The organism is Streptomyces sp. CBMA123, assembly GCF_014596465.1.
In the GTDB taxonomy this organism is placed as follows: domain Bacteria; phylum Actinomycetota; class Actinomycetes; order Streptomycetales; family Streptomycetaceae; genus Kitasatospora.
In genome coordinates this window covers 1-43493 of the sequence record NZ_MECK01000557.1, presented here as the reverse complement: position 1 = coordinate 43493, position 43493 = coordinate 1, and the positions used below count along the sequence as shown (strand labels likewise).

Annotated in this window: 36 protein-coding genes, 1 tRNA gene and 2 pseudogenes; 22 read left to right on the top strand and 17 right to left on the bottom strand. The window is 69.1% G+C overall.

What is annotated here, in order from left to right; all coding sequences use genetic code 11:
• The 13 genes and pseudogenes from BG452_RS37180 to BG452_RS37120 all read left to right on the top strand — a co-directional run.
• A pseudogene (locus BG452_RS37180) lies at nt 1-250 on the top strand (hypothetical protein); the annotation flags it as partial.
• The gene (gene fabG, locus BG452_RS37175; RefSeq protein WP_188308762.1) at nt 247-975 is read left to right on the top strand and encodes a 3-oxoacyl-ACP reductase FabG; all 729 of its coding nucleotides are present in this window, start codon (nt 247-249) and stop codon (nt 973-975) included. The pseudogene BG452_RS37180 and the gene fabG, both read left to right, overlap by 4 nt.
• A gap of 23 nt (nt 976-998) precedes the next feature.
• Nucleotides 999-2720: a phytoene desaturase family protein gene (locus BG452_RS37170; protein ID WP_188308761.1), complete on the top strand. Its 1722-nt coding sequence runs from the start codon at nt 999-1001 to the stop codon at nt 2718-2720.
• A gap of 41 nt (nt 2721-2761) precedes the next feature.
• Complete coding sequence (gene sbnB / locus BG452_RS37165) at nt 2762-3838, top strand: 2,3-diaminopropionate biosynthesis protein SbnB (protein ID WP_188308760.1); 1077 nt, start codon at nt 2762-2764, stop codon at nt 3836-3838.
• Between the two features lie 129 nt (nt 3839-3967).
• On the top strand, nt 3968-4450 hold the full coding sequence (locus tag BG452_RS37160; protein WP_188308759.1) for a MaoC family dehydratase: 483 nt from the start codon (nt 3968-3970) through the stop codon (nt 4448-4450).
• Nucleotides 4451-4541: 91 nt separating this feature from the next.
• Nucleotides 4542-5861 carry a sensor histidine kinase gene (locus BG452_RS37155; protein ID WP_188308758.1) on the top strand — a complete coding sequence of 440 codons (1320 nt, stop codon included), beginning with the start codon at nt 4542-4544 and terminating at the stop codon, nt 5859-5861.
• Entirely contained in the window at nt 5825-6469 is a 645-nt protein-coding gene (locus tag BG452_RS37150; RefSeq protein ID WP_188308757.1) for a LuxR C-terminal-related transcriptional regulator, read from the top strand. Before BG452_RS37155 ends, BG452_RS37150 begins: the two co-directional genes overlap by 37 nt.
• A 443-nt stretch (nt 6470-6912) precedes the next feature.
• Complete coding sequence (locus tag BG452_RS37145; protein WP_188308756.1) at nt 6913-7320, top strand: hypothetical protein; 408 nt, start codon at nt 6913-6915, stop codon at nt 7318-7320.
• A complete protein-coding gene (locus BG452_RS37140) occupies nt 7313-9262 on the top strand; it encodes a hypothetical protein (protein ID WP_188308755.1) in 1950 nt (649 codons plus the stop codon). The genes BG452_RS37145 and BG452_RS37140 overlap by 8 nt, the downstream gene beginning before the upstream one ends.
• A 468-nt stretch (nt 9263-9730) precedes the next feature.
• Complete coding sequence (gene hsdR, locus BG452_RS37135) at nt 9731-12229, top strand: EcoAI/FtnUII family type I restriction enzme subunit R (RefSeq protein ID WP_411293078.1); 2499 nt, start codon at nt 9731-9733, stop codon at nt 12227-12229.
• Nucleotides 12230-12307: 78 nt separating this feature from the next.
• Nucleotides 12308-12517 carry a type IV toxin-antitoxin system AbiEi family antitoxin domain-containing protein gene (locus BG452_RS46425; protein ID WP_223243286.1) on the top strand — a complete coding sequence of 70 codons (210 nt, stop codon included), beginning with the start codon at nt 12308-12310 and terminating at the stop codon, nt 12515-12517.
• 505 nt (nt 12518-13022) lie between these two features.
• Nucleotides 13023-14531: a class I SAM-dependent DNA methyltransferase gene (locus BG452_RS37125; RefSeq protein WP_188308753.1), complete on the top strand. Its 1509-nt coding sequence runs from the start codon at nt 13023-13025 to the stop codon at nt 14529-14531.
• A 46-nt stretch (nt 14532-14577) separates the two neighbouring features.
• On the top strand, nt 14578-15654 hold the full coding sequence (locus BG452_RS37120) for a restriction endonuclease subunit S (protein WP_188308752.1): 1077 nt from the start codon (nt 14578-14580) through the stop codon (nt 15652-15654).
• Nucleotides 15655-15664: 10 nt separating this feature from the next.
• Here BG452_RS37120 and BG452_RS37115 read toward each other — a convergent pair whose 3' ends face one another.
• The 5 genes from BG452_RS37115 to BG452_RS37095 all read right to left on the bottom strand — a co-directional run bounded on the left by BG452_RS37115 (nt 15665) and on the right by BG452_RS37095 (nt 19860).
• On the bottom strand, nt 15665-16330 hold the full coding sequence (locus BG452_RS37115; protein ID WP_223243285.1) for a RadC family protein: 666 nt from the start codon (nt 16328-16330) through the stop codon (nt 15665-15667).
• Between the two features lie 19 nt (nt 16331-16349).
• Nucleotides 16350-18059 carry a DUF262 domain-containing protein gene (locus BG452_RS37110; RefSeq protein ID WP_188308750.1) on the bottom strand — a complete coding sequence of 570 codons (1710 nt, stop codon included), beginning with the start codon at nt 18057-18059 and terminating at the stop codon, nt 16350-16352.
• 64 nt (nt 18060-18123) lie between these two features.
• Entirely contained in the window at nt 18124-18225 is a 102-nt protein-coding gene (locus BG452_RS48260) for an IS3 family transposase (RefSeq protein ID WP_411293079.1), read from the bottom strand.
• Between the two features lie 100 nt (nt 18226-18325).
• Nucleotides 18326-18889 (bottom strand): peptide deformylase, encoded by a 564-nt coding sequence (locus tag BG452_RS37100; protein WP_188308749.1) that lies wholly within the window; start codon nt 18887-18889, stop codon nt 18326-18328.
• Nucleotides 18886-19860 carry a helix-turn-helix domain-containing protein gene (locus BG452_RS37095; protein ID WP_188308748.1) on the bottom strand — a complete coding sequence of 325 codons (975 nt, stop codon included), beginning with the start codon at nt 19858-19860 and terminating at the stop codon, nt 18886-18888. Before BG452_RS37095 ends, BG452_RS37100 begins: the two co-directional genes overlap by 4 nt.
• Before the next feature lie 159 nt (nt 19861-20019).
• Between BG452_RS37095 and BG452_RS37090 the strand changes: the two genes are divergently transcribed.
• The gene (locus BG452_RS37090; RefSeq protein ID WP_188308747.1) at nt 20020-20208 is read left to right on the top strand and encodes a hypothetical protein; all 189 of its coding nucleotides are present in this window, start codon (nt 20020-20022) and stop codon (nt 20206-20208) included.
• A gap of 54 nt (nt 20209-20262) precedes the next feature.
• Nucleotides 20263-21690 carry a UDP-N-acetylmuramate--L-alanine ligase gene (gene murC, locus BG452_RS37085; RefSeq protein ID WP_188308746.1) on the top strand — a complete coding sequence of 476 codons (1428 nt, stop codon included), beginning with the start codon at nt 20263-20265 and terminating at the stop codon, nt 21688-21690.
• On the opposite strand, the gene BG452_RS37080 is transcribed toward murC, so the two are convergent.
• Entirely contained in the window at nt 21691-23079 is a 1389-nt protein-coding gene (locus tag BG452_RS37080; protein WP_188308764.1) for a UDP-N-acetylmuramoyl-tripeptide--D-alanyl-D-alanine ligase, read from the bottom strand.
• Nucleotides 23080-23209: 130 nt separating this feature from the next.
• On the opposite strand from BG452_RS37080, the gene BG452_RS37075 reads away from it, so the two are divergent.
• From BG452_RS37075 to BG452_RS37060, 4 genes are all read left to right on the top strand, one after another.
• Nucleotides 23210-24154 carry a D-alanine--D-alanine ligase gene (locus BG452_RS37075; protein ID WP_188308745.1) on the top strand — a complete coding sequence of 315 codons (945 nt, stop codon included), beginning with the start codon at nt 23210-23212 and terminating at the stop codon, nt 24152-24154.
• The gene (locus BG452_RS37070) at nt 24151-25149 is read left to right on the top strand and encodes a threonine/serine dehydratase (RefSeq protein ID WP_188308744.1); all 999 of its coding nucleotides are present in this window, start codon (nt 24151-24153) and stop codon (nt 25147-25149) included. Before BG452_RS37075 ends, BG452_RS37070 begins: the two co-directional genes overlap by 4 nt.
• Nucleotides 25142-25762 carry a C39 family peptidase gene (locus BG452_RS37065; protein ID WP_188308743.1) on the top strand — a complete coding sequence of 207 codons (621 nt, stop codon included), beginning with the start codon at nt 25142-25144 and terminating at the stop codon, nt 25760-25762. Before BG452_RS37070 ends, BG452_RS37065 begins: the two co-directional genes overlap by 8 nt.
• A gap of 176 nt (nt 25763-25938) precedes the next feature.
• Nucleotides 25939-26352 carry an NUDIX hydrolase gene (locus BG452_RS37060; RefSeq protein ID WP_188308742.1) on the top strand — a complete coding sequence of 138 codons (414 nt, stop codon included), beginning with the start codon at nt 25939-25941 and terminating at the stop codon, nt 26350-26352.
• A gap of 148 nt (nt 26353-26500) precedes the next feature.
• Here the strand turns inward: BG452_RS37060 and BG452_RS37055 are convergent, their stop codons facing one another.
• The 6 genes from BG452_RS37055 to BG452_RS37030 form a co-directional block, all read right to left on the bottom strand.
• On the bottom strand, nt 26501-27862 hold the full coding sequence (locus BG452_RS37055) for a HEPN domain-containing protein (RefSeq protein ID WP_188308741.1): 1362 nt from the start codon (nt 27860-27862) through the stop codon (nt 26501-26503).
• Between the two features lie 981 nt (nt 27863-28843).
• Nucleotides 28844-30580, bottom strand: coding sequence for a relaxase/mobilization nuclease domain-containing protein (locus BG452_RS37050; protein WP_188308740.1), 1737 nt, complete (start codon nt 30578-30580; stop codon nt 28844-28846).
• An 8-nt stretch (nt 30581-30588) separates the two neighbouring features.
• A complete protein-coding gene (locus BG452_RS37045; protein WP_188308739.1) occupies nt 30589-31149 on the bottom strand; it encodes a MobC family plasmid mobilization relaxosome protein in 561 nt (186 codons plus the stop codon).
• A gap of 407 nt (nt 31150-31556) precedes the next feature.
• Complete coding sequence (locus BG452_RS46420; protein WP_223243282.1) at nt 31557-32375, bottom strand: DUF2637 domain-containing protein; 819 nt, start codon at nt 32373-32375, stop codon at nt 31557-31559.
• A gap of 481 nt (nt 32376-32856) precedes the next feature.
• Nucleotides 32857-34188 (bottom strand): DUF3631 domain-containing protein, encoded by a 1332-nt coding sequence (locus BG452_RS37035; RefSeq protein WP_188308738.1) that lies wholly within the window; start codon nt 34186-34188, stop codon nt 32857-32859.
• A gap of 303 nt (nt 34189-34491) precedes the next feature.
• A complete protein-coding gene (locus tag BG452_RS37030) occupies nt 34492-34740 on the bottom strand; it encodes a hypothetical protein (RefSeq protein ID WP_188308737.1) in 249 nt (82 codons plus the stop codon).
• 103 nt (nt 34741-34843) lie between these two features.
• Between BG452_RS37030 and BG452_RS37025 the strand changes: the two genes are divergently transcribed.
• Complete coding sequence (locus tag BG452_RS37025; RefSeq protein WP_188308736.1) at nt 34844-35512, top strand: helix-turn-helix domain-containing protein; 669 nt, start codon at nt 34844-34846, stop codon at nt 35510-35512.
• Nucleotides 35509-37104, top strand: coding sequence for a tyrosine-type recombinase/integrase (locus tag BG452_RS37020; RefSeq protein ID WP_188308735.1), 1596 nt, complete (start codon nt 35509-35511; stop codon nt 37102-37104). Before BG452_RS37025 ends, BG452_RS37020 begins: the two co-directional genes overlap by 4 nt.
• Nucleotides 37105-37234: 130 nt before the next feature.
• Here the strand turns inward: BG452_RS37020 and BG452_RS37015 are convergent.
• A tRNA-Thr gene (locus BG452_RS37015) sits at nt 37235-37308 on the bottom strand.
• 192 nt (nt 37309-37500) lie between these two features.
• Here BG452_RS37015 and leuE point away from each other — a divergent pair.
• On the top strand, nt 37501-38157 hold the full coding sequence (gene leuE / locus BG452_RS37010) for a leucine efflux protein LeuE (protein ID WP_188308734.1): 657 nt from the start codon (nt 37501-37503) through the stop codon (nt 38155-38157).
• Nucleotides 38158-38216: 59 nt separating this feature from the next.
• Here the strand turns inward: leuE and BG452_RS37005 are convergent, their stop codons facing one another.
• From BG452_RS37005 to BG452_RS36990, 4 genes and pseudogenes are all read right to left on the bottom strand, one after another.
• Entirely contained in the window at nt 38217-39863 is a 1647-nt protein-coding gene (locus BG452_RS37005; protein ID WP_188308733.1) for an alpha/beta hydrolase, read from the bottom strand.
• A 132-nt stretch (nt 39864-39995) separates the two neighbouring features.
• Nucleotides 39996-41171: a hypothetical protein gene (locus BG452_RS37000; RefSeq protein ID WP_188308732.1), complete on the bottom strand. Its 1176-nt coding sequence runs from the start codon at nt 41169-41171 to the stop codon at nt 39996-39998.
• Nucleotides 41172-41543: 372 nt separating this feature from the next.
• Complete coding sequence (locus BG452_RS36995) at nt 41544-42755, bottom strand: DNA polymerase III subunit delta' (RefSeq protein WP_188308763.1); 1212 nt, start codon at nt 42753-42755, stop codon at nt 41544-41546.
• A gap of 236 nt (nt 42756-42991) precedes the next feature.
• Nucleotides 42992-43493: pseudogene (locus tag BG452_RS36990) on the bottom strand (hypothetical protein); the annotation flags it as partial.

Genomic DNA, 43493 nt, shown 5'->3' with positions numbered 1-43493 from the left:
GTTGCCGGCCGAGGCGCTCACCGCCGTCCCGTCCATGGCCCTGCTCGGTGACACCAGCGCGGCCGCCGCCACCTTCCAGATCCAGGCGCTGCTCGGCGCCGCCGAGGCCGAGCCGGCCGCGGCGGGCCGGATCGCCCTGGTCACCGCCGTCGACCGGGACGGCGCGGTGGGCTGCGCGGTGCTGCGTCTGCTGAGCCCCGCCGCCACCACCACCGCCACCGCCACCACCACGAACGGAGTGCCGGCATGATCGCCCTGGTCAGCGGCGGTTCCCGGGGCATCGGCCGGGCCGTCGTGCTGCGCCTCGCCCGGGACGGCTACGACGTCGCCTTCTGCTACCGCTCCAACGCCGAGGCCGCCGAGCGCCTGGTCAAGGAGGCCGGGGAGTCCGGCACCCGGATCACCGCGACCCAGTGCGACGTCGCCGACTCCGCCCAGGTCCGCGACTGGTTCGCCCGCACCGAGCGCGAACTCGGCCCGGTGGACGCCGCGGTCACCTCGGCCGGGATCACCAGGGACCGCCCGGTGATCCTGATGCCCGAGACCGACTGGGACCAGGTGCTGCGCACCAACCTCGACGGGGTCTACCACGTGTGCCGCGCGGCGGCCTTCGCGATGAGCAAGCGCCGCAGCGGAGCGATCGTCAACCTGTCGTCGGTGTCGGGCATTTACGGTAACGTCGGCCAGGCCAACTACGCCGCCTCGAAGGCCGGGATCATCGGCTTCACCAAGTCCCTGGCCAAGGAGTGCGGCCCGCGCGGTGTACGCGCCAACGTGGTCGCCCCGGGCCTGATCGCCACCGACATGGTCGGCGACATGTCCGAGGCCGCGCTGGCGCGGATGCTGGGGAGCGTCGCGCTCGGCCGGGTCGGCAAGCCGGAGGAGGTGGCCGATCTGGTCTCCTTCCTGCTGTCCGACCGGGCGGCCTACATCAGCGGGTCGGTCTTCGAGATCCACGGCGGCGGCACGTTCTGATGGTCCGACGAGTGGGGGCGCACATGCCGCAAGCGCAGGGTCCGACGGCCGGAGGCGGCAGAGACCGCTACGACGCGATCGTGGTCGGCAGCGGCCTCGGCGGACTGTCCGCCGCGGCCTACCTGGCCGCCGACGGGCGCAGCGTGCTGGTGCTCGAACAACACGACGTGGCCGGCGGCAACGCCCACGTCTTCCGCCGCCGGCGCAAGTACGAGTTCGACGTCGGCACCCACTACGTCGGCGACTGCGGCCCGGACGGCATGCTCCCGGCCGTCCTGTCCGGACTCGGCGTCCGCGACCGGGTGGTCTTCCGCCCGATGGACAACGAGCAGGGCTTCGACCGGATCATCACCCCCACCGCCACCCTGGACGTGCCGGCCGGCTGGCCGGCCTACCGCGACCGGCTCCGCGCCGCGCTGCCCGAGGAGACCGAGGGGATCGACCGCTTCGTCCACCTCGCCGAGACGGTGGCCGTCGCCACCCGGGAGGCCCTGCTCGGCCGGTCCATGGTCGAGCTGTTCCGCGAGTCCCCGGAGACCATGCGCTGGGCCCGCCGGGCCCGCACCCTCGCCGACGCCCTGGACCACTGCCGCCTCTCCCCCAAGGGCCGCACCCTGCTCGCCGCCCAGGCCGGCAACTACGGCACCATGCCGGACGGCATCCCCTTCGCCGACCACGCCGCCATGCTCGACCACTACCTGCGCGGGGCGTACTACCCGGAGGGCGGCGGACAGGTCCTGGTGGCGGCCTTCGTCGAGGCCCTGGAAGCCCACGGCGGCGAACTGCGCACCCGGTGCGAGGTGCGCCGGATCCTGATCGACCAGGGCCGCGCCACCGGCGTCGAACTCGCCGACGGCACCCGGATATCCGCCCCCCTGGTGATCTCCAACGCCGACTACCGCCGCACCGTGCTCGACCTGTGCGGCGGCGAGCGGGCCTTCCCCGCCGACCTGGTCGCCCGCACCCGCGAGGCCACCATGCGCGGCGCCATGGTCGCGGTGTACGTCGCGCTCGACACCGAGCTGTCCGGCCTGCCCAACGCCAACATCTGGTGGCACGGCAGCGACGACATGGAGGCCGCGCACGCCGCGATGCTCGAGGAGTGCGAGCGCCACGGCACCGTGAGCGAGCTGCCGCAGCTGATGTTCTCCTTCGCCTCCCAGAAGGACCCGGGCGCGGCCGCGGTCTGCCCGCCCGGCCACACCAACTTCCAGGTGCTCACCCTCAGCCCGCCCGGCCACGGATTCTGGGGCGTCCGGGGCGGCCCGGCGGACGGCGCTCGCTACCGTCGCGACGCCGCCTACCAGGCCCGCAAGCAGCAGTTCACCGAGCTGATGGTGACCGCCGCCGAGAAGGTGATCGGCCCCTTCCGGGACCGTGTGACCCACCTGGAGACCGCGACCCCGCTCAGCCACGAGCGCTACGTCCTCAGCTCCGGCGGCACCCCGTACGGCATGGCCAGCTGGGGCAGCCTCAACCAGCGGCCCGACGTGCGCACCGACGTCGAGGGCCTCTTCGTGGTCGGCCAGAGCACCCGCTACGGCAGCGGCCTGGCCGCCGTCGCCGGCGGCGGCACGGTCGCCGCCGGGCAGATCCTCGGCCGCCCGCTGCTGAACGAGGTGGTCGCCGGAACGGTGCTCGGCGACCCCGCCCGGCTGCCCGACCGAGGCCCGGGCTGGGACCCGCTGCTGGTCTCCCGCGGCCTCGCCCGCCGCAATGCCAAGGGCCTCGCCCGGATCGGCTGAACCTCCCCGCCCGCCCTCGCCCGACCAGGAGCAGTGTTCCCATGACCAGTGCCACCACGGCAGACACCGCCACCCCAGGTGCACCGACCGCCGCCGCGCCGACCTTCTCCGTGGTCTCCGGCGCCCAGGTGCACGAGGCCCTCCACGGCCACGAGCAGGACGTCATCGCCACCGTCGAGGCCGCCTACCGGCTGCACGGCGAGGGGCGGACGGTCAACCCGGACTCGTACTTCCTGCGCTTCCCGGACCGTCCGGCCGACCGGATCATCGCGCTGCCCGCCTCGGTCGAGGGCGACGTCGGGGTGCACGGCGTCAAGTGGATCTCCAGCTTCCCGGGGAACGTCGCGGCCGGCCTGCCCCGCGCCTCGGCCGTGCTGATCCTCAACGACGAGCGGACCGGCTACCCCTTCGCCTGCCTGGAGAGCTCCATCATCAGCGCGGCCCGCACCGCCGCCTCCGCCGCCCTGGCCGCCGCCCGGCTGGCCGACGCCCGCGGCGAACGCCCGCGCCGGGTCGGCTTCTTCGGCGTCGGCCTGATCGCCCGCTACGTCCACACCTACCTCGCCGCCAACGGCTTCGACTTCACCGAGGCCGGCGTCCACGACCTCTCCGCCGAGCACGCCCACGGCTTCGCCGACTACCTGCGCCGGGCCGAGGGCGAGGAACTGGCGGTCACCGTCCACGAGAAGCCCGAGGACCTGGTCCGCTCCGCCGACCTGATCGTCTTCGCCACCGTGGCCGGCGAACCGCACGTGACCGACCCGGCCTGGTTCGCCCACCACCCGCTCGTGCTGCACGTCTCGCTGCGCGACCTCTCCCCGGAGATCGTCCTCGACGCCTGGAACGTGGTCGACGACATCGACCACTGCCTGAAGGCCGGCACCTCCCCGCACCTGGCCGAACAGCGCGTCGGCAACCGCGAGTTCGTGGCCGGCACGCTGTACGACGTGCTCACCGGGGCGATCACCCCGCCCGCCGACCGTCCGGTGGTCTTCTCCCCGTTCGGCCTCGGCGTGCTCGACCTGGCCGTCGCCAAGCACGTCTACGACCACGTCCGGGCCGCCGAGGGGCTGCACACCGTGCCCGACTTCTTCCACGAGCTCAAGCGCTACGGCTGACTCGCCACCGGACGCACGACGGACGCCCGCCCCGCACCCCGGGGCGGGCGTCCGTCGTGCGCCGACCGTCCCCGCCCCCGTCAGCAGCCCGTCAGTTGGGCGTCAGCAGCCGGAGCGGAGAATCGCCCCATGAGATCCTTTGCCACCCTGGCCGAGTTCACCGAGGCGACCGGCGAGCACCTCGGCTACAGCGACTGGCTCGAAGTCACCCAGGACAACGTGGACCGGTTCGCCGGCGCCACCGGCGACCTCCAGTGGATCCACGTGGACCCCGAACGCGCGGCCACCGGACCGTTCGGCGCCACCATCGTCCACGGCTACATGACGCTCGGCCTGCTGCCCGCGATGATGCGCGCGATCTTCGAGATCGAGGACGTCACGATGGGCGTCAACTTCGGCTTGGACAAGGTCCGTTTCCCGCACCCGGTCAAGGTCGGCGCCCGGGTCCGCGGCGGCGCCCGGGTCACCAGCGTCCGGGAGACCCCGGTCGGCCACCTGGCCGCGGTGCGGATGACCGTGGAGATCGAGGGCGAGTCCCGCGCGGCCTGCGTGGCCGACACCCTCTCGCTCTTCCTCGCCGACCCAACCCCCGTGGACCAAGAGGGGAGTTAGTACTACCGATTTCCGCCCCCCGTCGCCGCCAGAATGGTCCCCACGGCCACCACGGCCGGGCAACGCGAAGGCACCAGAGAGGAGCGTGTCCATGGACCGCACGATGCAGCTCGGGGCGGACCCGGCACCGGTCGAGATCAGGGGCTTCTCCGCCTCCGCCGGATTCACCGGACTGGGGCGCGCGGTGGCGCTCTGCTGGCTCTCGGTCGCCGCCTTCGGCCGCTCCCTGGGGCTCTCCACCGCGATCTCCCTGGTCGGCTCCGGCCTCGGCCTGGTGCCCCGGTCGATGGAGCGGGTCCGCGCCCTGGCGGCCCGTCAGCGCGCCCTGGCCGAGGACTGGTCGGGCGTCCGCATCCCGGGCCCGCCCGGACCGCTGCCGCCCACCCCCGAGGGCGCCTCCGGGGCCGTCGCCCGCTACCGCTGGATCCTGAGCGACCCGCAGACCAAGCGGGAGTTCACCTGGGTCCTCACCGACCCGATCGTCGGCGGCCTCCTCGCCTTCGGGCCGATCGCCCTGGTGCTCAGCGGCCTCTGGGGCATCTTCCTGGCCTTCTTCGGTGTCCCGCTGTCCCTCGAGTGGGACGGCCTCTGGTACCAGTTCATCCCGATCGACGGTCAGGCCACCGCGGTCCTGGCCGGCGTGCTCGGCCTGCTCCAACTCCCGCTCGCCCTCTGGGTCGCGCCCCGCGCCGTGCGCAAGCACGCCCTCTACACCCGCTCGATGCTCGCCCCGAGCGAGCAGGAGCTGATGGCCAGCCGGATCGAGCACCTCACCACCACCCGCAGCACCGCGGTGGACACCCAGATGGCCGAGATCCGCCGGATCGAGCGCGACCTCCACGACGGCGCCCAGGCCCGCCTGGTGGCGATGGGCATGACCCTGGACGCCGCCGAACACCTCCTGGAGACCAACCCGGACGCCGTCCGCGCCCTGCTGATCGAGGCCCGGGAGTCCTCCACCAAGGCTCTGGAGGAGATCCGCAACCTGGTCCGCGGCATCCACCCGCCGGTCCTCGCCGACCGCGGACTCGCCGACGCGGTACGGGCCTTGGCGATGGTCTGCCCGGTCCCCACCGAGGTCGCGGTGGACCTCCCCGGCCGCCCCGAGATGCCCGTCGAGTCCGCCGCCTACTTCGCCATCTCGGAGATCCTCACCAACGTCTCCAAGCACTCCCACGCCGACCGCGCCTGGATCGACATTCGCTACGATCACGGCATGCTGCGCATCACCGTCACGGACACCGGACGCGGCGGCGCGGACGCCACCCGCGGCACCGGCCTGCGCGGCATCGAACGACGGCTCGCCACCTTCGACGGCGTCCTCGCCGTCAGCAGCCCCGTCAACGGCCCCACCATGGTCACCATGGAGCTCCCTTGCGCATTGTCCTCGCCGAAGACCACTTCCTCCTGAGGGACGGTCTGATCCGCCTCCTCCAGGCCTACGGCCACGAGGTGGCCGCCGCCGTCGACAACGGCGCCGACCTCCTCCGCGCCCTCACCGACCACCAGCCGGACGTCGCCGTCGTCGACGTCCGGCTGCCCCCCAACTTCACCGACGAGGGCCTGCGCGCCGTCCTCACCGCCCGCCGCACCACCCCCGGCCTCCCCGTCCTCCTCCTCTCCCAGTACGTCGAACCCCTCTACGCCCGCGAACTCCTCGCCAGCGGCGGCCGCGGCGTCGGCTACATGCTCAAGGACCGCGTCACCAACGGCTCCCAGTTCCTCGACTCCATCCGCCGCGTCGCCGACGGCGGCACCGCCATGGACCCGGAGGTCATCTCCCAGCTCCTGGTCCGCAAGGAACGCGACGAATCCATCTCCGCCCTCTCCACCCGCGAACGCGAAGTCCTCGAATGGGTCGCCCAGGGCCGCTCCAACGCCGGCATCGCCCAAGGCCTCTTCATCACCGAGAAGGCCGTCGCCAAACACATCAGCAACATCTTCACCAAGCTCAACCTCATCCCCACCGACGCCGACAACCGCCGCGTCCTGGCCGTCCTCGCCTACCTCGACCAGTAGCCCCGCCACCCGGTCCTCCCGCACGGGCGAGGACGGCCTCGGCGGATCGAGTTCCGCCCTGACGCCAAGCGGTCAACTCCCGCGCCGGAAACACAGATTGCACACTGAGCGATCGAGCCACTACGCTCACACCGGGCGACCTGTTCGATGTCCCCGCGTCATGAGACATGACTCCTCCGCCGATTCCTTCGATCGAGCCCGAGCAGTCGTGTAGCTTGCCGTGCTCCCTGGGGTGCTGGTGCTGACACCTTGTTCCCCTCGGGCCGGATGGTGTGCGGCTCGGACGGCATCAGAGGTTCCGGAGGCGACACGCTCCGAGGACCGACACGGGTGGAGGTCGGCGGAAGACATGTCCGCGCTCTCGCTTCGCCTCGCGCGCACGCGCCTGGCGGCAGGACGAAGACATGTCCGATTCATCTGCCGACGTTCACGGAGTGCTGCCGGTGCCCAGCAATGACGCCATGACCATCCTGATTTCCTTGGACCAGGACGAGGTCGCCCTCGTCACGGTCGTTCTCCTGCAAGCAGTTGACGGATGCCGCGCGGTCACGTCGCCGGAAGCCGCGGCACGCCGGGGCTCCGGGGTGACCATCGGTCAGCTGGCGGCCCAGTGGACCGAGATCGCCGAGAGGGAGCTGCACTGCTCGGTCGTGAACATGAACGGCGAGCGTTTGTTCACGGTGCCGCTGACGCCGGAGGGCTGGTACCAGGTTCGCGCCGCGCTCAGCGAGTCGGCCGCACAGCTCTCCCGGCCCGCGAACGGCGGCGAGGCGACCGTCCGCGCGAATCGGGATCGAGCGCGCAGGGCGCTCCTCCTCGCGGACCGGATCGTGGAGGCCACGAGTGAGTGAGGAAGGGGCCGTCGAGGCGGAGGGCGGCTGGCAGCCTTCCCAGTGGACGCTTCCCCGCGCCGCCGCGGTGGACAACCTCGCCGACACGCTTGCCGGAAGGGGTTTCTCGGAGAGCGCGGTCCGAGGGCTGGCACGAGCGGCGGTCCGCCCGGACGAGATGCGCCGGAAGTTGGCCGATGTCGCCGAACTGCGCGTCCAGGGCGGCACCTTGTCGATCGTGGAGACCCGGCTGTGGTCCGCGTCCGTGGTGCCTCATCCGGCCAACCCGCGGGAGTACGGGCGTCGCACCTATGCCCTGGGCGGGAGAGGAGCCGGTCTGGCCATGCCCGAACCCGTCTCGGGCCCGGACCACTGCGCGGAGCTCGAGATCCGGGTCGACAGCCCGAACGTTCTCGCGCAGCGCTTGGAGGACACCAAGGGACGGCTCGTCAAAGAGAATCCTCTTCGCGAGGACATCGGGGTGGAGGGAGTCCTCCAGCCGCTGACCGTCGTCTCGATGACGGTGCACCACCACGACGGACGCCCGTCGGAAACGATGCTGATCGCCGCGGACGGTTCGAGCCGCATCAGTGCGGTGCACGACCTGCTCGGCTACGCGCCGGCGAAGGTCGCCTACGAGTGGGGGAAGGACGACCGGAAGTTCCGGAGGGAGGTCAACTCGCTCGTCCGCCTGACCCAGAAGGTGGGCTGGGAGAACCTCAGTGAGACCGATCAGGCGAAGGTGCGGGTGCTCACCGTCCCCGCACGCGTCGTCGTCGGATTCGTCTCCGACCACCGGGCCCAACTCCGCTTCCACACGGCCGTGCGCAACTTCATCGGCCTCACCCACATTCGCCCGCCCAAGCCGTACAGCCCGGCGGTTGAGAACGAGGCCAAGGCCGATGCCGTGCTCGACACCTTGGCCGAGCCCACTCGAACTCGACCGGCCCGCATCACTGCGGCTGAGAAGCGGTGGTTCGCCGGGACGATCACCGCCCAAGAGGCCGTGGACGAAGGGTGCAGCCGAGATCGCGACGTGCGCGCCGGGGAGATCGTCCGAGCCGTGCTGGGTGCCGGCACGGCACGCCGCGTCAACGACGGCATCCGGTCGCTGACGGCGAAGCAGAAGCCCACGCGCGAGGACCGGGTGGACATCGCCGTCGAGCTGATCCTTCGCCCGGTCAGGACCGAGGAGAACGACGACCCCCACTTCATCCGGCCGCGGCGCGCCGTCCTCCAACGCGCCTACCGGCTCCCGGAGATCGACAGCCTTCCGCATGACAGTCCGCTGGAGGGGGTGGCCGAGGCCGGCCGGTCCCTGGAGGAGCTGCGTGACGACGCCCTGGAAGAGATGAACGGCGGGCTGGGCGACAACGGACGGCTGGGTGTCGCCCAGACCGAGCTCGCGGTCAAAGCCGCCTACTACATGGCACTGGCCAAGCCGATGGCCCTTCAACGCGAGCTCTTCGGCGGGCCGGACGACAATGACGACCGCACCGCGGTAGCCGTCCTGCGCGCCATGCTCTCCCGCCGACGCGGCGTCCTCCAGGCCTACGAGATCGTGCGGGCCGGCCGGCTGGGGCTGAAACTGTACGAGGTCGACGAGGACGGCCTCGTACCACGGAGCTCCGAAGGTGCGCGCGAGCTGACCAACGACCGGGTCCGCCACACCTACAACGGCGAAACCCTGGAGAAAGCGGCCTCGGGCTTCAAAGCCGCGAGTCTGCGCTGGGCCGACGTGACCGTGAGCGTCGACCGACTGAAGGGGGCCGTGGACGTCCTGCGGACCGTCCCCGTCGATCTCGGCGGAGCCAGCCTCGTCGAGCGCGACGGATGGGACTCCCTGGAGGTTACGGCCCTTCGCTCGAAGCTGGACCGCATCTCCCGAACGCTCGCCGATTGGGCGGACCGGTACGACGACCGACGCGGGGCCGAAGCGACAGAGCCCGAGGAGGGGACGTAGCGCACGCCACGGAAGCCAGGTCGCAGCCACGGTTCGAGTGATCACAGGAGCGCCGGCAGAGTACGGCTGCCGATGCCCGCAAGCCGGACGGTGCTGACACAACAGCACCCGGATGCTCTCGGGCGGGCGTCGGCCTGCAAGCTACAGGCCGACGCCCGAACGCCGAGAAATGACAAAAGGCCCAGGTCACGGGCTACGCGACCTGGACCTTCACTGAGCCGCCTGCGGGATTCGAACCCGCGACCTACGCATTACGAGCCCTGCGGTGATCATGACGGCTACTGCCGGCATCGATCACTTGGTGATGAACCCGCAGGTCAGAAGGTTGCAGCGTGTTCCACGATCCCGTCCGAACCGGCATGTGCCACCCCGTCCGCTCACGCATCGCTCACGCAGGAGCGCGGATCCCTTCTCATCGTTTTCGCAGTTCATCCGCGTGTGTCAGCTCGGTGCAGTACACCTGTACCCATGGGGAGTGATGCGTACAAGATGAACGAGGACGAGACCTGTACGGCCTTCGTCCTTCCTGCTCTTGATGCCTCGGGGTGGGAACGGAAGCAGATCCGGTCGCAGTACCCGATCAACAACGGTGGGCTGGTGCCGACCAAGAAGCTCCACAAGCGCGGTGCGCCTCTCCGTGCCGACTACGTCCTGGAGTACATCCCAGACGTACCGCTTGCCGTCGTCGAGGCTAAGCGTTACCGCCGCGATCCCGACGACGGGGTGGAACAAGCAAGGCGGTACGCCAGCAAGCTCGGGCTCTCGTTCGCGTACGCCACCAACGGGTCCGAGATCGTCGAGGTCAGTTTCAGCGGCGACCGACCCACTATCAAGAAGCTGGAACGCTTCCCTACACCAAGCGAGCTTTGGGCTCGCTTCCTTGGAGATCAGGGAGTCGTGGGCACCGCCCATGCTGAGGAGCTGCTCTCCGCGCCCTACGACTACACTTTGCGCAACACGAACAACGCACCGAAGCAGCCCCGTTACTATCAGCGGGTCGCCATCACCAGGGCCCTTGCGGCGCTCGCCCGCAACGAACGCCGCATCCTTCTCGTCCTAGCAACGGGAACGGGCAAGACCATGCTTGCTCTCCAGTTGGTGGCCCGACTGTCCAACGCCCCCGGGGTCTTCGGCGGACGCAAACCGCGTGTCCTGTACCTGGCGGACCGCAACATGCTGGTCGACGACCCCAAGGACCGTTACTTCCTGCCTGTCTTCGGCGAGGACGACGTTCACAAGATCGGCGGCGGAGAGGCCAAACGCGGCCGGAAGGTCTACTTCGCCCTGTACCAGTCACTGGACCAAGGCGAGGCCGAGGCCGAGCTGTTCCGCCAGTACGAGCCCGACTACTTCGACGTCATCATCGTCGATGAGTGCCACCGCGGCAGCGCAAACAGCGACGGACGGTGGCGCAAGGTACTAGAGCACTACTCACCCGCCTTCCAGATCGGCCTCACTGCGACCCCTGTACAGGACGGAAAAAAGAAAACAGACACCTACGAGTACTTCGGAAACCCTGTCTACACATACTCCCTCAGGGACGGAATCCAGGACGGCTTCCTCTCTCCCTATCGGGTGAGCAGGGTCCGGCTAAACGTGGACATGGAAGGCTATAGGCCACGGCCGGGTGAGAAGGACATCTACGGGCGCGAGATTCCGGACAACATTTACGGCCCGAAGGAGTACGAGCGGGTCATGGTGATCCTGGAGCGTACAGAGGTAGCGGCTCAGTACGTGCTCGAACACCTTCGGAATACCGCCGAAGACGGATTGCAGGGCAAGACACTCATCTTCTGCGAGAACAACCATCACGCCGCACGCATGCGTGATGCTCTCTTCAACGCCGCTTCGAAGGAAGTCAGCAGGCTTCCCGATTACGTCGTCCGGATCACCAATGCCGACAAGGAAGCAGGGATGGCCTCGTTGGAGGAGTTCCGCAAGGAAGACTCGAATCAGCCGATCGTTGCCGTCACGTCGAAGCTGCTCTCCACTGGGGTGGACCTGCCGGCTGTGCGCAACATCGTGATCTTCCGGCGCATGGCATCCATGCCCGAGTTCAAGCAGGTCATCGGTCGCGGCACCCGTCTGTGCCCGGAGATCGGCAAGGAATCATTCGACGTCATCGACTTCGTGGAGGCAACACGACTCTTCGACGACCCCAGCTTCGATGGTCCTGCACTCAAGGTCGTAGAGGACATCACCGATGAGCAGGGGGCCATCGTGGAGTCGGAGGACATCACGCCCCCAGCCGAAGAGGTTGAGGAACCCGACACGGAAACAGTGGCCGAGCCTGAGTCCTCCTACAAACAGGAGGAAGGCGGCACCCTCGACGAAGCACGGGGCTCGGGGAACAACATCACCGATCCGGACCAGATCGAACGAATCCAGGCGCTAGGACGCCGCTACACAGTCAAGGGTGTCGACGTCTACAAGTGGGGTGAGCGGCGGTACCGGTTGGCCGATGATGGACGCTCGATGCAGCTGGTCAGCATTGAACAATGGGTGCACGACAGGGTCCTGGAACTCAGCTTGGAGCCTGGGGAACTGCGTACTCAGTGGGCCCAGGCGAAAAGCCGCGGTCTCCTCATCACGCTCCTCAAGGAGAACGACATCGATGTCGAGAGGCTGCCCGAAGATATGGCCAACCCCGACGTCGACCCCATCGACCTACTGCTCAACGCAGCATGGGGTCTGCCTCTCGTCAGCCGCGACGAACGGCTGGTCCGGTTCCGCAAGGAGCACCGGGTCTTCATGGAGTCCTTCTCGGAGCAGGCGCGAGAGGTTTTGGAGAGCATGCTCCATAAGTTCGTCGAGTCAGGTTCGCCTCAGTTGAAGGCGGACACCCTGAAGGTGCCGCCGTTCAGCAAGATGGGACGGGTAGTGGAACTCACGCGGCGGTTCGGCAAGGGGAACGCAGCACATGAGGCGTTCGACGATCTTGCGGCACGCCTACTGAGCGCCTCATAGCAAACTTTAGTTTGATGTTAATAGATCCACGGAACATAAAGTGGACTTGTACTTCGACGCCCCTGCTAAGGTAGGGACGTGCTCAGAGACCGTACGGATACCCGCGCCGAACTGTGGCGGATCGCCAGCACCCAGCGCGGGTACTTCACCGCAGCGCAGGCCAGGGACGCCGGGTACTCGTACCAAGCGCAGCGCTACCACGCACAGCATGGCAACTGGACCCCGGTCGATCGAGCCATCTACCGTTTCCGGGAGTTCGCGGATCTCCCGGAAGAGGGAGACGAGTAGTTGGTGCGCTGGTCACTGTGGAGCAAAGGCAGGGCGGTCATCTCTCACGCCACGGCCCTCGCTGCACATGGCCTGGGTCCGGCCAACCCATCCCAGATCCACGTAACCGTCCCTCGGAACTTCCGGCAGCAGAGTGACGCCTTGATCCTGCATCGGGCGGATCTCGCAGATGAACACTTGGATGAGCGCAGGGGATACCGAGTAACAACCCCGCTACGCGCTTTGGTGGAAACCGCCGCGGAAGGCGCGGACCAGCACAGGCTCGACGCTGCTATAGCTGAGGCGCTGAATCAGGGCCTTGTTACCCGACAGAAGCTCCTGGACACGGCCCACCAACTAGGCGCGCGAGCGGAGCTGGGTTTGGAGCGAGCGCTGGCTGCGGCCTCGTCAACTAGTGCTACTGAGCTGCTGCCCTGACCGATGACGCCCGTCACCGTGCCACTCCTCTTCCACGATCCCAGTAACAACAAGAGTACCCCTTAGAAAAAGGACCGGTTGAGCTGACATGGCAGCGCCCAAGAAAAAGACAGCCGAAGCCGCAGCCACCTCACGGACCCGCCTCGCATCCCTCATCAAGAGCGCACGCGACACCATGCGCAAGGACGCCGGCATGAACGGCGACCTGGATCGACTGCCGCAGCTGTCCTGGCTGCTATTCCTGAAGGCATTCGAGGAACGTGTCGAGCAGGAGGGTGAAGCGCTCGACCCGGATGGCTACCGTCGGGCCATCGAAGCTCCCTACCGCTGGGACGATTGGGCTACGGACCCGGATCTGAGCGGCGACGAGCTGAAGGCTTTCGTAAACGAGAAGCTCATTCCACACCTGGCCGGACTGGTCGGTGAACATGCCGAGGACCCGCGTAACGTCATCTCTACCATCTTCAGGGATGTCACCAACCGAATGCAGTCGGGGTCACTATTGCGGGACCTAGTGAATCTCGTTGACCAGATCCACTTTGTCTCGACTGACGACATCCACACAATGGCATTCGTCTACGAGTCGATCCTCAAGGAGATGCGGGACGCAGCAGGCGATTCTGGCGAATTCTACACCCCGCGGCCGGTCAACCGCTTCATGGTCCGACAGTCGTTCCTGAAGCTAGGCGATTCGATCCTCGACCCAGCTAGCGGAACGGCTGGCTTCCTAGTCCAGGCGTATGAGGAATTGAAGGGTCAGGTCCGCACAGAAACCCAGCATAGGCAGCTGCATGCGGACATCAGAGGCATCGAGAAGAAGCCCCTGCCTTATCTCCTGGGCAGCATGAACCTGCTGTTGCACGGCATCGACGCTCCGCAGGTTCGCAGAGCCAACGCGCTACTGGAAATGCGCAACTCGACGGCTGCAGATCGAGTGGACGTCGTCCTTACAAACCCGCCATTTGGCGCTGAAGAGGAGTCAACGGTCGTCAAGGCGTTCCCTGCTGGCTTCCAGACACAGGAGACAGCCTGGCTCTTCCTGTACTCGATCCTGGACCAGCTCAAGCGGGGAGGGCGCTGTGCGATCGTCCTACCTAATGGGAGCCTGTTCGCAACTGGCGAGACGTCCATTGGCGCGAAAATCAAGAAGAAGCTGATGCAGGACTGCGACCTGCACACAGTCGTCCGCCTTCCGCAGGGAGTCTTCGCCCCTTACACCCAAATTCCGTCGAACATTCTCTTCTTCGAGAAGACCGGACCAACGAGTGACGTCTGGTTCTACGAGGTGCCGCTACCTGAGGGACGTCGCGGATACACGAAGACGAAGCCAATGCAGCTGGAAGAGTTTGATGGGTGCGTCGAGTGGTGGGGTGGCGAGAAGCGGGAGGGCCGCGAGCAGTGCGAGTACGCGTGGAAAGTTCCGGCCGAGCAGATCGTCAACTCCGGCTTCAATCTGGATATCGCAAACCCGCACGTGGGCGATGAATTGACGCACCGGACACCAGAAGATCTGGTGGACGAGCTAGCGAGGACGGAGATGGAAATCCTGGGTCTACTTCAGGAGCTTCGCGGAGAGCTCGGAGGACACGGTGAGTAAGTACCCCCTTCGTCAACTTAGCGACGTCCTGTATGAGGACCCGTCGATGGTTGACCTGCAACCGGAAGAACCTTATCCCATCACCGGAATCTACAGTTTTGGTCGCGGATTGATCAAGCGGCCAATAATTAACGGAAGCGATACCGCATACCTCCGGATGGCGCGCCTCAAAGAGGGGCAGGTCGTCATGAGCAAGCTAAACGCCTGGGAAGGCGCCCTGGCAGTCGTGGGGGAAAGTTTCAGCGACACGTACGTCTCCCCAGAATACCCCGTTTTTACCATAAACACCGCGGGCGCGTACCCTGCGTACCTTCGACACTTGCTGGCATGGCCGGAGCTCTGGAGATGTTTGACCCCGCGCGGCTCAATGGTCCGACGCAAGAGAACAACCCCAGCCACCCTTCTGGGGACACGCGTACCACTGCCAGACCTGCACGAGCAGCGCCGCGTCGCCAACAAGCTCGACGCAGCCATCAAACTGCTGGAAAGAGTAATCCATCTAAAGGAGCAGGCAGCTGCCCTGACCCGGTTGCACGCCGACGCACTATTCCGCTCTGTTGCCCAGCAAGCCCCATTGTCGAGGGCACTCTACCTAGATAGCGATTTCGTCGACGTCGAGCCCGATTCCCCGTATCCAATCACCGGCATTTATAGCTTCGGGCGCGGCCTGATCAAGCGCACCCCCATCCTTGGCAGCGAAACCGCATATGCGCACTTTACGCAACTTCGGGCCGGCCAGGTGGTAATGAGTAAACTGAATGCCTGGGAAGGCGCCCTCGCAGTTGTAGACGATAGCTTCTCCAAGACTTACGTTTCGCCAGAATACCCGGTATTCAGCGTCAATGTAGAAGAGGCCGACCCTGACTACATCGACCACTTGTTGGCCTGGCCGAATCTATGGTCCATGCTGACTCCGCGCGGCTCCATGGTCCGACGCAAGCGGACTTCCCCAACGACGTTCCTCGGCACCAAGGTGCCTCTGCCCGACCTTGCAGAGCAGCGCCGAATCGCGCGCCAACTTACTTTGGCGCGCAAGGTGGCCGACGCTGGAGCGGCGCAAACAGATCAACTGCATTCTCTCCGTTCCGCACTGCTTAATGCCGCGTTCTCAGGGCAGCTGTGATCCGCCTTGCTCACCTCGGGGAAACTCGACGCCAGGTGCTTTCCGTGACCACTACGTGGTCCAGAAAGCGCAAGCCGACCGCCTCCGCACCCGCCGCAAGACGGGCTGTGACGAGGCGGTCGGCTGCGCTCGGGTCGGCCTGACCTGTGGGGTGATTGTGGACCACACCGAAGGACGTCCCGCCTACCGCGAGGACCAAGGCCAGAACGTCCCGGACTGGGATCAGGCTCCGGTCCGACGATCCCTCGGTGAGGACAGCTGTGCGCAGGACCGCTCCAGCACCGTCGCAGACAACCACAACCACTCGCTCATGACGCAACCCTCGCAGAAGCGGCGCTGCGACGGCTGCCAGATCGGCTGACCCATGAATCCGTTGACGGGTGTTCGACTCCGGCGATGAGACCCGTCGACCCAGCTGGAAAGCAGCCGCGACCCTAGCTGCTTTCGCATGACCAATACCTGTCAGGCCGCCGGCCACCAGCTCATGCGCAGGCACACGTGACAGTTCGTGAAGCCCGCCATATCGAGCGATCAAGCGTCCAGCCAGTTCCACTGCGTCCTGGCCAGACACGCCCGCTCCTAGCAACAGCGCAAGTAGTTCACGGTCGGACAGCGCTTCCGCTCCCTTGTTGAGCAGGCGCTCTCGGGGTCGGTCTCCTTCTGGCACATCCCGCATACGCACGTGATCACGACCCTCAGTCGACGGAGTCCCGGTCGACCGGTCCGCCATCCGGAGCCGAGTCCAGGGTGGGCTCGTCAGACGACATACCGTCAGACTGTCCAATAGCGCTGCCCTCAGCGGCCGAGCCGATCAATTCCATCAACCGCTTGTGCAGCGTCTCCGACCGGGCACGCAGAAAGCCGTCGAAGTCGTCCCGCAGCGCGGCCTGATACGCATCTTCCTCCACCAAGCACGAACGCAGGCGGGCGCGCAGCACGTCCTCGCCGTTCAGGTCCGCGAGATCTTTCAGATAGCGCGACGGGGCCCGGTCTGAGATCCAGTTGTTACTCAGTGCAGTGAGCATGACCAGATTGCCGCAGGCGTTCGCCTTCGCAGCGCTCACCCCCTGCCTGCGCAACCAGGCCCGCGGGAAAAAGTGATGGAACTGCTTGTCATTGTGCGATGACAGCGCCTTACCGACGTCGATGCGGCGCCCAGTGTTGAGGTCGATTGGGTTCTCGTACGAGAGCAAGAGCACCAGCAACTTACTTGGAGCGTTCTGCCTTGAGAACGGGGAGCGCTGCCACAGGACGCTTCGCGGCAGCGCTGCACCTGTCTCGATCTCCTGCGTCCGCCCCTCAGCAAATGCCGTCACCGCCTGAAGGTCGGGCGTCATCTGGGACTCCCGCCAACCCTTGAAATACTCGCCGCTCGCGGTCAACCAGAACCATCGTGTTACGGCGTCGTACTGCGTCGGCGTCGGCTTGGGTAGCTGACGAAACACCTCGACTAGCACCGCAAACTGGTTGTAATAGGGCAATGCCTCCGCGTTCGGAGTACGGATCTGGGTGTACAAGAAGTCAACCGCCCGCTCAGCGGCCTTGCCAGCCTCGGAGACGGCCTCACGAAGACGCAGCCGGTCCACCTGGCGCAACCGGTGGATGTCCTTGGTCGAGAATCCAAAACCGGCGGCTGCGGCAATAGTTCGCAACATGGTCTTGGTGTCGACGCGACCGTACTCCTTTCGGTCTAGGACCTTCAGGAGCTGCTCGATCTCTTCCTTCAGGTCGAAGTCTTGTGCCCAGGTCCCAGCACGCACGAGGTCAACAATGTCCATGGACGTGCCCGTGCTGTTGATCCGCTCGAAGATGCGAGCCGAGTCTTCCTCCGATACATCAAGCAGGGTAACCACCGGCACCTGGTAGTGATTGAACTGGTTGCTCAGTGCCTCAGCGCGGCTCTGCAAACGCTGATCCGGCGCGTGTTCCCTGACCCAGGCCAGCATCGCGCCGACTGAGTTGACATGCCGTACCGGCATGATGTGCGGTCCGACTGGAGTGCCCTCCGAGAGATGAAGGAACTCCTCCTGCTCCAGGTCGTACGCGATGTCCCACAGCGGCCCAGTTCCGTGCAGGGCGCCAACCAAACTGGCGAGACGCTGCTGTCCGTCGAGGACGTAGTGAACCGGCGATCCCTCGTGCTGGGGCACAGTGTCCAAGCCGGCGATCTCGTGCCCGCTTGCAAGCTTGTCCGTGGTCCGCCACAAGAGCAAGCTGCCAACTGGATAGTTTCGGCGCACCGAGTCGAGCAAGTAGAGGATCTGCTCCGATGTCCAGACGAACCCGCGCTGGAACTTTGGCAGCACAACATCCCCCGTCAAGACCCGCTGTGCCAGCGAGGCGATCGGAGCGATAGTCGGTTCCGGCGCTCGGACACGCGCCCCCACAGCATGCGAACTCTCCACGCCAGACCCCCTCGTTCCCCGACGACGGCTTTCCGAATCGATCATAGGTACCACCACTGACAAGTCACCGGTGCCCGATCTGCTTGCGGCCGACTTGCACGCCTTCGCGCCGCAGGAGGGCGTGGACGCATGAGGAGCCGTAGGTGCCGTCCGAGTCCGTGTGGATCCCGCGGATGTGCGGTCAGCCCGGTGTCGCGTTTGGCGCGGCACGGCTCCAGTCGGACTCAACAGGCAGGGGCAGAGTCAGTCTGAGCCTGCCGGTACGGTCAGTAGGCCCAGGTCGAGCCTGTGCCCCGGTACTCCTCGACGGGGATCGGGTGGACGTCGGGGCGCATGCGGTCGGTGTAGAGGAGGCCGTCGAGGTGGTCGATTTCGTGGGCGATGAGGCGGGCGAGGCCGAACTCGTAGGTGACGGTGGTGATGACGCCGTCGAGGGTGGTCGCGGTGACGTCCATGCGGAGGGGGCGGGGGACCATGCCGCGGACGTCGAAGAAGCTGAGGCAGCCCTCGTACTGTTCGTCGGTCTCGTCGGAGACGGCGGTGATCTTCGGGTTGAGCAGGGTGATCGGGTCGGCGCCGGCGGTTGGGGGCAGGACGAGGGCGGCGGCGCGGGGGATGCCGATCTGTGGGGCGGCGAGGCCCATGCCCTTGGCGAAGGAGTGGACGCGGCCGATCCGGTCGACGGCGGTGAACAGTTCGTCGATCACGGCTTGGGCGGCGGCGCGTTCGGCTGGCAGGTCGAAGGGCTGGGCGGGGCGGTTGAGAATGGGGGTGCCCTGCTGGACGACGCCGAGGGACTGCATCTGCTGGCTGGGCCGCACCTCGATCACCTGGTCTCCTTGGTCTGTTGCTGCTGGTTGTTGGCGGCGGCGCGGAAGCGCCATTCGAGGCGGAAGCGGGCGTGCAGCGGCGGGTCGTCGGTGGCCCAGGCAAAGTGCCGGCGCTCGCCGTCGTCGTTGCGGCTGACGGCGGTGCGCAGGGGGACGGACTCGGCGGTCATGGAGGTCTCGGTGCCCCACACCACCGGGTCGAGGGCTGCGGGGAAGTCGAGGCGTACGGCGAGGTGTTCGGTGGGCAGGCGGACGGCGCGCTGGAACCAGTGGCCCCACTTGTCGGCGCCGACGCTGTAGGCGTACTCGATCCAGGTGGCGTCGCCCGGATAGAGCGGGAAGCGGCCGTGCTCGTTGTCGAACAGGAGCCAGACCTCCTTGAAGGCGTCGCGGTCGTGCTTGGCCTGCCACCGCATGCCCTCGCCCTGGCACGAGGCGGTGAGCGCCAGTTCGTCCCAGGTCAGTGGGTGCTCACGGTAGTGGGCGTTGGAGCGCTCGGGTTCGCCGGGGTAGCGGTCGACGGCGATGCGGATGAGGTAGCGGGTGATGGGCTCGGTGCCGGAGTTCCGTAGGCGGCGGCGCATGGTCAACCGGTAGGTGGCGCCGTCGAATTTGAGTGCGGCTTCGTCGTGTTCGACCACGATCGCGGCCCCCGAGGCGTACGGCTGCTCGGGACGGCGGGGTGCTGGCGGCGACGCCGGGGTGCGGCTGCGGGAGCGGGCGGCGTCGTAGTCGAGCCAGCGCCGCCAGATGGCTTTCCCGGCGTTGAGGGTCTCGTCGGCGAGGCGGGCGAACTCCTCGGTGGGCTTGTGGCGGCCGGACTCGATGTGGCTGACGTACGAGGGGTCGAAGCCCATCTTCCCGGCCAGCCCGCGCTTGGAGAGGCCGCGTACCTCCCGCCAGTGGGCGACTTCGGCGGCGAACGCCTCCATGGCCTGGTCGACCGCGTCGTGGTCGGCCCTCGTCTCCATCCGCTCCGCCCCCAGTGAGTGATGAATGAACCGTGAGTGACCTTAGCTCACCATCCCGTCACGGTCCTGCCTCCGGCTGTCATTACCCCATCGGACTCGAACTTCAAGCGTCCGGTCAGCGCCAGATCCCATCTTCCCTTCTGTTGTGAGGAGTTAGCCGTGTACGAGTCCCCGTCTCGCCACCGAGGCCAGCACCACGATCCGGTCGGCGCGTTCCTCGGTGCCCTGGCGGTCGGCAACGCCGTGGCGATCGCCCTGCCCGGCGTCATCGTGCACGACCACTTCGATACGGCCCGACTCGGTGCTCACCCGGCGGCCAGCTCGGCGCCGGATGGCACCTACGCGTAGCGCCCTTCCACCCATCGCCCATCACGGGCTGGACTCCGAACTGGAGCGCACAGCATGGAAACCAGGAACGTGATCGTCCCCGTCCACGACGGCCCCATCGACCTCGCCCGCCCGCACTTCGTGGGCATCGGCGGCGCCGGCATGTCGGCCGTCGCCCGCCTGCTGCTGGAGCGCGGCAGCCGGGTCTCCGGCTCCGACACCAGCGACACCGCCGCCCTGCGCGAGCTGGAGGACGCCGGTGCTGCCGTCGCCATCGGCCACACCGCCAGCAACCTGCCCACCGACGCCACCGTCCTCGTGTGGTCCAGCGCGGTCACCCCGAGCAACCCCGAGATCGCCGCTGCCCGCCGGGCCGGCATCCCGGTCGTGCACCGCTCGGACGTGCTCGCGCACTTGATCACCACCGCCGAGCAGTCGGTCGCCGTGGCGGGCACCCACGGCAAGACCATGACCACCGGCATCCTCAGCGCCGCCCTCACCCAGCTCGACCCCTCGTACGCCATCGGCGCCACCCCCGTCGGCCGCCCCAACGCCCACCAGGGCCTCGGCGGCCTCCTGGTCGCGGAGACCGACGAGAGCGACCGCACCGCAGGCCGCTACCACCCACAGGTCGCCGTCGTCCTGAACGTGGACGACGACCACCCCGAGCAGTACGTCGACCTGAACGACGTCCTGGACGTCTTCGAGCGCCTGGCCCGCAACAGCTCCGTGCTGGTCGTCTCCTCCGACGACCCGGGCGCCCGACTGCTGATTGAGCGCCTGCAGGCGGCGCCCGGCCCGCAGGTCGTCACGGTCGGCGAGGCCAAGGACGCCGACGTCCGGGTGCGGCGCGTGTTGTGGGACGGGACGGCCAGCCACGTCACCGTGCAGGATGCGGACGGCTCGTGGCACGAGTTCACCCTGGCCGTCCCGGGCCGGCACAACGCGCTGAACGCTGCCGCCGCGTTCGCCGCGGGCCGGGTGCTCGGCGCCGAGCCCACCGACCTCGTGGTTGGCATCAGCGCGTTCCAGGGCATCAAGCGCAGGCTCGCCACCACTGGCAGCCACGCCGGGGTGACGGTGCTGGACTCCTACGCCCACCACCCCAGCGAGATCACCGCCGACCTGGCCACCGCCCGGATGCTCGCCGAGGGCCGGGTGATCGCGGTGTTCGAGCCCACCGGCTGGACCCGCACCGCCGCCCTCGGCGAGGAGATGGGCCGCCGGCTCGCGGCGGCCGACGAGGTCGTCCTCCTGGACGTGCACGCCTCGGTCGAGTCCCCGCTCGCCGGGATCAGCACCGCGCCGATGGCCGCGCAGGTCGTCGCCTGCGGCGGCCGGGCCCACCGCACGAGCGACGGGCGCGACGTGGCGGACGTGGTCGCCCAGCTGGTCGAGCCCGGCGACCTGGTGGTGACGATGGGCACCGGGACCGCCGGCCGCGTCGGACGGGCGGTCCTGCTGCGGCTGGCCGAGACCCTGGTGACGGTCCCGGCCGTGTAGTCAGCGTGCAGCGTCGGGTTTGGAAAGGCGCATCGCCGTGTCCTCCAGCCCAACGCTGTGGGAGCCCTTCACCAGCACCACGTCTCCGGGCCTGAGGTAGCTCAGCAGCAGTTCGAGGGCGGCGTCGCGGTCCGGCACCAGCGTGCCGTTGACGCCGCCCTCCACCGCCCAGGTGTGCACCAGCCGGGCCTCCCAGTCACCGACCGCGATCAGGTGAGTGATCCCGCTGCGGGCGACGAGCCGGCCCAGCTCCGCGTGGTGGGCCTCGGACTCCTCCCCCAGCTCCCGCATCTCGCCCAGCACCGCCACCGTCCTCCGCCCGCCGCTGGCCATGGCGGTGAGCGCGGACAGGGCGACGGCCATCGAATCGGGGTTTGCGTTGAACGCGTCGTTGATCACCGTCACGCCGTCCGGCCGCTCGGTGACGTCCATCCGGCCCGGCGTCAGCTGCCTGGCACCGGTCAGCGCCTCCGCTGCCTGCCGCACGCTCGCGCCCAGGCCGATCGCCACCGCGGCAGCGGCCGTCGCGTTGGACACGTGGTGGGCACCGTGCAGCCCGAGCTTCACAGGGGCGCTCTCACCCCGGTACATGAGGGTGAACGACGGCCGGCCCGCGGCGTCCAGTTCAACGTCGACGGCCCGCACGTCCCCGGCCTGGACCCCGAAGGTCAGGACCGGCGCGACCGTGCGCGGCGCCATCGACATGACGTACGGGTCGTCGGCGTTCAGCACCGCCAAGCCGTCGACGGGCAGGGCCTCGACGAGTTCGCCCTTCGCGACGGCGATCGACTCCTTCCCGCCGCCGAACTCACCCACGTGCGCGGTCCCGACGTTCAGCACCAGACCGACCTTCGGCGGGACGATCCCCGTCAGGTACTTGATGTGCCCGGCGCCGCGCGAGCCCATCTCCAGCACCAGCAGGCGGGTGTTCTCGTCCGCCCGGAAGACGGTCAGCGGCAAGCCGATCTCGCCGTTGTACGACAGCGGCGTGGCCACCGTGGTGTCCATGGTCTCCAGCACCTGGGCCAGCAGGTCCTTGGTGCTGGTCTTCCCGGCCGAGCCGGTCAGCCCGATCACGGTCGGCGCCTTTAGGCGGTCGAGCACCGCGCGGGCCAGCGCGCCCATCGCGTCCTGGACATCCGGCACCACGATCGCTGGTACCCCGACCGGCCGGGCCGCCAGCACGCCCGTCGCCCCGGCGCGGACGGCAGCCTCGGCGAACCGGTGCCCATCCGTGTGCTCGCCTGGCAGCGCGATGAACAGCGACCCGGGCTCCACCAGCCGCGAGTCAATGACCCCGGGCTGGTCCACCACCGCGGCCGGATTGGGGGCGTCGTGCAGAGCGCCCCCGACGGCCTCGGCGATCTCTTGCAGGGTCATGGGGACCACGGTGGCTCCGATCCATCGACGCACCCGCCCGTCCTCTCGGGGCGGCCTGCCTTCGACGCTAGCGGCTCCCCGACACCGCGCCCGCCATCCCGCGCATTCCGAACCAGACTGTGACAAAAGGAAGATGAGAATGTCTACCGCACCCCGTATCGCCCTCGTCACCGGTGGCCGCTCCGGCGAACGCGACCGCTCGCTGATCTCCGGCGAGGCCGTGCGCGAGTCCCTGGTCCGCCAAGGCCTGCCGCACTTCGTCCTCGACCCCACCGACAAGGACTTCGCCGACCGCGTCCGCGAGGCCGACGTCGCGTTCCTCGCCATCGCCGGCCAGTGGGCCGAGGACGGCAAGCTGCAGGGCCTCCTCGACAGCCTCGGCGTGCCGTACACGGGTTCCGGGGTCCTGGCCAGCGCGATGGCGATGCACAAGCCGACCGCCAAGATCCTCGTCCTCGCCGGCGGCGTCACCGTCCTGCCGCACATCCCGCTCCGGAGTCATGATGGCCCCGAGGAAACTGCCCGGACGTGCGTGGAGGAACTGGGCCTGCCGGTCATCCTCAAGCCCACCTCGGAGGGCGGCTCGATCGGCATGCGCGTCTTCCGCGACCTGAACTCGCTCACCACCACCCTCACCCACGACACCCGCGGTGGCGAGTGGTTCGTCGAGCCCTTCAAGGACGGCACCGCCGTCACCTGCGGCGTGCTGGAGCAGGACGGCGCCATCATGACGCTCCCGCCGCTGGAGACCGTCCCCACCACCGCCGAGTTCTACGACTACAAGGCCAAGCGCAACCCGGCCGGCCACCGCTACCGCTGCCCCGCCCAGCTCCCGGACGCGGTCCTCGCCGCCATCTCCCGCGCGGCCATCCGCGCCCACCAGGTGCTGCACTGCTCGGGATACTCGCGCTCCGACTTCCTCGTCACCCCAGACGGCGACGTCCACTGGCTGGAGATCAACACGCTCCCCGGCCTGTCCCCGCACGGCAACCTCGCCACCATGGCCGCAGCCGCCGGGATCAGCTACGACGCCCTGATCCAGACCATCCTCGCCACCACCTGCACGGACGGATACCGGCCGTGAGCGCCGCCGACCTGCCACTGTCGGCGAACGACATCTACGACGCCCAGCGTCGCCTGCGCGGCGTCGCCGCCTCCACCCCGGTGCTGTCCCACCCGGCGCTGGACAAGATTGCAGGGCGGATCGTGGTCTGCAAGGCCGAAGCCCTCCAGCGCACAGGCTCGTTCAAGTTCCGCGGCGCGTACAACGCCGTCGCCGCCCTCGGCTCGCGCGAGCGCCGACGCGGCGTGATCGGCGCGTCGTCCGGCAACCACGCCCAGGCGCTCGCCCTCGCTGGGCAGTTGCTGTCCGTCCCGGTCACCGCCGTCGTCCCGCACGACGCCCCACAGGGCAAGGTGGACGGCGCCCGCTCGCTCGGTGCCGAGATCGTCGCCTACCACCGACAGCGCGACGACCGCGACGCCATCGTCGCCCGACTCGCCGTCGACCAGGGACTCACTGTCGTACCGTCCGCCGACGCCCATGCGGTGATGGCCGGAGCGGGCACGGTCGCGCTGGAACTTCTCTGGCAGGCCCCTGTGTTGACCACGATCCTCGTCCCCGTTGGCGGCGGCGGGCTCGCCGCCGGCACCGCCGTCGCGGCCAAGCACATCAACCCGCACATCAGGGTGATCGGCGTCGAGCCCGAGGCTGCGGCCGACACCGCCGCGTCCCTCCGCGCCGAACGAATCGCAGAGCTGCCCGCCGTGCCCGACACCATCGCGGACGGCCTCCGCCACACCACCCCGGCCGCCCTGCCCTGGGAGGTCAACAAGGCCCTGCTCGATCGCGTCGCCACCGTGACGGACGCCCAGATCGTGCAGGCTATGGGCTGGGCGTTCAAGCACCTCAAGGTGGTGACCGAACCTTCCGGAGCCGTCGCGCTCGCGGCCCTGGCCGGCCTCGACCTCCCGCCCGGCCCCGTTGGAGTGATCCTCTCCGGCGGCTCGGTCGACCTGAACGTCTTCCACCGCCTCGTGGCCACCCCGCCGCCCAGGAAGGAACCGGCCCTTGCCTGACCAACCCAAGCGCCACCCGATCCCGCTGATCACCCAGTACGCCACCCCCACGCTGATCAACGCCATCGCCTATGAGGGCCACCCGCCCGGCGACGACGACAACTGGGCCACCACCGGTGCCCCCGACCGGGACACCTACGCCTACTGGTCCACCCGCCTCTGTGGCATGGCCTGCCTGCGGATGGCCCTGTTCGCCCGCGACGGCCAGGCACCCACCCTGTTCGACCTCCTGGACGGCTGCCTCGCCTATGGCGGCTACGTCCAGCAGGACGACGGCGGTGTTGGAGGCCTCTACTACCAGCCGTTCACCGAGTACGCCCTCGCCAACCACGGGCTCCAGTCGGAGATCATCACCGACCTCAGCCCAGACCGGCTCCTCGCCGAACTCGATCGCGGCCACCTCGTGATGGCCTCCGTCCACAAGGAGATCCGCCGTCCCGACCGGCCAGCACCTGCACGCGGCGGGCACCTGGTGCTCGTCACCGGCCACCGGAACGGCTCTGTCGCCTTCCGCAATCCCTCAGGTCACACGGTCGACTCCGTGGACGCCACTCTCCGACTAGACGACTTCGACATCTTCTCCGCCCACCGAGGCATTGCCTTGCGCCTCTGAAAAGAGTTTCAGATCGCCGCCGATCACGCTGGGTCGTTCGCTCGTTGGGTGAACGGCCCTCGCACGATGCTGATCGAAAACATCGACGCGAGGTGTCTTCTTGAAACTCGGTGCTTTGCTTCACCGACGCCGATACCATCTGTCCGCCCGTCCTGGCCGCCCCTGGAGGAGCAAACGTGACACAGCAGACTGCGGAGGACCGTCCGGGCATCGCCGCCGCGATCGTGGTCCACGAAGGCCGCGTACTGATGGTGCGGCGGCGGGTCAGCGAGGGCCGGCTCTCGTGGCAGTTCCCGGCAGGCAAGATCGAGCCGGGTGAGTCGCCCGAGGACGCAGCTGTCCGCGAGACCGCGGAGGAGACGGGACTCAGGGTGGCCGCCATCAAAGTCCTCGGCGAGCGCCTCCACCCAGAGACTGGCCGATGGATGTCGTACACGGCTTGCGAGATCATCAGCGGCACGGCCGTCGTCACAGACACGAGAGAGCTGGACGCGTTCGCGTGGGTGGCGCTTCCAGAGATCACCGAGTACGTGCCGTACGGGATCTTCGAGCCAGTGCAGGCATACCTGGATATCGTGCTCAAGAACTGACGGGACACACTGTGGCGACCACCAACTGGCGGCCGCCCGCGGTACCGTTGGCACCTAAACCGACTTATTCCGGCTCGGAATCTAACATCCCAGGCCACGCCTGGTGGAAATTCGCAGTCGTCCACTTTTATGGGCGTCTCAAGGTAATTTAGTCGCCAAGCAGGAGGGCGACACTGCGCAAGGCCCCGTCTTTCTCCGCCAGGATATCCTGACGCTCTGACACAAGGATTTTGATAGCTTTGATCGCTATATCCAGAGCCTCTTGGCAGCGCGGTTGATGCTTCACTTCTAGGTTGCTGGCTCCATGCACAATGTCACTTCGAAGCCCATAGATCTTTCCAAGTTCACGCCGCAGCTCAAGCCGCTCCGGCCCGGACGTGCACAGCAACTTGGCGAGGCAGCTCGTGATGCGAAAGGTTGGCTCTCCCTCCTTGGTTCCAAACAGGTTCTCCCAAGCGATGACGGAGTCAATAAGCACGTCAGACGGTTCGCGCCGTTCAGCAATCGCGCGGAGAATCCGGGTCATTGCCAGCTCGATCTTCGCAGCCGACGGGTCTGACAGCCGCTCGTACCACTCTTGCCAGGCTGTCACTTCTTCTTCAGAGAGCTGAGTGGGAACGAGAGAGGGAGTCCGCCGGGAGTCGTTCCAGGAAGCCGAAAACCCCTGCTTGATGGGCTCGTCGTAGATGCGCCAGGTCGGCACGATCTGGGGACGGTGGCCCTCACGTTCGACCGCCAGAAGCATAGCGAACCGGAGCCGGATAAGTGCCTGCTCGATCTCCTTGGGCGGCTGCAAGTCTTCGGGCCAGTCGCTGAGACCAATACCCTCCGGGATGATGCGCACCTTGTAGGGGAATTCAGTTTCCATGACGAGGTCGCCCTCGTAGCTGATGGTTGTGGTGACACCTGCCGCATCAGTTCCAGCCAGTTTTCCCTGGATACCGGGAGGAATGAATTGCTTATCCTTTTCCTCTATCGAGCGAATCAGAATATTTCCCACAGCCAGCTGGATGCCGGGCGGTAGCAAAACCCCAGTCAAGCCTACGAACGCGGTGGCTGAACGACTCTTTCCCGCAAAGACAGCCCGCACGAGGTGTAGCTCTTGCAGCACCTTCTTCGCAAAATCGCCAGGTGAGATGGCGTCTTTGTCCATCTGGGCCCATGCGTGGCGGACGAGCATATCGGGAAGCATGGGCAGCTGCACTCCGCCACCATTGCCCGTGTTGCGAAAGACGTTGGCCACGTAGCCGACATGTTCATTCACATAGGTGAAGACCTGCTTGAAGACGGAATCCTGCAACACTGCGTCCGAAAACCGAGAAGCTGCGGGATGGCGAAAAAGTAGCGCCGTGACATGGCGATTGACCAGATCCAGCATGGGCACGGGAATCGGAACCGGATCAGGCTCCAACGGGAACAAGAAAGCCGGATATGCATCAAGCGCGATCTGGACAAGCGCCTTCTCGACTTCGGTGCGTCCCGCCGGTATGGACTCACTGTTGAGGGACATAAGACGGAGTGTCCTGGCGATCGAAATTCCGTCGTCATTAAACTGCGTCAGCACCCCAACCGCAACGTCCCTGACGGTAACGCCTTCAGGGAGCTGTGTGCGTAGATGCGCGAGGTCAGCCAAGACTGCGAGTTGGCCTTGCGTAAGTTGAACCCCTCTCGAAGCGTACGAGGAGAGATCGCTCGGCTGACACCCGAACAAGTAGGCCACCAAGTCGGACCCAAGCTCGTCCACAACTCGCTCTAGGGGGGCGGCAATGGCGCCCTCATACGGTGCATCATCTGCCGTGGCCACCAGTTCCTCGCTTGGTGGGTCAGCTTTTCCACTCATCGCTAGGCCACCCTCTACGAAAGGTCGTACGCCTCTGCCAGCTCAGCGTCGCAGTGTAGTTCGCCGGGACCTCACCCAGCACGGCTTTACAGAAGCACGCCGATCTACCCGTAGTCCTCATGTCGTCGTCGGCGCCATCGCCGCCAGCGAGGTGTCCTCACCCTGCCCGTACCGACGCGACCCACGCCGGCGAGCGGTTCACATGTACCCGGTCGGATACTCGGATGAGTACGCCGACTGACGGCCGGGGCGAGGTGTCGGCGGCCGTGCCGAAGAAGTCGCAGAAGGCGTCAGGGAGCGCGCATCGGTAGCGCTGGTTCTTACGGTAGTTGTCCCCGCAGATGGCGCAGGCGTAGCGCTGGTCGATGCCGGTGCGGTGCCCGCAGATACGGGGCTGCCAGCGTCGGTGCTGATCAGGGGCGAAGCGCTCCGCAGATGGTGCAGGCGACCGAGGGAAGGACGGTGCGGTGGTGGTCGTAGTCGGTGCTGGGACAGGGCAAGTGCAGCCCTTCGGTGTCGGGTGACGATCGGCAAGCACAAACGACGCACGGCGGCCGAGGTGGTTCCCGGCCGCCGCACATGACACCACCCCGACACCTCGGCAGGGCCGTTGACCTACCGAACAGGCAGCCGGATTCCGGTCGCTGATGGTCACCGGTGTCGAGGCTGGGTGCCGCGGCGCTGCAGGGCGGTCTTGGTGGGCAGGGTGACGGTCGTCGGGTTGGCGGTGTGGTGGCGGACGGTCGGGGTGGCAGGCGAGCGCAAGAGCGCGGCTTCGACGGTGCGGTTGGGTGCGGGGTTGTAGCTGGTGTGCTGGATGCGAGCGATGAGGACCTTGGCGGGCAGGCGGGCGCTGCCGAGTTCGCGGCGGGCGGCGGCCTCGGTGAGGAGCTGGTGGGGTATATAGCCGCCGGCTTCGGCGTCGGCGAGGACGGTGGCGAGGGCGGGCCAGTTGGGGTCGGCGAGGATCCGCGTCGCGTGGTTGGGGATGGCGGCGCGGACGTCGTTGGCGAGGGTGTTGCGGGTCTGTTCCTTGGGCTGGCGTTGGACGAGGAAGGCGAGCTGGTCGGCGGCGGCCTGGTCGTAGGCGGTCTGGAGGTGCTGGACGGTTCGGCGGGCGGCTTCGGCCTGCTGGGCGTGGCCCTTCGCGGTGTGCCAGCGCTGGGAGAGGATCGCGGCCCAGACGAGGGCCGCGACGAGGACGGCGAGGGTGCTTCCGTCCTTGCCGCTGCCGGCGTGCACGAGGTCGCGGGCGGCGTGGCGCAGGCCAGAGGCCGCCGTGTGGTCGGCGCTGATCTGGGAGCGCTGGGCGCGGGCGAAGGTCTTTGCTGCTGCTCGGAGTTCGGCGCGCAGGTCGTGGGGCGCGATCTGGGCGGTGGCCTCGATCAGTTCACCGAGGGCGGTGATGTGAGCCTGCGCACGCGCATCGCCGCTGTCGTCGGTGGTGTCGTGGTCGGTGGTGAAGGTGTCGAGGGCGTTGGTGGCGTGCTGCCAGGGGGTGGCGGGCTTGTTGCGGCGGGCGGTGGGGTGCTCTTCCGGCTTGCTGGCCACGAGGAGGGCTTGGAGCTTCAGCAGGGACAGGTCGGGGGCGATCTTCCCGCCCGGAATGAAGTTCGGCTGCCCGTCGGCCTTCAGGTCGCCGGGGCGGGCGACGGAGTAGCCCCGAAGGTCGCCGGACGGGAAGCGGAGGATCTTGACCTCGACGCCATCGGCCTGGAGGTAGGCGAGAAGTTCCTCCGCGTTGCTCGTGTGGGGGATGGCGGCGCGGATGCGGTCCTGGAGCCACTCGCGGCTGGTCTGTTCCCAGCCGAGTCGCTTGGCTTTGTGCATCTCGGCCTGGGTGGGGCGGCGTTCCGCAGTCCGGTCGCCGGTGCCGAGCTGACGCAGGCCATAGTCCTTCTCGATCTCGCGGCACTCGGCGCCGACGCGCTGGCCGCTGTTGTGGAGCTTGGGGCGGCGGCCGTCCTCGCGGACGGTGGTGGCGAGGATATGGATGTGGTCGTCCGCGTGGCGCACGGCGATCCAGCGACACGCAAGGTCGTCGCTGTCGGGGGCGATGCCGGCGGCCCGGACGATGCGCTCAGCAATCTCGCCCCATTCGGCGTCGGAGAGGTAGCGGTCCTCGGGTGCGGCGCGTACGGGGCAATGCCAGACGTGGTCGGTGAGCTTCTTGCCGGGCTCGCTGTTGCGCAGGTGGACGGGCTCGTCGAGGTAGCGGGCGAGCTGGGAGAGGGTGGCGTTCTCGTCGCGGCCGGGGTCGGGCATGGCGAGCATGGCGAAGCCGGCGACGATGTGCGGGTCGCGGTGCTCGTCGTGGCGGCCGGGTCCGTAGAGGTAGGCGAGCAGGCCGCGGGTGTTGGAGCCGGGGTTCTTGATGGGTGCGATCACGGCAGTGTTCAGCCTTCCTGGCTGGCGGGCTGGCGAAGGGCCTCGGCGATCTCAGTGAGCAGGCCGTGCAGTTCGTCGAGGGTGCGGCGGATGTCGACTGGGGGCTCGTATCCGCCGTTGAGGGCTCGGGCGATCTGATTGACGTTGCTGGCGATACCGCTGATCTGGCGCAGGACGCGGGCGCGGAACTCGTGGATGAGTCGGCGTTCTTCCGCCAGGGGCAGGTCGATGAAGAACCGGCCGGCTATGAAGGCCAAGACGACGTCGGCGGCGAACCCGGACAGGCCGCGGTAGCCGTTGGCGGTGGCAGCAGCACGCAGCCGAGGCTCTTCCTCGGATTCGAACCGCAGAGGGCCGACGCGCTCTTCGCGCTTGGTGCCGGTGTAGCGGCGGTTCTTCGGCTCGGCATCATCGGCGGCGCTGTGGTCGGAGGATTCGTTGTCGGTCTCGGTCGGGCGGACGTCGGCGAGGATCTGCTGTTGGACGGCAAGGAGCTTGTCCGGGTCGGGGCCGCCCTCGGCTCCGACCTCCTGGCCCGGCGCGCCCTCGCGCCGGGCCTTCTCCGCCACCCCTGGGGCGGGGATCCCGCGAGTCCGGCCACGAGTCGGACTCGCGGTACTACTGGCTCCGCCAGGGGCTCGGTTGCCGAACGCCCACTGCCAAAGACCCTTCACGGTGTGGGACTTCTTCCTCTCCTTCGCGCTCTCGCCGGTGGTGCCGTGGGGGTGATGGGTGTCGGTCACGGGGCTGATCTCCTGTCGCGGGGGCGTCGAGGTGCTGTGGTGCGAGCGGGATGCGAACGCGGCGCACGAACCGGTTCGGGCGGCGAGCGGTTCGGCGGAAGAGTGATCCGGTCCTTTGGCGGATCTTGCTGACCACGAGGTGGACATCCGCCAGACCACTTGGCGGTGAAGAGGCCGCCCGCCAGACGCCGTGCGGGTCATTGGCGGGCGGCCACCCATGGAGCGGTGGCATGTCAGGCGGGCACCGGGTGCTCACGCGCCTGCTCAGGCTCGCGGTCGGCGTTCTCGGGCTGAAGGTCGGCCTGCTCATCCCGCAGGAGCGTCATCAGCGCCGTCCGGCGCTTGCTGCTGATCGGAATCCCGGCGTCGCTGAGAGCCTTCTCGACCACGGCGACGCTGACGCCGTGCTCGGTGACGACCGGCCGCATCATCTCCACGAGCTGGTCCATGGTCTTCGCCGGTGGGCGTCCGGTGCGCTTGCGAGGCGCGACTGACTCTTCGTCGAAGGCTGGGCCGTCATCCCTGCGCTCTGTGACCGGCGTGGGGCTGGACGGACAGTCCTGCTCCGCCTCTCGTACGGGCGGGGCTGCCAGGGTGGGCTCGGGGTTTTCGCGGAGCGGGAGTTCGTCCTCGGCGGGCCTCGGTTTGGTGGCGACCTCGGTCGCGGTGGTGTTGTGGGCGAGGAGGGTGCCGCCGAAGAAGGCGAGGGCGGGCCATCCGGCGACCAGGATCCGCAGCCAGGCGGGGACATGGGCGAGGTCGAGGAGTCCGGCGGTGGCGACGTTCGCGCCGAGGGAGGCGGTCAGGGCGATGGCGAACCAGGTCCAGGCGGTGCCGGCCGGGCGTCCGGTGGTGCGCAGGGTACGCATGCGGTGCCAGGCGGCGACGAGCAGCAGGTCGACCGAGACGGGGTAGGCCCAGGCTTTCCAGCCGTGTTGTCCGGCGGCTTCGGCGATGTCGTGGAGGTGGGCAAAGGACAGGGCGCCAGCGATGGCGGCCTGTACGAGGACGGCGTCCGGGCGGGGCAGACGCGGTGGGGTGGTGGCGGTCATACGGAAGGTGGTCCTCGCGGGTCGGGCGGTGGTGGTTTGTGGGATTGCCGTCTTTGCCGTCTTGCCGTCTTGGGGCTGCGAGACGGGCTCTGGGCTGGGGGCGGGTCCGGCTGCCCGGGTGGTGCCGTGGACGCGGCGGTGGTCGGGTTCGGGACGGTGCGGTATCCGTCTTGGGACTCGTATCCGTCCCGGCGGCATGGCCTTTGACCTGCGGTTTTACGGCAGGGACGGCAGGGACGGCACAAGACGGATGTGCTTCCCGTCCCGGGGTTGGCCCGCCGCTCGCGCCGAGGTTCGGGCGGCGGCGGGCCGGTGGCGGGGTGGGGCGGTTGCCGTCCCACGTGCCGTCTTGCAGTCGGGGTGCTGCCGTCCCCAGTGCGGGAGCGTTTCCGTCTTGGGAGGCCGTTCCGTCCCGGCGGCAGGTGCTGTGACCTGCGCTGTTACGGCAGGGACGGCAGGGACGGCAGTTCGGGGAGGCTCGTCAGGCTCTGCCGCCCGTGCCCGCGCTCTCGTCCGTGGCCGTGAGGGTGACGGGGTGGACGGTGGGGCAGTAACGGCGCCATGCGTCGAGGAACTTGTGGCGCGTGTAGCCCTTGCGCTGGGTTCCGTCGCCGAGGCGCACGTTGCCGGAGATGATGCCGAACTCGCGGAGCATCGCGCCGAGTGCGCGCGGGGTCAGCCCGCCTCGGGCCGACTCCGCCCACGGCGCCTCCTCGTTGCCGTTGAGCGCGAACAGCAGCTGGCCGGTGGTCATGCTGTCCGGCTCCGGCTCGCTGGCGGCATGGAAGATCCGGCGGATGTCGGCGAGGATCCGCGCGCCGCCGGGGTTGTCCTCCTCCGCCTGGACCTCGGCGTCGACCATGCGCCTGCACGCCTGGCGGGCACGGCGGGGCCAGGGGCCTCCGGCAAGGTCGGCGACGATCACCAGGGGCTCCCAGGTGTCGGCCGCGCGGTCCTCGACCGGCATGGAGGGCTCCAGGCACAGGGCCCGGTCGGCGAGCGGCGCCGCCCAGCGGGCGATCTTGTCGCGAATCGCATGCAGGGCGGGGCTGTCGCGCTTGGTGCGGTACGGGGCGACGCTTTCGCCCTCGGCACGGCGGCGCATCCGGATCACGATCGAGCGGTCCATGATCGTGTCGGGCAGGTCGCCGATGCCGGCGATGGCCGCCATGGCGAAGGTGTGGAAGCGGCGCGGGGTGTGGTCGTTGCCGACGACCCGCAGCACGTAGCGGTCGCGCTGGTGCCCGGCGTTGAGCAGCCCGCGCATCTCCTCGTTCTTCTCTGCCATCTTCGGGCTGCCGAAAATCGTGTCCGCCTCGTCCACCAGAAGGGTGGGCGGCTCCTCGGTGATCGAGCGGAACACGGCGGCCGGAGTCGAGTTCACCGTCAGCACCGGCTGGTGCACCGTCTCGGTGAGCACGTCGAGCAGGCGGGACTTGCCGCAGCGCTTGGCCGGGCCGACCACGGCCAGGCGCGGGGCGTGCTGCCACGAACCCTGCAGGTGGGTCGCGGCGACCCACAGCGTGGCAGCGTCCAGGGCCTGCTCGGAGGGAAGGATCACGAACTTCGCGATCTGGGCCCTCAACTGCGCGAGCAGGTCGGCGCCCTCGGTCGCCTCGGTGTCGGGTATCAGGTCGGTCCCGTCCGGGACGGCGGGCTCGACCGGTGCAGCCTCCGTGGCGTGTCCACAGGCTGTGGACACAGGCTTCGACTGTTGGCCCGGCAGGAAGGATCCGGGCTCGCCGGGCTTGGCGACCGCCGGCCAACTCGCGTTGGTAGCTGCCGGATCGGGCTGGTGGGACGTAGACTCCATGCTGAAGCTCCAGACTGGGACGCGGGACCTGATCCGTCGCGCGCCGCGGATGAAGGTCGTGGGTAAGGACTTCGCCTGGCCCTCGGTGTTCGCAGCACCGGGGGCCTTCGTGCGCCCTGGGGCGGTCGGGCCGGAGATCCTGGCCCTCTCAACTCGCAGGGACTGCTTGCACCTTGGCGGTGGTCCCTCAGCGGCCTCGGCCGCCGAGGGACCACGAACGTATGGTCATGCCGCTGGAAGATCCACTCCAATCGGGCAAGTACGCCCACGGCAGACAGGCTTGTGGATCGGGCTCTCACCACGTCAAGCTGCATCAGCCGCCGAACCTTCGCCGAGCGCCCCGTCGATGCCAAGCAGGCGCAGAAGGTCCGCTGTGATCACGCGGTACTTCTTGCCCAGCCGCAGGACCCGGCAGGGGTAGGCGCCGAGGCGGGCCAGCTCGTAGCCCTTGCTCCGCCCGAGGCCGATGGCCCGGTTGGCGGTGTCGAGGTCGATGGCCGCCGGCAGCCTGAGAAGTTCGGCCCGCCCCATCCCCTGCACCGTCGTCGGCATGTCAACAGTTCGCACATGAACTCCAAATCCGAGCTTCCCCCGGAAGGGGGCTGCGGCGGAGTGCCGCAACAGAGAAGAGCTTTCCAGTGGCTACTGTGTCGATATGACACAACGCCGCGAGAAACACTGGTTCACCGACGACGAAGACGCGCCCGACTGGCCCGAACGGATCACCAAGGACGTGATCCGAGCAATCACCCGAAGGAGGCAGGATCTTGGACTGTCCGCGCAGGATTTGGCCGACGAGACAGGGAACTTGGGCTACGAAATCCCCCGGAACGTCATCGCCAACTGGGAGTCCGGCAGGCGCAAGACGATCACGATTCCCGAGCTGATCGTCGTGGCCGAGGCCCTGGACATCGCACCGGTCGAGTTGCTCTTCTCCCCAGCCCTCGGCGGCTGGGTCGACTACCTGCCGGAGATGCCCAGCGACCGCTGGTCGGCGCTCACCCACTTCACAGGAGAGGCCCGCTACTTGCTCAGGATGTACCGACTCCGCCTCTACCGGGAGCACGAACGGATCTGGCAAGAGCTCCAGGAGGAACATCACGACGCATTCCAGCTGGAATTCAAATTGTTCCGGGAGGAATGGCCTCCCGGCTCACAAAACAAACTTGACGCTTTCGTCGCCGCCGTCCGCGAGCAGCTTCAACCCGTCAGGGCACACCTGCGCGAGATCGGCCTGGAAGTCCCGCACCTCGCACCGAGTCTCGACTTTCTCGATGCCGAGCTTCCCCCACTGCACACCGATACCGATCTGGAGGACGAATGAAGGGTTCCACCTACCACCGCTGCTACTGCCGCGACGCCGAGACCGGAAAGCCGCTCGGCAAGGCGTGCCCGAAGGCCGGCAGCCGTAAGCACGGCTCCTACTCCATACGCCAGGAGCTGCCCAACTCCGAGGACGGCACCCGCCGTTCGTTCAACCGCTCCGGCTACGAGACGCTCAAGGAGGCCCAAGCCGACCTCGACCACGTCCGCGGCCTACTCGCCCTCGGCAAGGACGAAGCCGACGACCTGGCCCTGGTCGCCGAGTTGCTGGTGAAGGTCGCCGACGAGAAGGCCCAGCTGCCCGACATCGAGGAGACCCGCAACCGCCTGAAGACCGGTCAGGACCTGTCCGCCCGCGTCACCGTGGGCGAGTGGCTCGACACCTGGCTTGCTGGCAAGAAGATCCGCAAGTCCGGCCTCACCCGCTACGAGTGCGACGTGCGGGTCCACCTCAAGCCCCGCATCGGGCACATCCGCGTCGACCGACTGCGGGTGAGCACGCTCGCCGAGATGTTCACGGCCATCGCCGACGCCAACGAGGAGATCCTGGAGAGCAACGCCCTGCGGCACGCGCTGAAGGCCGAGCTCGCCACGGTTCCGATCAAGGGCGTGGAGAACCGCGCCCGCCGCAAGGCTCTGCGTGCCGAACTTGCCGAGATGCCGCCGTTCCGGCGCACGACCGGCGCGGCCACCCGCCAGCACATCCGGGCCACGCTCCGGACCGCCCTGAACGCCGCCATCCCCGAGGGCCTGATCACCCTCAACCCGGCCGCCCACGTCAAGCTCGACCCGGCCGCCAGGCCGAAGGCCCTGGTCTGGACACCGGAGCGGGTCGCCCAGTGGCAGGCGACCGGCGTGAAGCCCTCCCCTGTCATGGTCTGGACGCCGCAGCAGACCGGCGCGTTCCTCGACTTCGTGGCTGCCCACCGCCTGTACGCGATGTGGCACGTGATCGCCTTCCGCGGTCTTCGCCGGGGCGAGGCGTGCGGCCAGCCGTGGTCCGAGACCAACCTCGACAACAGCTCGCTGACCGTGACGGCCCAGCTCGTGCAGGATGGCTGGGAGGTCGAGGAGTCCGACCCCAAGACCGACGGGAGCTTCCGGACCGTGGCACTGGACGACGACACGGTGGCCGTCCTGCGGCGCCACCGCGAGCGCCAGCAGAAGGAGCGGGACGGCTGGGGGCCGGCCTGGAAGGACACCGGCCGCGTCTTCACCAACGAGGACGGTTCCTGGCTCCACCCCGGCAAGGTCACCGAGATGTTCGAGCGGCTCGTGACCGCGTCCGGCCTGCCGCCGATCCGCCTGCACGACCTCCGCCACGGCGCGGCCACCCTCGCGCTCGCGGGCGGGGTCGACATGAAGGTGGTGTCCGAAATGCTCGGCCACTCCTCCATCAAGATCACCTCGGACATTTACACCAGCGTCCTGCCCGAGATCGCCAAGGATGCCGCCGAGGCTGCCGCGAAGCTTGTCCCCCTCCAGCGGAAGACCGAAGCCGAGGCTCACGCCAAGGCCGCAGCCGAAGCGGAGAAGGCCAAGCGGAAGGCGGCGAAGAAGGCGAAGTCCAAGGCCAAGAAGGCCAAGGGCTAACCCAAGATCAACACCCGCGCTCACGCATCGCTCACGCAAGCGATCTTGTAGCGCATCACTGACGCCTGCTCACACGTCAAGGAATCGCAAAAGGCCCAGGTCATGGGCTAGATGACCTGGGCCTTCACTGAGCCGCCTGCGGGATTCGAACCCGCGACCTACGCATTACGAGTGCGTTGCTCTGGCCAACTGAGCTAAGGCGGCACCGCTGCCACGTGTGGTGGCAACGCGGGTCAGTCTACACAGGTTCGCAGGTGATCCGTAGCCGGGATGGTCGGGCAGCGGGCCTGGCCGGGCCGGGGCGGGCGGGGGCGGATGGTTTCTGCTTCAACCGATCTCCGGTGCGACGTTAGGATGATCGCCCCCTGCCACCCCTCCCCACCCCCGGAGCGCACCGTGTTCGGTGTCAACGACCTGGCGACGTACGTCCTCGGCGCCCTCGTGATCATCCTGCTGCCCGGCCCCAACTCGCTGTACGTGCTGTCGGTCGCCGCCCGCAAGGGCATCCGGACCGGGTACCGGGCGGCGGCGGGCGTGTTCGTCGGCGACCTCACGCTGATCAGCCTGACCTCGCTGGGGGCCGCCTCGCTGCTGAAGGCCAACCCGGCGGTGTTCGCGGTGGTCAAGTTCGGCGGCGCCGCCTACCTGCTGTGGATCGGGTTCGGGATGCTGCGGTCCGCCCGCGAGCTGTGGCGCGAGCGCCGGGCCGGGGCCGACCAGGGGGCCGGCGCGGAGGCGGCGCCGGAGGAGAGCGAGCGGCCGTTCCGGCGGGCGCTGGTGATCAGCCTGCTCAACCCGAAGGCGATCCTGTTCCTGCTGTCGTTCTTCACCCAGTTCGTCGACCCGTCCTACGGGCAGCCCGCGCTGTCCTTCGCGCTGCTCGGCGGGATCCTGCAGACCTTCAGCCTGCTCTACCTCTCCCTGCTGATATTCGCCGGCACCACGCTGGCCTCGGCCTTCCGCCGCCGCAAGCGCCTGTCCGCCACCCTGACCAGCGGCGTCGCCGTCCTGTTCGCGGGCTTCGCGGCGAAGCTGGCGGTCTCCTCCGTCTGACGTCGAGCCCGTCTGACCGCGAGTCCGCCTGACCTCGGGATCCCCGGCCCCCGACGCCGCTACCGGGCGCAGCGCTTGCCCGGCTCCGGGGCCTCCCCGGTGAGCAGGAAGCGGTTGACCGCGTCGTCCACGCAGGTGCTGCGCCGCCCGTACGCGGTGTGGCCGTCCCCGTCGTAGGTGAGCAGACGGCCGGACTCCAGCTGGCCGGCCAGTGACCGGGCCCAGTCGTACGGGGTGGCCGGGTCGCGGGTGGTGCCGACGACGACGATCGGGGCGGCGCCGGCGGCCCGGATGGTGTGGGCCGCGCCGGTGGCCGGGACCGGCCAGTAGGCGCAGGTCAGCGCCATCCAGGCCATGTCGCGCCCGAAGTGCGGCGAGGCCCGCTCGAAGTCCGGCACCGCCCGCTGGACGTCCTCCGGCGAGCGGAACGGGGCGGGCAGGTCGAGGCAGTTCACCGCCGTGTTGGCGAACATCAGGTTGGGGTAGGAGCCGTCGGCCTCGCGCCCGTAGTAGGCGTCGGAGAGCTTCAGCAGCCCGGTGCCGTCGCCCGCCTTGGCGTCGGTGAGCGCGGTGCGCAGCTTGGGCCACAGGAACTCGGCGTACATGGCCTGGACGACGCCGGTGGTGGCCTGGGCCCCGGTGAGCCGGCGCCCGTTGTCGGTGCTCGGCAGCGGGTGGGCGTGGACGGTCGCGAACAGGGCGGTGAGCTGGTCGCCGACCTGCCGCTCGGTGCGGCCGAGCGGGCAGTCCTCGCGTTTGGCGCAGTCCTTGGCGAAGGCGGCCCAGGCGGTCTCGAAGCCGCCAGCCTGGGTGCGGTTGCCGGTGACCGAGTCGAGCGCCGGGTCCATCGCGCCGTCCAGCACCACCCGTCCGGTCCGGCTCGGGAACAGCCCGGCGTAGGTGGCGCCGAGGAAGGTGCCGTACGACTTGCCGACGAAGTTCAGCCGTTCGTCGCCGAGCAGGACCCGCAGGACATCCATGTCGCGGGCCGCCTCGACGGTGCTGAGGTGGCCGAGCGCGGCCCCGGCCTGCCGGTGGCAGCCGTCGGCGAACTCCTGGTCGGCGGCGACCAGCGCGTCGATCGCCCGCTGGTCGCCGGGGGCCAGATCGGCGGCGGTGAAGGCGTCCATCCGCTCGCCGGTCAGGCAGCTGACCGGGTTGCTGCGGCCCACCCCGCGCGGGTCGAGGCCGACCAGGTCGTACCGGGTGCGCACGATGCGGTCGTACGTCCCGGCGACGGCCTCCAGGTACTCGATCGCCGATCCGCCGGGGCCGCCCGGGTTGAGCAGCAGCGAGCCCGAGCGGCCCTCGCCGCCGGGGTCGCCCGGGAGGGCGGCGGCGCGGGCGGCCGAGAGGGTGAGGTCGCCGTCGCCGGGGCGGTCGTAGTCCATCGGCACCCGGAAGGCGGTGCACTCGAACCCGCCGTCACACGGCTGCCAGACCGGCCGCTGCCCGTAGTACGGCGCGAGCGCGGCCGGTACGGCGGCGGGCAGCGGCTCCAGTGGGGTGGCGCCGGCACCCGTCGAGTCGGAGGAGGCCTGCCCGGACGCGCCACTCCCGCCGCCCGGCTCCGAGGAGCCCCGGCTGCACCCGCCCGCCGCGGCCGCCGGCAGCCCGACCGCGAGCACCGCCGCAACCAGCCGCACCCGCACCCGCTTCCGCCCCCGCCCCCGCTCCCGCTCCCGCTCCCGCCCGAAGCCCCTCATCCGCTTCCTCTCCACACGTCCACACTCCGAGAAAGTACGAGAACGAAGAAACGCCACTGCCCGGTACCCACCCCGGGTACCGGGCAGCGTAACGGCCGGCTCGACCGGCCCTCGGAGCGCCCGAACCGACGCTCAGGACGCCTTCGCCAGCGCCTCTGCCAGGAACTGCGCCGCCTGCCGGACCAGCCGCGCCCGTTCCCGCTCCGCCGAGTAGTCCTGCACGTTGTCCGAGATCCGCACCTCGGCCTTGGCCGCCGGACCGGGCCCGGCCTTGAGCGCGGTCTGCAGCTTGCGGGCCGCGTCCAGCCCGGCGGCGTCGCCCTTGGCGGCGGCCAGCAGCAGCTTGGCCGAGCTGCCGGCGGGGGCCTCGGCGCCGGTCTGGGTGAGCGCGGCGGCGTCGTAGCGGCCGGAGACTGCGGCGGCCGCGCCGTAGAGGTCCGGCCGGGCCAGCCCGGCGGCGGCCGCGCATGGCGCTCCGCCCTCGACCCCGAGGGTGCCCCAGGAGGCCGGGCCGGACGGGAGGGTCCGGAAGGAGGCCGCGATGGTGGCGCGCAGGGTCGCGTCGTCGGCGACGGCGGCCGGGGCCGCGGCGACCAGCTCGCAGGGGTGCGCGGTGCCGTTCGGCGCCTCGGGGGCGACCAGGATGAACGGGCGTGCCCGGCCGGCCTGCAGGGCCGCGCCGACGCCCTCGAAGACGTCCGGCACCTCGGCGTCGGCGGTCTTGCGCGGGGTGGCGGAGTGCATCACGACGACGGGGAAGCGCGCGTTCGGCTCCTTGGCGTACTGCGCCGGCAGCCAGACCCGGACGTTGCGCGGCTTCCCGTCGGGGCCGAGCACGGCGGACTGCAGCAGCTCGCCGCCGCCCGGGTGCCCGACGCTGTCGAAGTGACTGGCCACCACGGGTGCCGTGGCCGGGGCGGAGGCCGCCGGGTCCGTGGCGGCCGGCGGTGCCGCCTGCTGCCGGACGGCCGCACCGGGCGCACCAGGCGCACCAGGCGCACCGGCAGCGGAGCCCGCCCAGGCCCCGGCGGCGGCCGCGTCCACGTCGGGCTCCGCCGGGTCGGTGCCCGCCCCGCCCCGGCTCAGGCCGCCGAACGCCCCGAGCGCGGTGAGCACCGTCAACGCGGTGACGCACACCCCGCAGACCATCGCGCCGCCTGCCCGGATCAGCATCGGCCACCGGTCGCCCGCCAGCTCGTAGGTCGCGGCGGCCCGCAGGTCGCGCCAGCGTTGGAGCGCACCGCGCGCCAGCCAGAGCCCGCCGAGGGCGGCGGCCAGCAGGGGAATGACGAGGAGTGGACGGACCACGGAACGCACCACCTCGGGAGGAGGGCCGGCGCCGGACCGGAACCGGTGCCGTACGGGAGACGACCGTTCCGGCGGCGGCGAGCCCTCCGGAGGGGAGGGCCCGGGGTGCGGCCGGGCACAGTCGGCCCCCAGCGTGCACAACGGGTGCGCCGTCACACGCGGGTGTGCCCGGCGAGTGTCGCCCGTTCACTCGAAGGTGGGACGCCGAGTCGCCCCTGGGCACCTCCGGGCGGCGTACGGGCCCCACCGCACCGGGCCCCACCGCACCGGCCCCCGCCACCCCGCCAGGCCCCACCCCCACACAGCCCGGCCAACCAGCCGGGCCAACCAGCCGGGCCCGCCCCTCCGGAGGGCCCGCCGGCCGGACGGACCTCAGCCCGCCCGCAGCGCCATCGTCATCGCCTCGACCGCGAGCAGCGGGTCCACGTTGCGGTCCAGCGCCCCGCGGCAGGCGAGCACCGCCTCGATCCGGCGCAGCGTGCCCTCGGCCGTCCCGTCCTGGGCGACCCGGTTCAGCGCCTGCCGCTGGTCCTCGTTGGCGAGCGTGCCAGTGGAGCCGAGCTGGATCGCCAGCACGTCCCGGTAGAAGCCGAGCAGGTCGAGCAGCGCGACCCCGAGGGTCTCCCGGCGGGTGCGGGTGGCGCGGCTCTTCTGCCGCTTCTCCAGCTCCTTGACCGCGCCGGCCATGCCGCGCGGCGCCTTGCTGCCCTCGGCGGCGCCGTAGGCGGCCTTCAGGTCGTCGGTCTCCTTGGCGTCCTGGGTCTCGGCGAGGCCCTCGGCATCGGCCTTGGCGGTGTCGACCAGGCGCTGGGCGGCGGTCAGGCAGCCGCCGATGTCGGCGACCTCCAGCGGGATCCGCAGCACCTCGGCGCGGCGGGAGCGGGCCTGCTCGTCCACGGCGAGCCGGCGGGTGCGCTCGATGTCGCCCTGCCCGGCGAGCGCGGCCAGCCGGGCGGTCTCCGGGTCGACGCCGTCGCGGCGGACCAGCATGTCGGCGACGGCGTCGGCGGCGGGCGTGCGCAGCACCAGCAGGCGGCAGCGCGAGCGGATGGTCGGCAGCACGTCCTGGACGGAGGGGGCGCAGAGCAGCCAGACGGTGCGCGGGGAGGGCTCCTCCACGCCCTTGAGCAGCGCGTTGGCGGCGGCCTCGGTGAGCCGGTGGGCGGCGTCCACCAGGATCACCGACCAGCGGCCGCCGGTCGGATAGCTGGAGGCCCGCAGGACGAGTTCGCGCATGTCGCCGACGCCGATGGACAGTCCGTCGGTCCGCACGTACTTGACGTCGGCGTGGCTGCCGGCCAGCACGGTGTGGCAGCCGTCGCAGAACCCGCAGCCGGGCGTGCCGCCGAGCGCGAGGTCGGGGCTGGTGCACTGGAGGGCGGCGGCGAAGGCCCGCGCGGCGGTGACCTGCCCGGCACCGGGCGGACCGGTGAACAGCCAGGCGTGGGTCATCAGGGAGGCGTTCCCGCCCTGCTCCGGAGCGGCGCCGCGACCGGCCGCGACCGTCGCCCCGGCCGCCCGGGCCGCGGCGGTCAGCTGCTCGACCACCCGATCCTGGCCCACCAGGTCGTCCCAGACGGCCACTGCTGCTCCCAAGCTCCGTACGACAGCGCTCCAGGCGCCTCTTCCCCGCCGTCGAGCATACGTCTCCGCTCCGACAGCCACTGCTCCGTCCGGGGCACGGCCCCCGGGACGCCACCCCCGCCCGCCCGAACCCCCGTACGACGACGGGCGGCGCCGCCCGGGACCAGCGCCCCGGGCGACACCGCCCGTCCGTCAACCGTCAGCCGTACCGGCCGGCCGGCCCTACCGACTCGGACTCAGCTCCGCCGGCCCCAGCGCCGGCCCTTGCCCTTGCCGCCGTCCTCGCCGCGCCCGTCGCCGCCGGGCTCGTCCCCGCCGTGCCGGCCCGACCCGTCCTGGTCGCCGCCGCCCTGACCCCAGCGCGCCCACTCGTCACGCGAGCCGAGCAGGGTGTCGGTGAGGCTCGGCAGGTCGTCCATCGGCGTCTCCTCGGCCCACTCCGGCCGAGCCCGCTCAGCGGTCGACTGCGACTCCGAGGCCTGTGACTCCGAGGCCTGCGCGTCGGAGGTCTGCGCGTCAGTGGCCCGCGCGTCCGCCGCCCGCGGCCCGGCCGACTGCGACGCAGCGGGACGCTGTCCGGCCGGGGCCGGCCGGCCGTCCACCACCGGCAGCTCCCGGGTGCTGTCCACCGGCTCCCCGGAACGCCCCGGCTCGATCCGCGGCAGCACCGCGGTCTCGTCCACCGCCGGAACCCGCGGCAGCACGGCCGTCTCGTCCGCCGCCGGCACCTTCGGCAGC

What these genes read in the sequence shown, in the direction of transcription:
- BG452_RS37005 (WP_188308733.1), bottom strand. Translation starts at nt 39,863, where the DNA reads ATGAGGGGCTTCGGGCGGGAGCGGGAGCGGGAGCGGGGGCGGGGGCGG.
- BG452_RS37160 (WP_188308759.1), top strand. Translation starts at nt 3,968, where the DNA reads ATGAGATCCTTTGCCACCCTGGCCGAGTTCACCGAGGCGACCGGCGAG.
- BG452_RS37095 (WP_188308748.1), bottom strand. Translation starts at nt 19,860, where the DNA reads ATGGAGACGAGGGCCGACCACGACGCGGTCGACCAGGCCATGGAGGCG.
- BG452_RS37155 (WP_188308758.1), top strand. Translation starts at nt 4,542, where the DNA reads ATGGACCGCACGATGCAGCTCGGGGCGGACCCGGCACCGGTCGAGATC.
- murC (WP_188308746.1), top strand. Translation starts at nt 20,263, where the DNA reads ATGGAAACCAGGAACGTGATCGTCCCCGTCCACGACGGCCCCATCGAC.
- BG452_RS37075 (WP_188308745.1), top strand. Translation starts at nt 23,210, where the DNA reads ATGTCTACCGCACCCCGTATCGCCCTCGTCACCGGTGGCCGCTCCGGC.
- BG452_RS37115 (WP_223243285.1), bottom strand. Translation starts at nt 16,330, where the DNA reads ATGCGGGATGTGCCAGAAGGAGACCGACCCCGAGAGCGCCTGCTCAAC.
- BG452_RS37025 (WP_188308736.1), top strand. Translation starts at nt 34,844, where the DNA reads ATGACACAACGCCGCGAGAAACACTGGTTCACCGACGACGAAGACGCG.
- BG452_RS37170 (WP_188308761.1), top strand. Translation starts at nt 999, where the DNA reads ATGCCGCAAGCGCAGGGTCCGACGGCCGGAGGCGGCAGAGACCGCTAC.
- BG452_RS37030 (WP_188308737.1), bottom strand. Translation starts at nt 34,740, where the DNA reads ATGCCGACGACGGTGCAGGGGATGGGGCGGGCCGAACTTCTCAGGCTG.
- sbnB (WP_188308760.1), top strand. Translation starts at nt 2,762, where the DNA reads ATGACCAGTGCCACCACGGCAGACACCGCCACCCCAGGTGCACCGACC.
- BG452_RS37125 (WP_188308753.1), top strand. Translation starts at nt 13,023, where the DNA reads ATGGCAGCGCCCAAGAAAAAGACAGCCGAAGCCGCAGCCACCTCACGG.
- BG452_RS46420 (WP_223243282.1), bottom strand. Translation starts at nt 32,375, where the DNA reads ATGACCGCCACCACCCCACCGCGTCTGCCCCGCCCGGACGCCGTCCTC.
- BG452_RS37035 (WP_188308738.1), bottom strand. Translation starts at nt 34,188, where the DNA reads ATGGAGTCTACGTCCCACCAGCCCGATCCGGCAGCTACCAACGCGAGT.
- BG452_RS37120 (WP_188308752.1), top strand. Translation starts at nt 14,578, where the DNA reads ATGGTTGACCTGCAACCGGAAGAACCTTATCCCATCACCGGAATCTAC.
- BG452_RS37055 (WP_188308741.1), bottom strand. Translation starts at nt 27,862, where the DNA reads ATGTCCCTCAACAGTGAGTCCATACCGGCGGGACGCACCGAAGTCGAG.
- hsdR (WP_411293078.1), top strand. Translation starts at nt 9,731, where the DNA reads ATGGGGAGTGATGCGTACAAGATGAACGAGGACGAGACCTGTACGGCC.
- BG452_RS37020 (WP_188308735.1), top strand. Translation starts at nt 35,509, where the DNA reads ATGAAGGGTTCCACCTACCACCGCTGCTACTGCCGCGACGCCGAGACC.
- fabG (WP_188308762.1), top strand. Translation starts at nt 247, where the DNA reads ATGATCGCCCTGGTCAGCGGCGGTTCCCGGGGCATCGGCCGGGCCGTC.